Source organism: Arcobacter arenosus, assembly GCF_005771535.1.
Classification (GTDB): Bacteria; Campylobacterota; Campylobacteria; order Campylobacterales; family Arcobacteraceae; genus Halarcobacter; species Halarcobacter arenosus.
Genome location: NZ_VANU01000001.1, coordinates 519,044 through 576,714, shown reverse-complemented (window position 1 = coordinate 576,714; position 57,671 = coordinate 519,044). Strand labels below are relative to the sequence as shown.

Annotated in this window: 59 protein-coding genes and 8 tRNA genes (2 of these 67 running past the window's edge); 18 read left to right on the top strand and 49 right to left on the bottom strand. The window is 29.1% G+C overall.

Annotated features, from left to right (window positions below; genetic code table 11):
- The 4 genes in view from FDK22_RS02915 to FDK22_RS02900 are tightly spaced (at most 4 nt apart) and all read left to right on the top strand, a layout consistent with a single transcriptional unit that may run on beyond the window.
- Positions 1–862, top strand: the final stretch of a protein-coding gene (locus FDK22_RS02915) for a DUF1538 family protein (RefSeq protein WP_138151386.1). It extends 1,166 nt beyond the left edge of the window; the window shows 862 of its 2,028 coding nt (coding positions 1,167–2,028); its start codon lies beyond the left edge, outside the window; it ends in the stop codon at positions 860–862.
- Positions 843–1,172, top strand: a complete 330-nt coding sequence (locus FDK22_RS02910) for a thioredoxin family protein (RefSeq protein ID WP_138151385.1) — start codon at positions 843–845, stop codon at positions 1,170–1,172. The genes FDK22_RS02915 and FDK22_RS02910 overlap by 20 nt, the downstream gene beginning before the upstream one ends.
- A 4-nt stretch (positions 1,173–1,176) precedes the next feature.
- A complete protein-coding gene (locus tag FDK22_RS02905) occupies positions 1,177–1,596 on the top strand; it encodes a heme-binding domain-containing protein (protein ID WP_138151384.1) in 420 nt (139 codons plus the stop codon).
- Position 1,597: 1 nt separating this feature from the next.
- The gene (locus FDK22_RS02900) at positions 1,598–4,558 is read left to right on the top strand and encodes a MutS-related protein (RefSeq protein WP_138151383.1); all 2,961 of its coding nucleotides are present in this window, start codon (positions 1,598–1,600) and stop codon (positions 4,556–4,558) included.
- A 52-nt stretch (positions 4,559–4,610) separates the two neighbouring features.
- On the opposite strand, the gene FDK22_RS02895 is transcribed toward FDK22_RS02900, so the two are convergent.
- From FDK22_RS02895 to hisH, 4 genes are all read right to left on the bottom strand, one after another.
- Positions 4,611–5,933, bottom strand: coding sequence for an MFS transporter (locus FDK22_RS02895; RefSeq protein WP_138151382.1), 1,323 nt, complete (start codon positions 5,931–5,933; stop codon positions 4,611–4,613).
- Positions 5,917–6,102, bottom strand: a complete 186-nt coding sequence (gene ypmT, locus FDK22_RS02890) for a protein YpmT (protein WP_138151381.1) — start codon at positions 6,100–6,102, stop codon at positions 5,917–5,919. Before ypmT ends, FDK22_RS02895 begins: the two co-directional genes overlap by 17 nt.
- A 15-nt stretch (positions 6,103–6,117) precedes the next feature.
- Complete coding sequence (hisA, locus tag FDK22_RS02885; RefSeq protein ID WP_138151380.1) at positions 6,118–6,831, bottom strand: 1-(5-phosphoribosyl)-5-[(5-phosphoribosylamino)methylideneamino]imidazole-4-carboxamide isomerase; 714 nt, start codon at positions 6,829–6,831, stop codon at positions 6,118–6,120.
- Between the two features lie 128 nt (positions 6,832–6,959).
- Entirely contained in the window at positions 6,960–7,574 is a 615-nt protein-coding gene (gene hisH / locus FDK22_RS02880; protein ID WP_138151379.1) for an imidazole glycerol phosphate synthase subunit HisH, read from the bottom strand.
- Positions 7,575–7,704: 130 nt separating this feature from the next.
- Here hisH and FDK22_RS02875 point away from each other — a divergent pair, with 130 nt between their 5' ends.
- From FDK22_RS02875 to FDK22_RS02860, 4 genes are read left to right on the top strand one after another with little or no spacing between them, the layout of a single operon-like run.
- Complete coding sequence (locus FDK22_RS02875; protein WP_138151378.1) at positions 7,705–8,133, top strand: hypothetical protein; 429 nt, start codon at positions 7,705–7,707, stop codon at positions 8,131–8,133.
- A complete protein-coding gene (locus FDK22_RS02870; protein ID WP_138151377.1) occupies positions 8,130–8,384 on the top strand; it encodes a hypothetical protein in 255 nt (84 codons plus the stop codon). The genes FDK22_RS02875 and FDK22_RS02870 overlap by 4 nt, the downstream gene beginning before the upstream one ends.
- Before the next feature lie 9 nt (positions 8,385–8,393).
- On the top strand, positions 8,394–9,038 hold the full coding sequence (locus tag FDK22_RS02865; RefSeq protein WP_138151376.1) for a response regulator transcription factor: 645 nt from the start codon (positions 8,394–8,396) through the stop codon (positions 9,036–9,038).
- Positions 9,025–10,056 carry a sensor histidine kinase gene (locus tag FDK22_RS02860; protein WP_138151375.1) on the top strand — a complete coding sequence of 344 codons (1,032 nt, stop codon included), beginning with the start codon at positions 9,025–9,027 and terminating at the stop codon, positions 10,054–10,056. The genes FDK22_RS02865 and FDK22_RS02860 overlap by 14 nt, the downstream gene beginning before the upstream one ends.
- Before the next feature lie 84 nt (positions 10,057–10,140).
- On the opposite strand, the gene FDK22_RS02855 is transcribed toward FDK22_RS02860, so the two are convergent.
- From FDK22_RS02855 to FDK22_RS02815, 9 genes are all read right to left on the bottom strand, one after another.
- A complete protein-coding gene (locus FDK22_RS02855; protein WP_138151374.1) occupies positions 10,141–10,389 on the bottom strand; it encodes a hypothetical protein in 249 nt (82 codons plus the stop codon).
- An 84-nt stretch (positions 10,390–10,473) separates the two neighbouring features.
- Positions 10,474–11,043 (bottom strand): phosphoribosyltransferase, encoded by a 570-nt coding sequence (locus FDK22_RS02850; protein ID WP_138151373.1) that lies wholly within the window; start codon positions 11,041–11,043, stop codon positions 10,474–10,476.
- A gap of 239 nt (positions 11,044–11,282) precedes the next feature.
- Complete coding sequence (lepA, locus tag FDK22_RS02845; protein ID WP_138151372.1) at positions 11,283–13,070, bottom strand: translation elongation factor 4; 1,788 nt, start codon at positions 13,068–13,070, stop codon at positions 11,283–11,285.
- A gap of 125 nt (positions 13,071–13,195) precedes the next feature.
- Entirely contained in the window at positions 13,196–14,275 is a 1,080-nt protein-coding gene (locus FDK22_RS02840) for an OmpA family protein (RefSeq protein WP_138151371.1), read from the bottom strand.
- A gap of 72 nt (positions 14,276–14,347) precedes the next feature.
- The gene (locus FDK22_RS02835) at positions 14,348–15,280 is read right to left on the bottom strand and encodes a ribose-phosphate pyrophosphokinase (RefSeq protein ID WP_138151370.1); all 933 of its coding nucleotides are present in this window, start codon (positions 15,278–15,280) and stop codon (positions 14,348–14,350) included.
- Positions 15,281–15,354: 74 nt separating this feature from the next.
- Positions 15,355–16,392, bottom strand: a complete 1,038-nt coding sequence (mnmA, locus tag FDK22_RS02830) for a tRNA 2-thiouridine(34) synthase MnmA (protein WP_138151369.1) — start codon at positions 16,390–16,392, stop codon at positions 15,355–15,357.
- A gap of 16 nt (positions 16,393–16,408) precedes the next feature.
- On the bottom strand, positions 16,409–17,509 hold the full coding sequence (gene mnmA, locus FDK22_RS02825; protein ID WP_171012899.1) for a tRNA 2-thiouridine(34) synthase MnmA: 1,101 nt from the start codon (positions 17,507–17,509) through the stop codon (positions 16,409–16,411).
- 57 nt (positions 17,510–17,566) lie between these two features.
- A complete protein-coding gene (gene folK, locus FDK22_RS02820) occupies positions 17,567–18,043 on the bottom strand; it encodes a 2-amino-4-hydroxy-6-hydroxymethyldihydropteridine diphosphokinase (protein WP_138151367.1) in 477 nt (158 codons plus the stop codon).
- Between the two features lie 63 nt (positions 18,044–18,106).
- Entirely contained in the window at positions 18,107–19,132 is a 1,026-nt protein-coding gene (locus FDK22_RS02815) for a M24 family metallopeptidase (protein WP_138151366.1), read from the bottom strand.
- A gap of 83 nt (positions 19,133–19,215) precedes the next feature.
- On the opposite strand from FDK22_RS02815, the gene aroQ reads away from it, so the two are divergent.
- The 4 genes from aroQ to FDK22_RS02795 are packed head-to-tail and all read left to right on the top strand — an operon-like array spanning position 19,216 to position 22,340.
- Positions 19,216–19,704, top strand: coding sequence for a type II 3-dehydroquinate dehydratase (aroQ, locus tag FDK22_RS02810; RefSeq protein WP_138151365.1), 489 nt, complete (start codon positions 19,216–19,218; stop codon positions 19,702–19,704).
- Between the two features lie 21 nt (positions 19,705–19,725).
- Entirely contained in the window at positions 19,726–20,955 is a 1,230-nt protein-coding gene (mqnF, locus tag FDK22_RS02805; RefSeq protein WP_138151364.1) for an aminofutalosine deaminase family hydrolase, read from the top strand.
- On the top strand, positions 20,948–21,838 hold the full coding sequence (gene sppA / locus FDK22_RS02800; protein ID WP_138151363.1) for a signal peptide peptidase SppA: 891 nt from the start codon (positions 20,948–20,950) through the stop codon (positions 21,836–21,838). Before mqnF ends, sppA begins: the two co-directional genes overlap by 8 nt.
- Positions 21,839–21,857: 19 nt before the next feature.
- Complete coding sequence (locus FDK22_RS02795) at positions 21,858–22,340, top strand: hypothetical protein (RefSeq protein WP_138151362.1); 483 nt, start codon at positions 21,858–21,860, stop codon at positions 22,338–22,340.
- A gap of 63 nt (positions 22,341–22,403) precedes the next feature.
- Here FDK22_RS02795 and FDK22_RS02790 read toward each other — a convergent pair whose 3' ends face one another.
- From FDK22_RS02790 to FDK22_RS02670, 25 genes are all read right to left on the bottom strand, one after another.
- Positions 22,404–23,603 (bottom strand): acetate/propionate family kinase, encoded by a 1,200-nt coding sequence (locus FDK22_RS02790; protein WP_138151361.1) that lies wholly within the window; start codon positions 23,601–23,603, stop codon positions 22,404–22,406.
- Positions 23,604–23,637: 34 nt separating this feature from the next.
- Positions 23,638–24,630, bottom strand: coding sequence for a phosphate acetyltransferase (gene pta / locus FDK22_RS02785; RefSeq protein WP_138151360.1), 993 nt, complete (start codon positions 24,628–24,630; stop codon positions 23,638–23,640).
- Positions 24,631–24,824: 194 nt separating this feature from the next.
- The gene (locus tag FDK22_RS02780) at positions 24,825–26,012 is read right to left on the bottom strand and encodes an acetate/propionate family kinase (RefSeq protein ID WP_138151359.1); all 1,188 of its coding nucleotides are present in this window, start codon (positions 26,010–26,012) and stop codon (positions 24,825–24,827) included.
- Positions 26,013–26,081: 69 nt separating this feature from the next.
- Positions 26,082–26,702, bottom strand: a complete 621-nt coding sequence (locus tag FDK22_RS02775) for a 3'-5' exonuclease (RefSeq protein WP_138151358.1) — start codon at positions 26,700–26,702, stop codon at positions 26,082–26,084.
- Positions 26,695–28,536, bottom strand: coding sequence for a putative nucleotidyltransferase substrate binding domain-containing protein (locus FDK22_RS02770; RefSeq protein ID WP_138151357.1), 1,842 nt, complete (start codon positions 28,534–28,536; stop codon positions 26,695–26,697). Before FDK22_RS02770 ends, FDK22_RS02775 begins: the two co-directional genes overlap by 8 nt.
- 129 nt (positions 28,537–28,665) lie before the next feature.
- Positions 28,666–30,312 carry a cation acetate symporter gene (locus FDK22_RS02765; protein ID WP_138151356.1) on the bottom strand — a complete coding sequence of 549 codons (1,647 nt, stop codon included), beginning with the start codon at positions 30,310–30,312 and terminating at the stop codon, positions 28,666–28,668.
- Positions 30,312–30,626 (bottom strand): DUF485 domain-containing protein, encoded by a 315-nt coding sequence (locus FDK22_RS02760; protein ID WP_138151355.1) that lies wholly within the window; start codon positions 30,624–30,626, stop codon positions 30,312–30,314. Before FDK22_RS02760 ends, FDK22_RS02765 begins: the two co-directional genes overlap by 1 nt.
- A 309-nt stretch (positions 30,627–30,935) precedes the next feature.
- Positions 30,936–32,585, bottom strand: coding sequence for a cation acetate symporter (locus tag FDK22_RS02755; RefSeq protein ID WP_138151354.1), 1,650 nt, complete (start codon positions 32,583–32,585; stop codon positions 30,936–30,938).
- Positions 32,585–32,899 (bottom strand): DUF485 domain-containing protein, encoded by a 315-nt coding sequence (locus FDK22_RS02750; RefSeq protein WP_138151353.1) that lies wholly within the window; start codon positions 32,897–32,899, stop codon positions 32,585–32,587. The genes FDK22_RS02755 and FDK22_RS02750 overlap by 1 nt, the downstream gene beginning before the upstream one ends.
- Before the next feature lie 202 nt (positions 32,900–33,101).
- A complete protein-coding gene (locus FDK22_RS02745; RefSeq protein ID WP_138151352.1) occupies positions 33,102–33,734 on the bottom strand; it encodes a 3'-5' exonuclease in 633 nt (210 codons plus the stop codon).
- On the bottom strand, positions 33,734–35,554 hold the full coding sequence (locus tag FDK22_RS02740; RefSeq protein ID WP_138151351.1) for a DUF294 nucleotidyltransferase-like domain-containing protein: 1,821 nt from the start codon (positions 35,552–35,554) through the stop codon (positions 33,734–33,736). Before FDK22_RS02740 ends, FDK22_RS02745 begins: the two co-directional genes overlap by 1 nt.
- Positions 35,555–35,723: 169 nt before the next feature.
- Positions 35,724–37,601, bottom strand: a complete 1,878-nt coding sequence (locus FDK22_RS02735; protein WP_138151350.1) for a sodium:solute symporter family protein — start codon at positions 37,599–37,601, stop codon at positions 35,724–35,726.
- A 12-nt stretch (positions 37,602–37,613) separates the two neighbouring features.
- Positions 37,614–37,868 (bottom strand): DUF4212 domain-containing protein, encoded by a 255-nt coding sequence (locus tag FDK22_RS02730; protein WP_138151349.1) that lies wholly within the window; start codon positions 37,866–37,868, stop codon positions 37,614–37,616.
- A 177-nt stretch (positions 37,869–38,045) separates the two neighbouring features.
- Positions 38,046–38,708 carry a response regulator transcription factor gene (locus tag FDK22_RS02725; RefSeq protein ID WP_138151348.1) on the bottom strand — a complete coding sequence of 221 codons (663 nt, stop codon included), beginning with the start codon at positions 38,706–38,708 and terminating at the stop codon, positions 38,046–38,048.
- Positions 38,689–40,272 (bottom strand): sensor histidine kinase, encoded by a 1,584-nt coding sequence (locus tag FDK22_RS02720; protein ID WP_138151347.1) that lies wholly within the window; start codon positions 40,270–40,272, stop codon positions 38,689–38,691. The genes FDK22_RS02725 and FDK22_RS02720 overlap by 20 nt, the downstream gene beginning before the upstream one ends.
- Positions 40,273–40,366: 94 nt before the next feature.
- A tRNA-Asp gene (locus FDK22_RS02715) sits at positions 40,367–40,443 on the bottom strand.
- Positions 40,444–40,455: 12 nt separating this feature from the next.
- Positions 40,456–40,531 (bottom strand) — tRNA-Val (locus tag FDK22_RS02710).
- A 1-nt stretch (position 40,532) separates the two neighbouring features.
- Positions 40,533–40,608, bottom strand: a tRNA-Lys gene (locus FDK22_RS02705).
- Positions 40,609–40,632: 24 nt separating this feature from the next.
- Positions 40,633–40,709 (bottom strand) — tRNA-Asp (locus FDK22_RS02700).
- A 15-nt stretch (positions 40,710–40,724) separates the two neighbouring features.
- Positions 40,725–40,799, bottom strand: a tRNA-Glu gene (locus FDK22_RS02695).
- Between the two features lie 64 nt (positions 40,800–40,863).
- A tRNA-Val gene (locus tag FDK22_RS02690) sits at positions 40,864–40,939 on the bottom strand.
- 10 nt (positions 40,940–40,949) lie between these two features.
- Positions 40,950–41,024: transfer RNA gene (locus tag FDK22_RS02685), tRNA-Glu, on the bottom strand.
- Between the two features lie 17 nt (positions 41,025–41,041).
- Positions 41,042–41,117 (bottom strand) — tRNA-Lys (locus FDK22_RS02680).
- A gap of 56 nt (positions 41,118–41,173) precedes the next feature.
- The gene (locus FDK22_RS02675) at positions 41,174–41,683 is read right to left on the bottom strand and encodes a CinA family protein (protein WP_138151346.1); all 510 of its coding nucleotides are present in this window, start codon (positions 41,681–41,683) and stop codon (positions 41,174–41,176) included.
- Between the two features lie 43 nt (positions 41,684–41,726).
- Positions 41,727–43,085: an FAD-dependent oxidoreductase gene (locus FDK22_RS02670; protein WP_138151345.1), complete on the bottom strand. Its 1,359-nt coding sequence runs from the start codon at positions 43,083–43,085 to the stop codon at positions 41,727–41,729.
- A 338-nt stretch (positions 43,086–43,423) separates the two neighbouring features.
- On the opposite strand from FDK22_RS02670, the gene ileS reads away from it, so the two are divergent.
- Genes ileS through FDK22_RS02650 form a run of 5 tightly spaced genes read left to right on the top strand, consistent with a single transcriptional unit; the run spans position 43,424 to position 48,405 of the window.
- Positions 43,424–46,150 carry an isoleucine--tRNA ligase gene (gene ileS, locus FDK22_RS02665; protein WP_138151344.1) on the top strand — a complete coding sequence of 909 codons (2,727 nt, stop codon included), beginning with the start codon at positions 43,424–43,426 and terminating at the stop codon, positions 46,148–46,150.
- 1 nt (position 46,151) lies between these two features.
- Positions 46,152–46,283, top strand: a complete 132-nt coding sequence (locus FDK22_RS15875) for a hypothetical protein (RefSeq protein WP_276309168.1) — start codon at positions 46,152–46,154, stop codon at positions 46,281–46,283.
- A complete protein-coding gene (locus FDK22_RS02660; RefSeq protein WP_138151343.1) occupies positions 46,270–46,548 on the top strand; it encodes a NifU family protein in 279 nt (92 codons plus the stop codon). The genes FDK22_RS15875 and FDK22_RS02660 overlap by 14 nt, the downstream gene beginning before the upstream one ends.
- Entirely contained in the window at positions 46,548–47,144 is a 597-nt protein-coding gene (locus tag FDK22_RS02655) for a hypothetical protein (RefSeq protein ID WP_138151342.1), read from the top strand. The genes FDK22_RS02660 and FDK22_RS02655 overlap by 1 nt, the downstream gene beginning before the upstream one ends.
- The gene (locus FDK22_RS02650; RefSeq protein ID WP_138151341.1) at positions 47,122–48,405 is read left to right on the top strand and encodes a UDP-N-acetylmuramoyl-L-alanyl-D-glutamate--2,6-diaminopimelate ligase; all 1,284 of its coding nucleotides are present in this window, start codon (positions 47,122–47,124) and stop codon (positions 48,403–48,405) included. The genes FDK22_RS02655 and FDK22_RS02650 overlap by 23 nt, the downstream gene beginning before the upstream one ends.
- Here the strand turns inward: FDK22_RS02650 and FDK22_RS15650 are convergent.
- The 6 genes from FDK22_RS15650 to FDK22_RS02615 are packed head-to-tail and all read right to left on the bottom strand — an operon-like array spanning position 48,402 to position 53,195.
- Positions 48,402–49,364 (bottom strand): hypothetical protein, encoded by a 963-nt coding sequence (locus tag FDK22_RS15650; RefSeq protein WP_171012898.1) that lies wholly within the window; start codon positions 49,362–49,364, stop codon positions 48,402–48,404. The two genes, FDK22_RS02650 and FDK22_RS15650, sit on opposite strands and share 4 nt — an antisense overlap.
- Before the next feature lie 14 nt (positions 49,365–49,378).
- A complete protein-coding gene (locus FDK22_RS02635; RefSeq protein ID WP_138151338.1) occupies positions 49,379–50,107 on the bottom strand; it encodes a hypothetical protein in 729 nt (242 codons plus the stop codon).
- Position 50,108: 1 nt separating this feature from the next.
- Positions 50,109–51,023 (bottom strand): vWA domain-containing protein, encoded by a 915-nt coding sequence (locus FDK22_RS02630; protein WP_138151337.1) that lies wholly within the window; start codon positions 51,021–51,023, stop codon positions 50,109–50,111.
- Positions 51,016–51,402 (bottom strand): hypothetical protein, encoded by a 387-nt coding sequence (locus tag FDK22_RS02625; RefSeq protein WP_138151336.1) that lies wholly within the window; start codon positions 51,400–51,402, stop codon positions 51,016–51,018. Before FDK22_RS02625 ends, FDK22_RS02630 begins: the two co-directional genes overlap by 8 nt.
- On the bottom strand, positions 51,402–52,235 hold the full coding sequence (locus FDK22_RS02620) for a DUF58 domain-containing protein (RefSeq protein WP_138151335.1): 834 nt from the start codon (positions 52,233–52,235) through the stop codon (positions 51,402–51,404). The genes FDK22_RS02625 and FDK22_RS02620 overlap by 1 nt, the downstream gene beginning before the upstream one ends.
- A gap of 9 nt (positions 52,236–52,244) precedes the next feature.
- On the bottom strand, positions 52,245–53,195 hold the full coding sequence (locus FDK22_RS02615; RefSeq protein WP_138151334.1) for an AAA family ATPase: 951 nt from the start codon (positions 53,193–53,195) through the stop codon (positions 52,245–52,247).
- A gap of 238 nt (positions 53,196–53,433) precedes the next feature.
- On the opposite strand from FDK22_RS02615, the gene FDK22_RS02610 reads away from it, so the two are divergent.
- Positions 53,434–54,411 (top strand): NAD(P)-binding domain-containing protein, encoded by a 978-nt coding sequence (locus FDK22_RS02610; protein WP_138151333.1) that lies wholly within the window; start codon positions 53,434–53,436, stop codon positions 54,409–54,411.
- Between the two features lie 89 nt (positions 54,412–54,500).
- On the opposite strand, the gene FDK22_RS02605 is transcribed toward FDK22_RS02610, so the two are convergent.
- From FDK22_RS02605 to FDK22_RS02585, 5 genes are all read right to left on the bottom strand, one after another.
- Positions 54,501–54,923 carry a DUF2267 domain-containing protein gene (locus tag FDK22_RS02605; RefSeq protein ID WP_138151332.1) on the bottom strand — a complete coding sequence of 141 codons (423 nt, stop codon included), beginning with the start codon at positions 54,921–54,923 and terminating at the stop codon, positions 54,501–54,503.
- A gap of 47 nt (positions 54,924–54,970) precedes the next feature.
- Positions 54,971–55,855, bottom strand: coding sequence for an alpha/beta fold hydrolase (locus FDK22_RS02600; RefSeq protein ID WP_138151331.1), 885 nt, complete (start codon positions 55,853–55,855; stop codon positions 54,971–54,973).
- A gap of 71 nt (positions 55,856–55,926) precedes the next feature.
- Complete coding sequence (locus FDK22_RS02595) at positions 55,927–56,580, bottom strand: amino acid ABC transporter permease (protein WP_138151330.1); 654 nt, start codon at positions 56,578–56,580, stop codon at positions 55,927–55,929.
- Positions 56,581–57,306 (bottom strand): transporter substrate-binding domain-containing protein, encoded by a 726-nt coding sequence (locus FDK22_RS02590; protein ID WP_138151329.1) that lies wholly within the window; start codon positions 57,304–57,306, stop codon positions 56,581–56,583.
- Positions 57,303–57,671, bottom strand: partial view of a CD3072 family TudS-related putative desulfidase gene (locus FDK22_RS02585; protein WP_138151328.1) — the 3' portion only. It continues 183 nt past the right edge of the window; 369 of the gene's 552 nt are visible here — the last part of the coding sequence; its start codon lies beyond the right edge, outside the window; it ends in the stop codon at positions 57,303–57,305. The genes FDK22_RS02590 and FDK22_RS02585 overlap by 4 nt, the downstream gene beginning before the upstream one ends.

Here is a 57,671-nt window from a genome sequence, read left to right as displayed (position 1 = left end):
TGCTCTAGGTGCTTTTAGAATTGTTGATGGTGGACATATTCATTACTATATTATTTTTGGGTATATTTTAGTAATCGTTCTTACTTTTATTGCTCCAAAATATATTATCCCTATTGCATATGATAGTGGTGGGGTTACAACTTCAACTGTAACTGTTCCTTTAGTTGCTGCACTTGGTATTGGACTTGCTACAAATATTGAAGGACGAAGTCCCCTTATTGATGGTTTTGGACTTATTGCTTTTGCTTCATTATTTCCAATGATTACGGTTATGCTTTATGGGGTTATAACTGAAAAACTTGGAGTTAAATCTGATACTGAAATTGAAGCTGCAAATATCTTAAGGGATGCCTTAATCGATGCAGAAAATATGGATTTAGCAACTGTAAATATTGATGGTAGTGATAGACGACACTCTTTACCAATGGACTTTTCAGCAGTTGTTATCTTAGTTCCAAAAGAGAAAAAAATTGATGCTATCCAAGCTGCTAGTAAAGCGGGTGCTCCAGGGGTTACTGTATTAAGAGCAGACGGTATTGGTCTTGGAAAAATTGATAACTTTTATAGGTCTGGCTTTGAAGCAAATGATGTAATGTTATTATTCCTTTTACCTCAAAGTATGGTTAATCCTGTTATTAAATCGATTATTCACTCTTTACATATTACAACTACAGGAAAAGGTATTGCCTTTGCCTTCCCATTAACCCATATGAAAGGGATTAGTTTAAGTAGACATGATATCTTTGTAAATAGAAAAGACCATAAGAATCTTGATAGTGAAGAGTTGATTAGACAAGAAGAGGAAAAATTAACAGAAAAGTTTAAAGAGACAGCAGTAGTTCATGAAGAGATTAACAAGTAAGGAAGAACTAGATAAGTATATAAGTGAAGAGGATGCTTTACTTGTATACTTTTCTGGTGTTGATTGTTCCGTTTGTAAAGTTTTAAAACCAAAAATAGAATCTGAAATTTTAGAAAATTTTCCAAAGATTAAAACTTTTGAAGTTGAAGCTTCTAAGTATAAAGAGATAGCAAGCAATTTTTCGGTATTTTCTATTCCAACAATCTTGGTTTTTTTTGATTCAAAGGAGTTTAAAAGGTATGGAAGAAATATCTCTATAACACAATTTAATCAGGAATTAAAAAGACCATATAGCTTATTTATGGAATAGGAAAATGAAAAGAGCACTTTTAATAATTTTTTCAATACTAATAATTATGCAGTTTTTTCAAGTAGATAAAGAAAATAAAGAGATTGATACAACTTTAGAGATAAAAGCTCCTGACAATATCATGACAATGTTAAAAAATGCATGTTATGATTGTCACTCAAATCAAACAAAATGGCCATGGTATTCAAATATCGCACCATTTTCATGGGCAATAAATACCCACGTAAAAGATGGAAGAAAAGCTTTGAATTTTTCAACTTGGGAAGAGTATTCTCTTGAAGAAAAAAATAAAAAGATGAAAGAAGTATTTAGAACTGCTTATGCCTCTATGCCTTTATCTTCATATATTAGATTCCATGAAGAAGCAGATTTAACAAGAGAGCAAAGAACACAAATTAGAGATTGGACTGGAGTAAAAAAATAAATTGAGAGAAGAAGTTCAAGAATTATTAAATGACAAAAAAAACCTACTTACAATCACTTATTTCAAACTTCAAAAACTTTTAGAAAAAAAGTACGGAAATAATGCAGTTGTTCTTATGGAAATAGGGACATTTTTTGAGGTTTATGAAGTAAATAATGATGAGGAACAAATAGGAAAAGCAAAAGAGATTGCTGAACTTTTAAATATTCAATTAACAAGAAAAAATAAATCAATTTTAGAAAACTCACAGGAAAATCCAATTATGGCTGGAGTTCCGGCTATTTCATTTGAGAAACATTTAGCAAGAATAATTGCAGAACAAAAGTATACAGTTGCAATTGTAAGACAAAAAGGGCTTCCACCAAATGTTTCTAGATATTTAGATACAGTCGTAAGTCCAGGTACAAATTTTGATTTTGTTGTTGATCAAGATGAGAACAATATCACTTCTTTGGTGATTGACCAAATAAGAGGTATCTATTTGGTTGGTTATAGTGCTATTGATGTTACAACAGGTAAATGTTATTACAATGAGATTCATGGAACAAGTGAAGATAAATTTTATGCACTTGATGAAGTTTTTAATTATATGAATATGCATAAAACCAATGAAGTAGTAATAAGTTTTGCAGATAAAAATATAAATCAAAAAGAGGTTATTGATTACCTTGAGTTAAAATTAAAAACTTTTCATATAGGAACTTTTAGACCAAAAATAAATTATCAAAATGAACTTTTTAAAAATGTATTTAGAATAGAGTCCCTTTTAACAGCAATTGAACATCTTGATATGGAAAGAGTTCCTTTAAGTACAGAATCATTGGCTATTTTGATTGATTTTGTAATAGGACATGATTCTAATATTATTCAAAAACTTTCATTCCCTCAAAAACTTGATGTAAGTAGATATATCTATTTAGGAAATAATGCCTTAGAGCAATTAAATGTAATAGAAACAACCCATAATCCAAGTTTAATAAAACTAATTAATAATACTTCAACAGCCATGGGGAAAAGGTTATTAAAAGAAAGATTAACCCATCCTGTTAAAGATTCTAAAGAGATACTTAGACGATATGCTCTTTCTAAAGAGCTTTTTGATTTTCATGCTCCAATTGAAAATGAATTAGCAAATATTTATGATATTGAAAGATTAACAAGAAGAATAAAGCTGAATAGATTACACCCTTTTGAGTTAAACTATTTATATGATTCATTAATTAGTATAAAAGAGGTTGTCTCTTTTATGGAAAATTATAAATTTTTAACTCCACCTTGCAGTAGTTCTGAATTACAACTTTTTATTCAATCTATTGACTCAACCTTTGATTTGGCAATTAGTGGAAAATATATGCTAAAAGATGTTGAGGGGAATATGGTTTGTGAAGGGATTAATACCCAAATTGATGAACTAAATAAAGAAAATGAAGAACTTTATACAAAACTTGAACTTCTTCAAAATCATATTTTAGGGTTTTTAAAAACAAAAGATACAAACTATGTAGGAATAAATAGATTAGATAAAGAAGGTTTCTTTTTAACTTTAACAAAAAATAGGTTTAATCTAGTAAAAGAGGAGTTGTTAAACTCACATATTATTATTGATGATGAATTACATTTGTTTAAAGATTTTACAATAAAAGTTCAAACAAATAATGTAAAGATTTTTTCAAAAATTAGTGAAGATGTATCTGATAAATATGTTCATAATTTACGAAAAATTGTTGAACTAAACAAATTAGTATTTAAAGAGAAAATTTCTGAATTTGAAAATAAATTTGCAACATTACTTGAAGAATTAGTTCAATTTATTGCTGAGATAGATTTAACAGTTTCAAATATAAAAACAGCGAAAAAATATAACTATACTTGCCCAAAAATTGTAAAAACAAAAGATGAAGAGAACTTTTTAGAACTAATAGATTTAAGACACCCTATTATTGAAGCAAATGAAGAACAAGGTATTTATGTACCAAATGATATCATTTTAGGTGAACTAAGCCTTGCTTCAAAAGAGTATAAAGATAATGTAATAGTAAAAAACTCAAATCCAATTAATATGTTTAATAATAAGATGCATGGAATTTTACTTTATGGTATTAACTCTTCAGGGAAATCATCTCTTATGAAAGCAATTGGTATCTCTGTAATTCTTGCACAAGCAGGTTTTTATGTACCAGCAAAATCTATGAGATTTTCAATATTTGATGCTGTATATACTAGAATTAGTGGTGCAGATAATATTGCAAAAGGTTTATCTTCTTTTGCAGTTGAAATGTTAGAACTTAAAAATATTTTTAATAGGGCAACAAAGAATTCACTTGTATTAGGTGATGAAATCTCTCATAGTACTGAAACTATGAGTGGTCTTTCTATTGTTGCTAGTGCTATATTAAAATTAGCAAAACTAGAATCTATTTTTGTATTTGCTACTCACTTACATCAACTGCCAGAAATAGAAGAGATTCAAAAGCTTAAAAATATAATTGCCCTTCATCTATCTGTTATGTATAAAGATAAAGAAGATAAACTAATCTTTGATAGAAAGTTATCCTATGGAAGTGGCTCATCTATGTATGGTTTAGAGTATGCAAAATCACTTCATATGGATAGAGAATTTTTATCTGTTGCCAATGATATTAGAAAAAAACTTACTGATGATTATAATCCACTTGAAAGATTATCTCAGAGGAAAACCTCTAAATATAATAAAGATGTATTTGCTGCATCATGTGTAATTTGTGGTAAAGCTTGTGATGATGTTCACCATATTAAAGAGCAAGCAAGGGCAAATAAAGATGGATTTATAGGACATATAAATGCAAACCATAAATACAATCTAATACCACTTTGTAAAAAGCACCATAAAATGGTTCATGAGGGTACAATAAATGTAAATGGTTTTGTTGCAACTTCAAATGGTCTTGAACTTCACTATACAATGGTGGATGAGGATAAATAGAATAATATTTCTACAAAAATTTTAAAAAATTAGTTTTAATCTAATTAACATCCTAATCTGAAGTTACATCAGGTAGTTTAGTTGCCATAAAAACTCCAACTAATCCTACAATTGCTAGTAGTAAAATAATTCCATTTAAGCCAATAATTGAACTTAAAATACCTATAAATCCAGTAAATAATAAAATAAATCCAATTACAGTATTTGAAACAGCTACATAATCTGTTCTTTTATTTCCACCAGCAAGGTCAACTAAATATGTTTTTCTTCCTATTCTAATACCTTGATATCCGACAGTTAAAATAAAATAGATTAATGGCATTAACCAAATAGTAGCGAAGATATTTTCAAAAAATGTATCTAAAAAGAAAACTAAAAATCCTAAACTAGAAGCGATAGTCGCTCCAATAATCATAGAGTTTTTACTTGATTTATCTGATAGTTTTCCCCAAACAATTGAAGATGAAAAATCAGCTAATCCCCCTGAAAGTATAAAAAGACCAAGTAAGTAGTTATTTGAAACACTTTGTTGTTGGGCTAAAATTACAAAGAATGGTGCAGATAAAACTGAACATAAAAAAAGTGCCCTTGATATTACAAAGTTTCTAAAATCTTTGTCTGTTTTAAGTAAGCTTATTTTTTTTAGGGCAACACTAATAGCATTTCCTCCACCATCTGTTTCCCCCTCAAACTCTTTTATTCTTGAATAAACAACTCCTGCTATTATCCAAAATGCACCAGCAGAAAATAAAATTATTCCAAAATTTTGTGGTGAAAAGGGTTTTTCTCCAACCATTAAAAAATAGATTCCAAGACCTATTATTAAAAGTCCAGCTAAACTTCCAGAATAACCATTTAATACTCCTCGTCTAGTTTTAGGAATAGTTTTTCCAAGAACATCTTTAGCTGCAACAGAACTAAGACCCCTTGCAAGTGAAAAAACAATTATTAATGCAATGATTGCAATACCTGCATTAAGTCCTGTCATATTCCAAGCAACTATTCCAATTCCTATCATAGAAAATGCTTGCAAAAAAGCACCACTTACCCAAACATATTTTCTAATAGGCATTTTTCTAACATATGCTGCAATTAAAAGTTGAGGTAGAAGAGAGCCAGATTCTCTAATTGGAACAAGAAAACTTATTAAAAAAAGAGGTACAGAAAGTGATTCCATAATCCAAGGGATAATAACTTTTGTATTGGCAACGGAATCTGCAAGTTTATTAAAAAAGTAGCTAATTATTGTAAGAAAAAAGTTTCCAGGAACTACTTTACAAGCACTTTCATCAATTGCTTTACAAACTCTAGCATCCTCTTCATTCATCAATTTTTCATAAACTGATTCAGTTTTTTTTCTAATTCTTTCTTTCATCTTTTTTACTTTCTTCTATTCTTCGTTTTTTTTCTTTTAAAATATTTCTAGTCATAAGTAGTAAAAAGAGTAGGGCAATTGAGATATTTATATAAAAGCCCAGCATATTGTTTTCAATAAAAAACATATATGCAAGGCTAGAAAATATTAGTGAGATTATTAAGCACATAATTTAAAATGCTTATTAGTTTTCTAAAACTTTAAACCCTTCTTCTAAGTCTAAAGTTCCTTCGTAAAATGCTTTACCAACAATTACACCAGCAATATTTCCATTTGCTTGACAGTTTGTAATGTCATTGATATCTTTTACTCCTCCACTTGCAATTGTATCAACACCACTTGCAAGGGCAATTGATTCAGTAAATTCAACATTTACACCACAAAGCATTCCATCTTTTGAAATATCAGTACAAATAATTGCTTCAACACCTGCATTTGCAAACTCACGTGCAAGATCAGTTGCTTTCATAGTTGAAACTTCTGCCCAACCTTCAACTGCAACCATTCCATTCATTGCATCAATTCCAACAGCAATTGGATATTTTGAAGCCATATCTTTTACAAACTGTGGATCTTTTACTGCAATACTTCCAAGAATTAATCTATCAATACCAAGTTCAAGATACATTTTGATAGTTTCTTCATCTCTAATTCCACCACCAACTTCAATTTTTAGATTACAATTTTCTTTTATCTTTTTGATTTGTTCTAAGTTTGCTGGTTCACCTGCAAATGCTCCATTTAAATCAACCACATGAACCCACTTAGATCCTAACTCTTCAAATCTTTTTGCTACTTGCCATGGCTCATCTGAATAGATTTTTGCACTATCCATAAGTCCTTTACTTAATCTTACAGCTTTTCCATCTTTTAGGTCGATTGCTGGTAAAATATCCATATTTGTTTTCCTTTAAAAATGTCCCATTTTTTAAGGGACCAAATTATTTTATGACTTCTTTTGGTAATAGAAGTAAATTCTATTTAAAGAAGCAAACTCTAAAGAGTCAAACGAGTTTGCCTTATTTTTTAATGTGTTAAATTTATAAAGTTTTTTAATATTTTAAGACCATTATCGTGTGATTTCTCAGGGTGTGGCTGAAAACCATAGATATTTTCTTTATGTACAGCACTTACAAACTCATATCCATATTCAGTTGTCCCTATAACATTTTTTTTATCTGTTACTGCATGGTAAGAGTGTACAAAATAAAGGTAAGGGTCTTTTAACCCTTCAAATAAAGTATGTTCATCTTGTGTTTTTATCACATTCCATCCCATGTGAGGAATTTTTGTATCTTCATGCATTTTTGATTTATCAAATTTTATAATATTTCCATCAATCAGTCCAAGACCTTCATTTTTCCCAAACTCTTCAGAGCTTTCAAAAAGTAATTGCATACCCAAGCAAATACCAATCATTGGTTTACCTGTTTTAGCAAATTCATAAATCGCTTCTTTCATCCCTGTTTCATTTAAGTGTTCCATTGCATCACCAAATGCTCCAACACCAGGTAATATAACCCTATCAAAGTTTTTTAAATCTTCAGGGTTTTTTACAAATGAAGCTTTTGTATCAAGCAAACTACATGCATTGTATACACTTGCTAAATTTCCCATATTATAATCGATAATTCCAATCACATATAATCCTTTATTAAAAAGAAGATATTATACAAAAAAGTTTCATTGCATAGAGTTAAAAAGAAGAATTAAATTTTTTTTGAGCTTTAATATAATTTTTAATATAATTTTATTTGAAAGGAATAAAAATATGGATATATCTTTTAAAAGATATTTTTTAATATGCTTTATTGTTGTATTTACAGGATGTAGCTATCAACAAATTGATAAAAAACCAACAGTTTCCCCAAAAGTAGTAGATAAAAAACCTATATATAAGTTTTGTCATAATCATATAAAAATTATGACACATGCTTCAACATATATTTTTAATGAGTTTGAAAAAGGTTATTTTATTCAAGGGGATGATATAGGTGCAAAGGCGCAAGTTTTTTTGATTGAAAACAGATCACCTACACCATTTTCCAAAAACATTAATGCTGCACTTGATTCTTATAAAAAACAGTACAATTTAGCAAAAAAATATAAATGTGATTTAAATGATTTTGAAATAAATCCACTTGATGAAATAAAAGAAAAAATTAAAACTATTGAAGCAAAAAAAAAGGATAACAAATGAATCTTTTAAAAATTTCTGCTTTTATGTTTTTTTTAGTAACTGTGTTATTTGGAGAAGTTAAAGAGGTGGATAAATTGTTTGAACAAGTTAATCATGCCTCTAATCCAAAAGAGAAAAAAGAATTGATTGAAGAACTTAAAAAAAAGTTAGCTCAAGAAAATATTAAAAAACGTGAAGAAGCTAATGCTATTTTAAAAGCAAAAGAAAAGTTACCTAATAAACCTTATAAAGATATCCCTTTATCTAAATAAAGAAGCCTGATGAATAAAAAAATTAAAATTTTACTTTTAGAAGATGACACTATTTTAGCTCAAACTATGGTACAGATTTTAGAACAAGAAAACTATGATGTAACTCTTGCAATTGATGGTGAAGAAGTTCTTGAGTATACATATGAAAATAGATTCGATTTATATCTATTTGATATAAATGTACCATTATTAAATGGGAAAGATTTATTAAACCTATTAAGAGAAGCTGAGGATAATACACCAACTTTTTTTATCACAGCTTTAATAGATACAAAATCAGTTCTTGATGGTTTTAATTGTGGTTGTGATGATTATATTAAAAAACCATTTGATATAGATGAATTATTAGCAAGAGTTAAAGCAACTTTAAAAAGAAAAAATCCAACGCTTATATATAAAGATATAAGTTTTGATTTACTTGAAAATAGAGTTTTAAAAGGAAATGAAGAGCTTGCTTTGGGAAATGTAGAAAAAGATATTTTCTCATTACTTATAAGAAATATTGGTATGACTGTTAGTAAATCTTCTTTTTTTGATTATATGAATAAACCTAGTGAAGCGGGACTTCGTGTTTTAATAAGTAAATTAAAAAAGGTTTTGGAAATAGATATTATAAATACAAAAGGTATAGGATATAAACTTGAAAAATTATGAAAAGAAATCTTTTTTTACATCTGTTTATCTTTTCTTTATACCTTTGATGGTTTTTTCAAGTATTGTTTTATACATGTATCATCAAGATAAAGTCAAAGATTTAAATCAAACAATTCTTTATCAAATGAAAGACTATACCTTTGATTTTAAAGGGGATACTTTTTCTTTAGATATTGTTGAAGATAAAAAAGAGAAAGAGACTTTCAAAATATATTTTTGTGAGGAGGGGCTTTGTGCATATTTTAAAACTAGCTCTTCAGGTCCATATCTTCTAAAAGTGATTTTTGCTAAAGAAAAATATACTGTACTTTATAATGAGTTATTACTTAGGATATTGAAATTTGCAATTATAGTATTTATTTTGTTGTTTCTTTTATCTATAGGATTTGCTATATACTCATTAAGACCTATGAAAGAAGCTTTAACTTTGTTAGAGACCTTTCTAAAAGATTTAATCCATGATTTAAATACTCCGGCAACTTCAATTTTATTAAATTCAAAACTTTTAAGAAGACGGGGAGATTTTGAAGAGATAGATAGAATTGAACTTAGTGCAAAAAGCATTTCATCTTTATATAAAAACTTAGAATTTATTAATCCTAATAATATAACAAAAGATGAAAAAGTTGATGTTTCTGAGTTAATTAATAATAAAATTGAAATATTAAAAAAGATATATCCTAATATAAAATTTATCAACAATGTAAAAAGTTTTGTTGTAGATAGTAATAAAAATGGACTTGATAGGATTATTGATAACTTATTAACCAATGCCTCTAAATATAACAAAAAGAATGGTGAAATATATATCACAATAAAAGATAAAAAACTTATTATTGAAGATACAGGAATTGGAATTAAAAATACAAAAAAAGTTTTTGAAAGATATTATAAAGAAAATGATCGTGGATTAGGTTTGGGGCTAAGTATTGTAAAACAATTATGCGATATTTTAAATATTAATATATTTATAAAAAGTGAACTTGGAAAAGGTACAATTGTAGAATTATCTTTTTAATTTTTGAGTATACAGATTACCTATATGGTAATCTGTACCTCTTGTATGGACTTAATTTTTTTATGGAAAGAATGGGGAATGAGTTTAGTTGTTTTTTGTTATTTCTGTAGTTTTTAAATTTTTATTAACTAACTCATGTGCTTTTTTAAGATCTTTTTTCTCAACTTGACCAATCTCTTCATCAAGTTTGTCAAGCAACTTTGCTTTTTCCTCTTGATTAGTTGTATTATTGATTTTCTCAACTAACATACTAATACCTTCTAGTCCTGTAGCTGCAAATACTGTAGTCGCAGTTACCATTAGTAGAATTGCTAAATTCTTTTTTAAATTCATCTTTTATCTCCTTTTAGTTTAGATGTATGGAATTATATATTTGTAGTGTTAGTTAAGTGTAAGTTTAAAATAAAAATCGATTTTTTATAGTTTTGCATCGGCTAAAGTAAGGGAAAATAGGACTTTATTGTTTCTTTTTTCCAAAACTTTTTTTGCTTCTAATATTGTAGTTCCTGTTGTAATCATATCATCAACTAGGATAATTTTTTTATTTGTAAGACTTGTTTTAAATTTTCTTTTATTTTTTTTCCTAAATTCTAAATCATGACCTGCATATTTAACTATATTTGTTGCTATTAATTTAGAATATAAAGGTTTGATAAATTCTGATTTTAAATGACGGGAAAGAATAGCTGTTTGAGAAAACTCATGGCGGGTATGTTCATCAATACCTATAGAGTAAACTAACTCATCAAATACAAAGTTTTGTGCAAATTTTTTAAATGAGAGTTTTGCCAAGGTATTAAAAACTCTATCTCCATGGGAATAATATTTTGAGGAAATTAAATCTTCTATTTCACTAAATGAATAAAATGAATAATTGAAAAAATCTTTTTCAAGTTCTCTTTTATGAAAAGAGGGTGTTAGTAGATTTTTTTGACAAGTTTTACAAATGATTTGAAAAGATAAGTTTTCACAGGATAAACATTTCATAATAGAAAATATTATATACTTTTTTTAGAAAAAAGTATACAAAAAAGCGTGAGCAGAGATAAAAAATTACGCTAATAGTTTTTTAATATTCTAAAATTTAAAAACTCGACTTCGTCTCAAACAGTTTAAATTTTTACGAATATCTATAAACTATCTTAACGCTATTTTTTAAATGCTCACATTTGATGAAAGTTGGAATTTTTAGATTTTAATTATGTTTGTTGAAGATTTATAAAAAATTAAATCTTCAACACGGCCATGAAAGCTTCTTGTGGAACGTTTACTTTTCCTATTGCTTTCATTCTTTTCTTACCAGCTTTTTGTTTCTCTAAAAGCTTTCTTTTTCTTGTAATATCACCACCATAACATTTAGCAGTAACATTTTTACCCATTGATTTTACAGTTTCTCTAGCGATAATTGTATTTCCAATAGATGCTTGAATTGCAACTTCAAATAGTTGTCTAGGGATTAACTCTTTTAAGGCTTTGATAAACTCTCTACCCCTTGAAACTGCTTTTTCTTCTGGAACAATAATTGATAAGGCATCAACAACATCCCCTGCAACTCTTACATCAAGTTTTTTAAGGTTTCCAGGTCTGAATTCAATTGGTTCATAATCAAAAGATGCGTAACCTTTAGTAGTTGATTTTAATTTATCATAAAAATCCATAACAATTTCATTCATAGGGATATCATAATCTAAAAGAACTCTTTTCCCTAAGTAATCCATTTTATTTTGTATAGCTCTTTTATCATTTAACAATTTAATTACGTTTCCTAAAAATTCATCAGGAACTAAAATTGTTGCTTTTACATAAGGTTCAAAAATAGTATCAATATAGTTTGGTTCAGGAAGTTCCGATGGATTTTCAATAGTTAACTTTTCTCCATCAGTTTTTAAAACTTCATAAACAACTGTAGGTGCAGTTGCTATTAAGTCAAGATTAAATTCCCTTTCTAATCTTTCTTTGATAACTTCCATATGAAGCATTCCTAAGAAACCTGTTCTAAATCCACTTCCTAGTGCTGCTGAAGATTCAGGTTCAAAAGAGATTGATGAATCGTTTAATTGTAATTTAGTTAATGCTTCCCTTAAATCTTCAAACTTATCTGTTTCAATAGGATAAAGTCCTGCAAATACAAATGGTTTTGCTGGTTCAAATCCATCAATTGGTTCTTGTGTAGGATTTTTTGCATCAGTCATCGTATCACCAACTGCAATTCCATCTAAAGTTTTAAGACCAAGAACAACAATCCCAATTTCACCTGTTTGTATTTCAGTTGTTTTTTCTCTTTTTATTGGGTGAGGGTACATTAAATCTAATACTGGATGTTCAACTTTTGTGTTCATCATTTTAAGCATTTGACCTTTTTTAATACTACCTTCATAAACCCTTACAAGCGCCAAGGCACCAAGATAGTTATCAAACCATGAATCATATATTAAAGCTTTTGTTGGTGCATTTTCATCACCATTTGGAGCAGGAACTCTATCAACAATAGAATCAATTAACTCTTTAACTCCTAGACCTGTTTTTGCTGAGATTAGATTATGTTCAGTACAATCAAGTCCAATTGCTTCTTCTGTTTCTTCAAGTACCCTCATTGGATCGGCACTAGGTAAATCGATTTTATTTACAACAGGCAATAGTTCTAAATCATTGTCAAGTGCAATATAAACATTTGCAATAGTTTGTGCTTCAACACCTTGTGTTGAATCAACAATTAAAAGTGCACCCTCTGATGAAGCTAAAGAACGACTCACTTCATATGAAAAGTCAACGTGACCTGGAGTGTCAATTAGGTTTAAGATGTATGTCTCACCATCTTTTACATATTTTAATCTTACACTTTGAGCTTTAATTGTAATTCCACGCTCTTGTTCAATATCCATTGTATCCATCATCTGTGAAGTAAGTTCTCTATCTGTAACAGCTCCACACTCTTGAATAATTCTATCTGCAAGAGTTGATTTACCATGGTCAATATGAGCAATAATACTAAAGTTTCTAATATTTTTTTGCAAGGTTATTCCTATATGTTTATTAAGTTCGCGATTATATCTAAAAAATTGTTAGTAATGAGTTAAGAAAAAAAAGTAAGTTTTTTTAGACTTTAGGCAAAAGCCTAAAATCTAAAATTTAAAATAAATTATTGTTGAATTGAACCTTCAACTCTTCTATTTTCAGCTCTACCTTCAGCAGTATCATTAGATGCTTTAGGTTTAGTTTCACCATATCCAATTGCATTTAATCTATCAGCTTCAACACCGTAAGCTTCAATAGCTTTAACTGCAGATGCTGCTCTTTTTTCTGATAATTGTTGGTTGTATTTTTCAGAACCAACTGAGTCAGTATGAGCTTCGATTTTTCCTTTTACAGATGGGAAAGCTTTCATAAAGTCAGCAAATTTTTTGATTTTTGAATCATATGAATTGTTAATTACTGCAGAGTCAGTCTCAAAATTAATGTTTAAGTCAACTTTTAAAGAACATCCGTTTTCATCAACAATGTTACCTTTTGGAGTATCTGGACATTTGTCTTTTGAATCAACTACACCATCTCCATCAGTATCAATTTCACAACCTTTTGCATCAACAACTGCACCAGGAGCTGAATTTGGACATTGGTCATTTGCATCAATTACACCATCGTTATCAGAATCCATTGGTTTTGGCTCTGGTTTTGGTTCAGGTGCAGGAGCTGCTTTTTTACCAAATGGAATTGCTAAACCAACTGTATAAAGAAGGTTGTTGTCTCCACCATCAAAAGAAACTAAGTGTCTAATGTCAGCTTTTAAAGCCATTGCTTCAGAAATTTTATATTTGATACCAACACCGTAGTTAGCAAATAATCCATTTTCATTATTAAATTGCTCATCATCAAACCATTCAACACCAGCACCAACTAATGCATATAAAGAAGTTGAATCATTTAATCCATAATCTTTTACTAAGTTTGTAAAAAATCTAGTTACACCTGTATCTGATCCATTGTCATAGTCAACATCTTCAAAAGATCTTAAAAGACCTAATTCAACTTGATCAAACATAGAATCATCTAAATTAAATCCTAATCCTAAACCTGCATTTGCATAGTTTTGATCATCAAAGTTTAAGTTACCCTCTGAATAAGTTCCACCTATCATTGGAGTAATTTCATATTTATAGTCACTGTTTGCTGCGAACATCATAGAAGCACAAAGTGCTGCTGATAAAACAATTTTTTTCATATTCTACCTTTGTTTTTTTGTGTGTTTTTAAATTATAACTAAAATAAATTAATATTAAATTTATTATTAAAATTAATCTATAAAAATAGAATTTACTGATTCATTGTTAGTGATTCTTCTAATAGTTTCACCAATAATTTTTGTTGCACTTAAAACTGTGATTTTATCACATTTACCATGCATTGGTATTGTATCAGTAATTATTAATTCATCTAATGTACCGCTGTTTATTCTTTCAAAAGCTGGTCCACTTAATACACCGTGTGTACAACATGCCATAACAGAAGTTGCACCTTTAGCTTTTAAAACTTCAGCTGCTTTAACTAAAGTTCCTGCAGTATCAACCATATCGTCAACAAGGATAACATCTTTACCTTTTACTTCACCGATGATATTCATAACTTCAGCAACATTAGCTTTTTCTCTTCTTTTATCAACGATAACTAAGTCATATCCTAGTTTTTCCGCATAAGATCTAGCCCTTGCAACACCACCAATATCTGGAGATGCAATGATTGGATTTTTTAAGTTTTTAGCTCTTAAGTAATCAACAAATAATACTGAACCATAAAGATTATCAACTGGAATATCAAAGAAACCTTGAATTTGAGCAGCATGTAAATCGATAGTAATAATTCTATCAATTCCTACAGTCTCAAGCATATCTGCAACTAGTTTTGCCGTAATTGGAACTCTTGGTGCTGCTTTTCTATCTTGTCTTGCATAACCAAAATAAGGCATAACTGCAGAAACAGATTTAGCACTTGATCTTTTTAGTGCATCTACAATAATTAGTAGTTCCATTAAATGATCATTTGTTGGAGCACAAGTCGGTTGTACGATAAATACATCTTGTCCCCTAACACTTTCATGAATTTGAACAGATATTTCACCGTCACTAAACTTATTTATAGATGCCCCACCAACGTTTACATTAAGATACTTTCCTACTTTTTTAGCAAACTCAGGGTTGGCAGTACCACTAAAAAGTTTAAATTTCGCCATTAGATTTTTCCTTGTGTGATTGTGTAAATTGTGCTGATTTTATCTAAATTTATCTTATACAAAATTTAGTTGCTTTATTTTGCACTTTTTATCCAACCACTTCCTATTACTTTTTCACCCACATAAAACACTGCAAGTTGACCAGCCGCTACACCAAAAGCTGGTTCTTCTAGATAAATTGTTCCTGTGTTTTCTTCAAGTTTAACTTTACATGCTGTTGAAACAGCTCTATATCTTAGTTTTACAGTACATTTAAACTCTTTTTCATCAATAAACATATTCAGGTTTTCAATTTTAACTTCATTTATCTCTAAGGCTTGTTTTTTACCTACAACGATAGTATTGTTTTCAGGATTTAGCTTTGTAACAAAATGGGGTTCATGTGCTCCATGAACTGTAAATCCTCTTCTTTTTCCAATTGTATAATGCATATAACCTTTATGTTCACCAATCTCATTTCCACCTTCATCTAAAACTTTTCCTGGAATATCGATATTTGCATGTCTTTTAACAACATCTGTATAAACTGTTTCAACAAAACATATCTCTTGTGATTCATTTTTTTCTGTAATTCTTTTATAAGCTGAATCTAGTTTTGCTGCAAATTCAATAATATCTTCTTTTTTTCTTTTGCTTAATGGAAACATCATATACGGTAATGCTTCTTTATCTACTTGAGATAAAAAATAGCTTTGGTCTTTTGTTTTATCTTCCGCTTCATAGAAAAATTTACCATCAGTTTTTGCATAATGCCCTGTTGCTAAATAGGATGCACCTTGTTCTTTTGCAAAATCTAACATCTTTCCAAATTTGATTTGCCTATTACATTTAACACATGGGTTAGGGGTTGTCCCTTCCAAATATGAATCAACAAAATAATCATAAACCTCTTTTGAAAAAGCATCTGATAAATCTAAAATATGATATTTAATCCCAAGAAATTTTGCTACATCTTCAATATATTGTATATTTTTTTCATGATATCCATCTGTTCTATCATGAAGCTTTAAATAACAACCTTCAACTTCATATCCATCTTTTTGTAACATATAAGCAGTAACAGAAGAATCAATCCCTCCACTCATACCTACCATTACTTTCTTTTTTTCCATATCCATTTAATCCTACTTACTTATAGTCACTTATAAATCCACCACCTAGACAATAGTTTCCATCGTATAAAACTAAACTTTGTCCTAATGTAACAGCTCTTTGTGGAGTATCAAATTTAACTAAAACTCTATTTTCATCTGCTTCAATTACTGTACAAGGTTGTTTGTGTTGTCTATATCTAACTTGTGCCATTAATTTATCACCAACATTAGGTGCCTCTTCTAATACCCAATGCATATGACTAGCTTCTGTATATTCACTCATAAGTAAAGGATGATTTGTATCTTGTACAACTGTTAATGTATTGTTTTCAATATCTTTTTTAGCTGCAAACCATGGTTTATGGGTGTTGTTTTCACCTTCATTATCTTTAATACCACCAAGACCAATACCTTTTCTCTGTCCTAGTGTGTAACAAATAAGACCTTTGTGTTTACCTAAAACTTTTCCATTTTCATCTATCATATCACCAGGGATAGCTTTTAGATGTTGTGTAATAAAATCATCAAATCTTTGATTACCAATAAAACATATACCTGTACTATCTTTTTTGTCACTTACTGGAAGATTATGTTCTCTAGCTATTTCTCTAACTTCTTTTTTTGTTAAATCACCTAGTGGAAACATAGCATGTGATAATTGTTCACTTGATAAGGCATGTAAAAAGTAACTTTGATCTTTTGAACTATCTTTTGGAGTATCAAGAACGTAGTGGTCTTTATAAAAAGCAATTTTTGCATAGTGCCCTGTTGCAATCATATCTGCACCCATTTTTTTTGCTTCATTTAAAAAAACATTAAATTTAATTTCTCGATTACATAAAATATCTGGATTTGGAGTAAGACCTTTTTTTAAACCTTCTAAAAATACATCAAATACTTTGGTTCTATATTCTTCAACAAAATCTTTACCCTTTACCTCAATTCCTATTAAGGCACCAACTTTTTTTGCATCTTCAAATTCAATACGATTAGGGCATTGGCTACCTTTAATTCCATACTCCCAATTTCGCATAAATAGACCAACAACATCGTACCCTTGTTGTTTTAATAATAGTGCTGTAACTGAAGAATCAACACCACCTGACATTCCTACAACTATTTTCTTTTTTTTCATAATTTACCTTTAAAAAAGTTCTATTTTAAGAACTGTATTTACAACAATAAGTTGTTTTTATAAATGTTTTAAAGGAATAAGCACAGACTCTCTATTTGCCCAATCTTTGTGAGGGATAATAAGTTTTTTAGTATTAATTTTTTTATTATCAAAAAAGATTATATCTATATCTAAGGTTCTAGGCGCATCTTGAAAGGACCGCTTTCTTCCAAATCTCTTTTCTAATCTATGCATGTTTTTTAAAAACTCATTTGGTGATAGATTAGTTTTAAGTATTATTATACCATTTAAAAACTCATTTTGTTCTAGGTATCCAAAGGGGGGATTAAGAAGAAGTGGGGAAGTTATAAGTAAATCAAATCGAGAGTCACCTTTTAAAGATAAGATTAACTTATCAAATATTTTTTTTGTGTCCCCAATATTTCCCCCAATTCCAATAGTTACCTGATATTTTTTATTTGATTGTGATTTAAATTTTTTTGGAAAATTAGAGGTTTTAAAAAGAGTTAAATCATCTCGCAATTTTTTTTTCAAATTTCTCCTTAGAAAAGTAAACTTATTAAATAAGTCAAGTATAAATATTGTAAATTTTGAAATTTACAGTATTAATGCTTTACCATTTTTCATAACAACAGTATCTTCTATTCTAACACCAAACTCTTTTGGTAAATAGATTCCTGGTTCAATGGTAAAAACCATATTATCTTCAATAATTACATCACTTCTAGAGTTGATATTTGGAAATTCATGAATATCAAGTCCTACACCATGACCAGTACTATGAACAAAATATTTTCCAAATCCTGCTTTTTCAATAACACTCCTAGTTAGGTTGTCAATTTGGGAAGCTTTCATCCCAACCCTTGCTTTACTAATAGCATTTAATTGGGCTTTATAAACTAAATCATAGATTTTTTGATGTTTTTTATTTTTGAATTTTTGCTCTCTTTTAAAAGAAAATTTCTCAAAATTGGCATTTGAAGTACATGTTCTATCTGAACAATACCTTTTGTATTTTACCCCTGCATCAACAAGTATTAAGTTATTGAGTTTTAATCTTTTTGAAGTTGGTAGGGCATGGGGTTTTGCTGCATTTGCATTTATCGCAACAATTGGGTCAAAGCTTAAATCATATTTTCCAAATGAACTCATTTTCTCAATAGCTTTAAAATGTAAAAAGCTTTCTTCTTCATTAAATCCATTTTTACCAATATATTTTGCAAGTTGTTTAAATCCGTCTCTTCCAATTTGTGCGGCTTTTTTTAAGTATTCTATCTCTTCATCAGTTTTTATAATTCTTTTTAACTTTGAAAAATTCTCTTGGGCTTTAAATTCAGTTTTTAATTCACTTGTCAATTTTTGATAAAATGAAAGTCTAAAATCGTTTGGATCAAAAACAATTTTTTTAATTTTATTTTTCTTCAATAGTAATTTTGTATCTTCAATTAAATTTGAACTCTCAATCACTTCACAGTTTTTAGTAAACTCTTTTGCTTCAACTGTATATCTTGCATCTGTTATAAAATATTTTTCATTATTTAAATTTAAAAATACAACATTGTCACAAGAAAAACCACATTCATAAAAAACAGCATTTTCATTTAGTAATATATAGTTTTTCATATTAATCCTTTTATCGTTCTTTAGTTACTTTAACTAAAATTTCAATATAATCTTACCTAAAATTTATAAAAGGAAAATATAAAATGAAAATTGCAGTTATCCAAGGTCCAAATTTAAATATGTTAGGTGTAAGAGAACAACATATTTATGGTCCAATGACTTTAGAACAAATCCATGAACAAATGAAAGCAAGTGCACAACAAAATGGTGTAGAATTAGAGTTCTTTCAATCTAATTTAGAGGGTGAAATTGTTGATAGAATCCAAGAATCTTTAGGTACAGTTGATGGAATTTTAATTAATCCAGCAGCATTTTCTCACACATCAATTGCTATTAAAGATGCTTTAAGTGCAGTAAACCTTCCAACTGTTGAAGTTCATATTTCAAATATTTACAAAAGAGAAGAGTATAGACAAAAATCAATTACTGCAGGAGCTAGTACTGGTGTAATTACAGGGTTTGGTCCATTTAGTTACCATATGGGTCTTATTGCCTTAACTCAAATTATTTCAGAAGTTAAAGCTGTTGAAGCTCAACAAAAAGCACAAGCTGAAGCACAAGCTCAAGCTTAAATCTTTATTCAACATATAAATATGAAAATATTAAGTGCATCTTGGGTTATTACTTGCGATGCAAATAGCACCATCATCAAAGATGGTGCTATTGTTTATGATAAAACAATTATAGAAATTGCTTCAAAAGAAATTATCCAAGAAAAATATAAAAATATTGAAATTGAAGATTTAGGTGAAAACTCTGTATTAATGCCAGGTCTTATTAACTCACATGTACATTTAGAATTTTCATCTAATAATACAACATTAAAATATGGAAATTTTATGTTGTGGCTAAACTCTGTTATAAAAAATAGAGAAACTTTGATTGAAAAAGCAAATACAAATCTTATTAGTAAAAAATTAGCAAAGATGAAAAAAACAGGTACTACAACTATTGGAGCGATATCTTCATATGGATTAGAGATAGAAGCTTGTCTTAATAGTTCTATAAATACTGTTTTTTTTAATGAAGTTATTGGAAGTAAAGCAGAGATGATAGATAATCTTTTTGCAGATTTTAAAGCAAGATTAAACACTTCTAAAAAAAATAAAAACAAAAATTTTATTCCTGCCATTGCAATACATTCCCCTTATTCAGTTCATCCAATACTAATTAGAGAAACATTGAAAATAGCAAAAGAAGAAAATCTAAGTGTTAGTGCACACTTTTTAGAATCACCTGAAGAGTTTGAATGGTTACATAAAGATGAAGGTGGTTTTTTAGAGTTTTTTAAAAATTTTTTAGGTCAAGAAAAAGCTGTTACTAAACCTATGGAGTTTTTAGAACAATTTAAAAATCTTAATACTCTTTCTTTTACTCACTGTGTAGAAGCAAGTGAAAATGATTTAGAAAAAATTAAAGAGTTAGGGGCAATTATAAATCATTGTCCAACATCAAATAGATTTTTAAATAACAATAAACTTGATTTAAGTAAGTTAATAAATAAAGAGATACCTTTTTCAATTGGTACTGATGGACTTAGTTCAAATAATTCTTTATCTATGTTTGATGAGTTAAGAAACGCTTTAATGGTTCATGAGAATATTAATATAATTGAGTTATCAAAAATATTAATAAAAGCTGCTACTAAAAATGGGAGTGATTCATTGGGTTTAAATAAAGGTGTTTTAGAAAAAGATAAAGATGCAGATATAATATGTATTAAATTACCAGATATGGTTGAGGATGAAGAAGACTTATATATGAGTGTAATTCTTCATACTAAATTTGTGGAAAAAACAATTATTGGGGGTTTAGATGATTGATATAATAAAAAAACTTTTTTATCCGATTATTGCTATATTAGATTTTATTACTAAATATTTTAAAACAGTAGTATTTTTAACTATAGTTTATTTTTTTGTTTCAAGTTCAAATCAGTCAACGATAAATGGCGAAAGTTTTGAAATGGCAAATTTACAAAAAATAGAACTTGTAGGGCCTATTTTAAGCGTTGATAAGGTTTTGCAACAAATAAATGAAGCAAAAAAGAATGATAATATAAAAGGTGTTCTTTTGATTGTAAACTCTCCTGGGGGTGCTGTTGCTCCTTCAGTTGAATTAGCTTATGCTATTAAAGAATTAAGACAATTAAAACCTGTTGTAGCATACGCAAGTGGTGTTATGGCAAGTGGTTCATATTATGCATCAATTTGGGCAAATAAAATTATTGCAAATCCTGGAGCTATGATTGGATCTATTGGAGTGATTTTTCAAGGAACAAATGTAGAAGAGCTTATGGAAACAATTGGTGTTAAAACACAAACTGTTAAAGTTGGAAAATATAAAGAAGTAGGAACTCCAACTAGAGCTTGGGCAGATTTTGAAAGAGAAGAGTTAGAAAAAGTTATTAATGATACATATGATATGTTTATAACTGATGTAGCAAATGCAAGAAAATTGAAAAAAGAGAATCATACTCAATTTGCAGATGCTCATATTTTTACTTCAGGACAAGCAAAAGATTTTGGATTGGTTGATGAGGTATCAACACTTAGTTTTGCACAAGATGAGATAATAAAACTTTCAAAAGTTAAAAATCCAATTTGGAAAAAAGAGGATAAGTTTGACAAATTCCTTGACAAAATAATGCAAGAAGCAGTAACAAACTTCAGTGTTTTATTTACAAGTGGATTAAAAGCTTATTAATAAAAAAGGCTAATTGTATATGAGAAAACAAGACATAATTGCAAATAAGTTTAAACGTGAAAACTTAATTAATATAATGGCCGCATATCAATTGTATTATCAAATTACTCTTGGTGAAATAATAGAAAAAAGTGGTTTTGAAAAAGAAAAAATTGTGGATTTAAATTTAGATATTGATCCAGAAAATGTATTGAATACTATGATTGAAGTTATCAATACATTTAAAAAAGAAGACGATTTTGATTCTATTTTTGAAGATAATATGAAAATAAATGCAATGATTCATGCTTTAAAAGATTTTACATTAAAGTATGATGAGTTAAATAAAAAAGAGAATATTTATGATGTGTTTTATGAAAAAATCATCAATGACCAATTTTTTACTTTAAGTATGCAAGTATTTTTTTCTGAAGAATTAAAAAGTAGAATCGATTATTGGAAAAAATTAATTAGTAATGAAACTGCTAAAGAATTAAAACAATCAGCTTTAAAAATTATATAAAAAAAGGGCAAGGTTTTCTCTCCTTGCCCTTTGTCTTCCCCTAGATTAGATATTGAGTAATTTCTACTCAAGACCCTTAACAATTTTATATGTGTCGTTTGCAATAACATATTCCTCATTTGTAGGAATAACAAAAATTCTACCTCTTGAACCATTTGTTGAGATATCTCTAGGTTCACCAGATCTTTTATTATTTTTAACTGGATCGATATTTAATCCCATATAATCTAAACCAGCACAAACTTTTTCTCTAATTAAGGCAGCATTTTCACCAATTCCACCTGTAAAACATAATGCATCAACACCATCAAGTGCAGCTGCAAAAGAACCAACATATTTTTTGATGATATAAGCAATCATATCAACTGCTAATCTACATCTGTCATCACCAGATTCTGCACCTTCAAGAACTTCTCTTAAGTCTGAAGATTTACCAGAAATACCAACAATACCAGATTTTTTGTTTAATACATCAAGCATCTCTTTGATATTCCAACCTTCTGTTTCCATCATATATTGAATAGCTCCAGCACCAATATCTCCAGATCTTGTTCCCATCATAAGACCTTGAACTGGAGTAAGACCCATAGATGTATCAATACATTTTCCATCAAATACAGCAGAAACAGATGAACCATTTCCTAAGTGACATACGATAATTCTTGTATTGTGTTTTTTATCTAACATTTTTGCTGCTTCGTTTGATACGAAGTAGTGTGATGTACCATGGAAACCATATTTTCTTACACCATTTTTAGTGTATTGTTCATATGGTAGTGGATACATATAAGCATAATCAGGCATAGTTTGGTGAAATGCAGTATCAAATACAGCTACATTTGGTTTACCTGGCATTAAATCTTGACAAATTTCCATTCCCATGATATTTGCTGGGTTATGTAAAGGAGCTAATGGAATTAGTTCTTTCATTTTATTAATTACAGCATCACTAACCATTACAGAACCAGCAAACTCTTCTCCCCCGTGTACTGCTCTATGTCCAATTGCTTCAATATCATCAATTGAGTCAATAACTTTACCTTCACCCTCAGTTAAAGTTTTTAAAACTAATTCAATAGCTTCTTTATGAGTTGGTAAATCAGTTTCAATTTTAATTTTTTGATCATCACCAAACTCATGTTTTAATATACCATCAATACCAATTCTTTCACAAATACCTACTGCTAAAACTTCTTTATTAATTGGATTCATTAATTGATATTTTAATGATGAACTTCCCGCGTTTAAAATAAATACTAACATATGTCTTTTCCCTCTTTTAAATTAGTTTTTTTAATTAACATTGTGTTGCAGTAATAGCAACTAAATTTGAAATATCTTCAACCGAACAACCTCTTGATAGGTCATTTACAGGTTTATTTAATCCTTGTACAATTGGTCCATGAGCAGCAGCTCCAGCAAATCTTTGAACTAATTTATACCCAATATTTCCCGATTGTAAATCAGGGAATACTAGTACATTTGCTTTTCCCGCAACTGAAGAATTTGGTGCTTTTTTAGCTCCAATAGCTTCAACGATAGCAGCATCAGCTTGCATCTCCCCATCATATGCAAAATCAACTTCTCTATCTTCTAAAATTTCACAAGCATATTGTACTTTATCTACTAATGGATGTTTTGCACTTCCCATAGTTGAAAATGATAACATAGCAACTTTAGGCTCTAATCCAACAACAGATTTTGCAGTTGCTGCAGTAGCACTTGCAATATCAGCTAATTGTTCAGCATTTGGCTCAGGATTTACTGCACAGTCAGCAAATAAAATTAAACCATTGTCACCAAATTTCCCATCGGCTGTTTCCATGATAAATGTAGATGACACTGTGTTAATACCAGGTGCTGTTTTAATTACTTGAATTGCAGCTCTTAAAACATCTGCAGTTGGTGAATTTGAACCAGCAACTAAACCATCAGCATCTCCAAGTCTTACCATCATACAACCAAAAAATCTTGGTTCTGTAGTCATGATTTCAGTAGCTTCTTCCCTTGAAAGACCTTTTTTCTTTCTAAGCTCAACTAATTCATCAATATAAGCATCAATTTTATCAAAAGATTTTGGGTCTATAATAGTAGCACCCTCAATGTTTGCACCGCACGAAGCAGCATCACTTTTGATTGTATCTTCATTCCCAATCAAAATAACATTTGCAGTTTTTTCCTCTAGAACAATTTGAGCAGCTTTTAATACTCTTTCATCCTCAGATTCTGGAAGAACTATTGTTTTAAGCTCTTTCCTTGCATTCTCTTTTATACTCTCAATTAAACCCATTCAAGCTTCCTTTTTTGTAAAAATCATAAAATTATATTATTCAAACATAGCAAAAACATAGCATTAGTGTAGCATTTTGTAAAAAAAATTGTTCAAAAAAGCCTAGTGTGTATCAATATTGTACATATTTGTGTGACTGGTATAAGTTTTGGATAGTTTTGTTAGTTAGATTAGAATTGAGTTTAGTAAAAGGCTTAACCTTTTACTAACTCATAAGTATCATGTGCAATTACATATTCTTCATTAGTTGGGATTACATAAATTTTAACTTTTGAGTCATCACTGTTTATCTCTCTAGCTTCCCCTGATCTAATTGCATTTTTTTCATCATCAAGTTTTATTCCCATAAATTCAAGATTTTCGCAAACTTTTTCTCTAACTAAGTTTGCATTTTCTCCAATACCTGCTGTAAAACAAATTGCATCAACACCACCTAGAATTGCTGAATATGATGCAATATATTTTTTAATTCTATTTGTCATCATTTCAATTGTAATAATAGCTCTTTCATTACCTTCTTCAGCTTCTTCAATAACTTCTCTTAAATCTGAACTAATTCCAGATACTCCAAGAAGTCCTGATTTTTTATTTAGATAGTTATTAACTTCATCTCCAGTCATCCCTTTCTTTTCCATTAAGAAAGTTACAACGGTAGGGTCTAAATCACCTGATCTTGTACCCATTATTAAACCTTCAAGGGGAGTAAGTCCCATAGATGTTTCAACTGATTTACCATCTTTAAGGGCACAAACAGATGAACCGTTTCCTAAATGACAAACTATGATTTTAGATTCTTCTTTATTTAATAGTTTTTGTGCTTCATTTGAAACATAATAATGTGATGTACCATGAAAACCATATTTTCTTATTCCAAAATCTTTATAATCTTCATATGGTATTGCATACATAAAAGAAGATGCTGGCATTGTTTGGTGAAATGCAGTATCAAAAACAGCAACATTAGGTTTTGTTGGCATTAATTCTCTTGTTATTTTCATACCCATAATATTTGCAGGATTATGTAATGGTGCTAATGGAATAATTGATTCAAGTTTTGCAATAACATCTTCATCTACAATTACAGATTTGTCAAAAAACTCTCCACCATGAACAACTCTATGTCCAATTGCCTGAATATCATCTATTGAGTTTATTACTTTATCATCACCATGAGTTAAAATATTTATTACATTTAAAATTGCTTCTTTATGTGATGGCATATTATGATCGGTTTTTGTTTTATGACCATTTGCTATATGAACTATTTTTCCATCTATACCAATTCTTTCACAAAGTCCAGTTGCCTTTACTTCAGCTGTTTGTGGATTCATTAGTTGATATTTTAGGGAAGAACTACCCGAGTTAAGTACTAAAACTAACATTTTCTACCTTTTAAAAAATTTGGAATCATTATATCACAGGAATGCTAAATGAGTATTAGTTTGAATTTTTTATTTAATTTTAACTTTTGGTTGATTTTTTAGTTTAAGGAACATAAGTGCAGTCATAGTCGCATCATTGTACGCATCATGTTTACCCATAATTGGAATTTTTAAGTCATTTATTATCGTATCAAATCTCAGGTCAATATTACTTTGAGGAATCATCTCCATTTTATAGTCATGATATATAGCTGAAACTTCATATGCTTTATTTGGTAATGTGATACCTAATTTTGGTTTAATATATTTATTAATCATTGCAATGTCAAATTCTAAATAGTAACCAACTAGTTTTCTATTTCCTATAAATTCTAAGAAATCTTCTATTACTTTGTCTATATCTTCTGCATTTTCCAAGTCTATTTCTCTAATGTGATGAACTTTAATAGCTTCACTTTGAAGTTTTGTTTTTGGTTTAATAAATCTAACAAATTTTTTACTAGCAACTATAGTATTGTCTTTGATTAAAACTGCACCAATAGATACAATATCATCCTCTTTAGGATTTAATCCTGTTGTTTCACAATCAAAACATACATATTCATTTTCAATTGGCTTATCAAATAAACATTGGTATTTTAGGTCTTTTAAATTTTTTTTATTAAAATGATTTCTGATTTTATTAAACATAATTCAACTTATAATGCATTTCTAGTTTTTTCTTTAATTTATTTACGATTTTAAAACTGTCTTTTAATAAATCTTTCTCCATTGTTGTTAAATTGTCAGGATTTATAAAATTATCTATTTTTTCTCCACTATCAAGTTTTTGCAAATTTGATTTTAATTTAATTGTTAGAAGAAAGTTAAATGCTTGACTAAGCTCTGATGCAAATTCGTCATCTAAAACATTTAGTTTATTTAATTCTTTTATTCTTTTTTGTGTACTTGACCTTAAAATTTTATTCTCTAAAGATAAACTTCTAATACTTTGAACAATTATAAAGATTCCGCCTTTTTTTATATCAATCTCATTTTTATGCTCTTTATCATCTGAGTTAAAAACAAAACCATCAAAAAAGCCTAATGGCACATCAAAATCCATAATAATTTTTGCAAAATGCATATAAAATGTTTTTGATGTAGAGCCTATTTTAAATAGGTATTCTTTTAGATTATCCAATAATGTTCTGTCATCTGTTACAGCTAATGCATCATAAAAAATTGCAAGATTCATAAAGTTATCACCACTTGGTTTCATAATCCATTCATATATTAAGTCTTTAAAATCTTTCTCTCTTCTACACCAATATGGATTTGAAACCATAATATTCCCCTCACATCTAGGAAAACCAAAATCAACTAGATATTCAGTATATTCATGGGTGTATTTTAAAATATCTTCATCACTTAAAGTACAATCATCTGAAATAATAAGTGCATTGTCTTGGTCAGTTTTTAAAATCTGTTCCCCTCTACCTTCACTTCCCATTACTACTAAACAAGCTTTATTTTTTAGTTCATCGGGAGCAGTGATTTTAAAAAGTTTATTCATCATTTTTCTATTTAATTGATTAATTAATTTAGAGATGAATTCTACTTTTACACCTTTTGCATTTAAAGATTTAATAATCTTAATAAATGATTTGGAAGCATTTTTTAACTCTTCAATAGTTTCAGCTTTGTCAATTTCATTTGAAACAGAAAATGTATGTGTAGCAAAAAACGATGATAAAGAGATTTGGTCTATAATTCCAACAATTTCATCTTTATTATTTACTACAACTAATCTTTTTAATCCATGTTGAGTCATTATAAGTTGGGCATTAAATAAAAAATCATTTTCATTTACATATTTAATTCCTGAATTTGAAATTTTGCCAACTATTTCATCAAAGTCCATTCTATTTAATATTACTTTTTCTCTAAAGTCTGAATCTGTAACTATATGAATTTGTCCACCACTATCCCTTAAAAGTAGGGTTGGAACCTTTTCTTTTTTTATTGTTTTAACAGCTTCATAAATTGAAGTTTCATAGGGAACAATTACTGCTCTGTGAACATTTGCATCTTTAACCTTTGCAACCATAATATTTGCAAGCTCTTTATTCTTTTCATAATTTATATTTGCATTTAATTTTTGTGAAATAGATTGGAAGAAAAAACTCTCTAAAGCTCTATTTTTTCTAAGGGTTTTAATAAAAATATCTCTTGGTAAAGAGTAACAAATTGTTTCTTGTGCAGTAACAAAACTATTTTTTGAGAAATTTTCAATTAATGAAATGGGATCAAAAAACTCTTTATTTGAGTATATAGAAATAACTTCATCTTCATAAAGCTCTTGAACTAAACCTTTTATAATGAAGTATAAATTTTTAGGTTCCTCTTTTTCTTTTTGTAAAAGTTCACCTTTTTTTAAATATATAATATCTATATTATTAGAAAACTCTTCAAGTTCAGTTTTTGTTAGATTTTCGAAAGGGTGTATCCCTTTTATAAAATTACTTTGTTCATGTATACTCATAATAACTCTTTATATATAGATGATAAATTTTAACAGATTAATTATAAAAATTTATTATTTTTTAGCTTCACTAAAGGGTTAAAAACCCTTTAGTGTTTGAAGTTTTTAGTAAAAGTACTAAATTTAAGTTTAGTGTTCAACTGCTCCTGCTGAACCAATACCTGTATTTGCTCTAACATTTTGAGCTCTAAATAATTCTTTTTCTGCTTTTCCTCTTTCACTTGCATCAATTTTAGAGAAGAACCAAATTGCAACAAATGCAACTGTTACAGAGAAAAGTGCAGGGTGTTTATAAGGGAATAATGCTTCTGCATTTCCTAAAATTTGTACCCAAACAATTGGCCCAATAACAACAAGTGTAACTGCAGTTAATAATCCAGATAATCCACCTAAGAATGCACCTCTTGTTGTTAATCCTCTCCAGTAAATTGATAAGAAAAGAATTGGGAAGTTTGCAGATGCTGCAATACCAAAAGCAAGACCAACCATATATGCAATATTTTGTTGTTCAAATGCAATTCCTAGTGTAACTCCAACAATTCCAACAACAACAACTGTATATCTAGAAATTTTTACAACTTGTTCATCTGTAGCATTTGGATTAATTACATTTGAGTAAAGGTCATGTGAAATAGCTGATGCACCAGCTAGTGTAAGACCTGAAACAACTGCTAAAATTGTAGCAAATGCAACTGCAGAAATAAATCCTAAAAATGCATTTCCACCTAACATATGTGATAAGTGAATTGAAGCCATGTTATTTCCACCAAATAATTTACCATCAGTAAAATATTGAGCACCCTCTGCACTATTTAAAAATGCAATTGCACCAAATCCAACGATTGTAATAATAACCCAAAAGTAACCAACAAAACCAGTTGCATAAACAACAGATTTTCTAGCTTCTTTTGCATTTCCAACTGTAAAAAATCTCATAAGAACGTGAGGTAAACCCGCTGTTCCTAACATTAATGCCATACCAAGTGAGATAGCTGAAATAGGGTCAGATATAAATCCACCAGGTGCTAAAATAGATTCACCAGCTTTGTGGTTTTCTGTAGCTTTAACAGCTAATGATTCAAAAGAGAATCCAAAGTGGTATAAAACCATAATCGCCATAAAAGATACACCAGTTAATAGTAAACATGCTTTGATAATTTGAACCCAAGTAGTTGCTAACATCCCACCAAAAGTTACATAAATAATCATCATTACACCAACTAAGATAACTGCATATTCATATTCAAGTCCAAATAAAACTTGGATCAGTTTACCTGCTCCTACCATTTGTGCAATAAGATATAAAACTACAACAGAAAGTGTACCAAATGCAGCTAATGTTCTAATCTCTTTTTGACCAAGTCTATAAGCTGCAATATCAGCAAAAGTAAATTTACCTAAGTTTCTTAATTTTTCAGCCATAAAGAAAAGAATAATTGGCCATCCAACTAAGAAAGAAACAGCATAGATTACTCCATCATAACCTTTTAAATAAATTAAACCTGAAACACCAAGGAATGCAGCAGCTGACATATAATCTCCTGCAATTGCTAAACCATTTTGGAATCCAGTAATTCCTCCACCTGCAGTATAGAAATCAGATGCAGATTTTGTTTTTCTTGCTGCCCAAACAGTTAACCCTAAAGTAAACACGATAAATGCAAAGAACATTACAATAGCAGGAATGTTAAGTTCTCTTTTTGTTGCCTCAAATGTAGCATCTCCCGCTGCAAATGCACTTAGTGCAACAATAAAAATTAGTGCTAATATTCTCATTACATTAGATCCTTTACATCTTCTTTAATCTCATTATTTAAGTCTTCAAACTCACCATTTGCTCTTTTAACATAAATCACTGTTGTTAAAAAGCTAATAATTAAGATTGCAAGTGCAATAGGAAATGCTATTGTTGTAACACCTTCACCAATTTTTGTAGCTAATATTTCTTTGTTAAATGCAATTGTTAAAATATATGCATAAAACATAACAAGTACAAAAACACCTAACTTAATTCCAAAGCTATTTTTCTTTGAAACAAGCTCTTGATACTTAGGATTGTTTTCAATCCTTTCAACTAGTTCATCCTTCATCTTTTCCCCTTCTTTCTCTTATCTTTTCACGCCATAAGAGAGCTCTTTGATGATATAAGTCAAAATACAAGCTATTTTTCTGCGACTATATAGCACAGAAATAGCAAATTAGACAAAGTATTATTGCATAAAAAAAAGGGTAATGAACAAAAATTATACTAAATATGTAAAAAATATGTAAAATATGTAGAAAAGTAACAAGTAATAATAGTTATAAGTAGCCCTAATAATGGGGGTTTGTGAGCATTTTTTGTTCAAAGAGGGTAGCTTTACCCTCTTTGTTGTACAATAATTGTACAAAATGTATTTTTAATGGTCAACTGCTCCAGCTGCACCAAATCCAGTTTCAGCTCTAATATTTTGAGCTTCAAAAGCTTTCTTTTCATCTTTTGCTCTTTGTGAACTATCAGTTTTAGAAAATAACCAAATACCAATAAACGCAACAGTTACAGAGAAAAGTGCAGGGTGTTTGTAAGGGAATAAAGCTTCTTCATTTCCTAAGATTTGAACCCATACAATTGGTCCTACTATTACAAGAACAACAGCTGTAATAAGACCTAATAAACCACCGATGAAAGCACCTCTTGTTGTTAATCCTCTCCAATAAATTGATAAGAAAAGAATTGGGAAGTTAGCAGATGCTGCAATAGCAAAAGCTAGACCAACCATAAATGCAATATTTTGTTGTTCAAAGGCAATACCTAAAATAACTCCAATAATACCAATAACAATTACGGCATATTTAGAAATCTTAATCTCTTGTTCTTCTGTACAATTTGGATTAATAACTGATGCATATAGGTCATGTGAAATTGCTGATGCTCCAGCAAGAGTAAGACCAGATACAACTGCTAAGATAGTAGCAAAGGCAACTGCTGAAATAAATCCTAAGAAAACATTCCCACCAACAACATGTGATAAGTGAATTGCCGCCATATTATTTCCACCAAATAATTTACCATCAACAAAATATTGAGCTCCCGCATCTGAGTTTAAGAATACGATTGCACCTAAACCAATGATAGCAATTACTAAATAGAAGTATCCAATAAATCCTGTAGCATAAACAACTGATTTTCTTGCTTCTTTCGCATTTCCAACAGTAAAGAATCTCATAAGAACATGTGGTAAACCAGCAGTACCAAGCATAAGTGCAAGACCTAAAGAGATTGCAGAAATAGGGTCAGAAATAAACCCACCAGGTGCCATAATATCTTGTCCTAATTCATGTGTTTCAACAGCTTTTGTTGCAAGTGCTTCAAAGCTAAATCCAAAATGACTTAGCACCATGAATCCCATAAAAGTTACCCCTGAAAGAAGTAATACAGCTTTAATAATTTGAACCCATGTAGTTGCAAGCATCCCACCAAAAGTTACATAAACAATCATCATAATACCAACTAGGATTACAGCATATTCATATTCTAAACCAAATAATACTTGAATAAGTTTTCCAGATCCAACCATTTGTGCAATTAGGTATAAAGTTACAACAGCTAAAGAACCAAGTGCCGCTAATGTTCTAATCTCTTTTTGAGCAAGTCTATAAGCTGCAATGTCAGCAAAAGTAAATTTACCTAAGTTTCTTAGTTTTTCTGCCATTAAGAATAAAATTACTGGCCATCCAACTAAAAATCCAACTGCATAAACTAAACCATCATAACCTTTTAAATATACAAGTCCTGAAAGTCCTAAAAATGATGCTGCAGACATATAATCCCCAGCAATAGCCATACCATTTTGGAATCCAGAAATTCCTCCACCTGCAGTATAGAAGTCACTAGCAGATTTAGTTCTTTTTGCGGCCCAATAAGTAATACCTAATGTACCACCAACAAAAATAAAGAACATAATAATTGCAGGAATATTTAGTTCTCTTTTAGTTGCTTCAAATGAAGCATCACCAGCTGCAAATAAAGCAACTGCAAAAATTGAGATTAGTGCTAAAATTCTAAACATTATAATTCATCCTTTACATCATTTCTTACTTTTTCTGTTAATTGTTCAAACTCACCATTTGCTCTTTTAACATAAATAAGTGTTGTAAGGAAACTAATTACAATAATAGCTGCTGCTATTGGAAAAGCAATTGTCATAACACCATCACCTGTTTTAGTACCTAAAAGACTAGGTTCAAATGCGATAGTTAAAATAAATGCATAAAACATAACAAGTACAAAAATACCAAGTTTTACTGCAAAGCCAGTTCTTTTTTTTACTAATTCCTGATAATTAGGATTAGCTTTGATTTTTTCAACCAATTGGTCATTCATATACGCCCCTCTTTTAATAAATTTTCACCTACTTTAATACAAAATAGCATTAAAGTAGCACCTAGAAAACATTTGTGATTATAACAGCAATTAGTTTTGTTTATAGTGAAAGTGAATAATTATTCATTAAATAATGTAATAGATTTTTTCGTAAAGTAACAGTTAGGGGCAAAATGCTACGTTAATGCTATTTTTCCCATGTTTAGCCTGTATAGAAGGTAGAATTTGCTGGAGACATATCCCTAAGTTTTAGAAAAATCATTGAGGTCATAAGTGCATCATTTAAGGCATCATGTTTTCCTAATTCCGGAATATCAAGTTCTTTCATAATCGTATCAAATTTCAAATCAACAAATTCATAGTCAGAACTTCTTTTTCTTGTTTTAAAATACATTGAACTTACTTCAACTTGATGATTTGGTAATGATATACCAATATATTTTTTTGTATATTTTGAAATCATTGCTATATCAAATTTTATGTAGTAACCAACTATTGGTCTGTTTCCAATAAATTCTAAAAGTTGTCTAATGGCAACTTCTGGGTCAACTGCATTTTCTAAATCTATTGGTCTTATTTGATGGATTTTAATTGATTCTTCTGTTACCTCTTGTGATGGTTTTACAAAAATATTAAGTGTTTGTCTCATCAATATTTTGTTTTGTTTTATTATTACAGCTCCAATTGATAAAATCTCATCTTTTTTTGGATTTAATCCTGTTGTTTCACAATCTAAACATACATATTCATCAGTAGGGGGCTCATTAAAAAGATAAAGATATCTCTCATCTTTTAGGTTTCTAAGACGCCATTTATTCATTAATTTTTTTAACATTATGAAATCTTATCTATTTTAAATGTATACGTAATAAATTTTTTAAAATCATTAACAATTTTAAAACTATCTTTCAATAAATCCCTTTCAATTTTACCAAGCTTATGGGTATCTACTTCGTTATTGATTTTTACATTATCTTGAGCTTTTTGTAAATGAGCTTTTAGTCTTAGAGTGTTTAATACATCAAAAGCTTCAAGTAATTCATTAGCCATTTGGGATTCTAAAATCTTTTTTTGTTCTAATATTCTTATTCTATTTGTAGTTCTTGTTTCTCTAATTCTTTCCCTTAAAGCTAAACTTCTAATACCTTGTACAACAGGGAAAACACCAGTTTTTTTGATATCAATATTATGTGATTTTGTCATAAAGTTAGCAACTGTACTTGGTGTGTCAAAGGTTAACGTTGCCTTTGCAAAATATGCCATAAAAACATCTTTATCATGAAGTTTATTAAACAAATCATCTTTTAGATTAATTAAAAGTTCTTTATCCCCTGCAACAGCAAAGGCATCAAAAAAGATTGCTAAATCCATATAGTTTTGCATATCTGGGTTTTCAATCCATTTTTTAGTTTCTGATTTATATTCACTAACAGTTTTACACCAAAAAGGGTTTGAAACCATAATATTGCCCGGACATGGTGGATATCCAAAGTCAATTAAAGATTCAGTCATCTGTTGCATATAGGGTCTATATTGTTCAACATCAACGCCATCTTTTACAACTAAGGCATTATCTTGGTCCGTTTTCATAATCTGTTCATTTCTTCCTTCACTTCCCATTACAATAAAACATGCATCTTTTTGAAGCTCTTTTGGAACAATAAATTTATATAATTTTTTATAAACTTTTGTATTTAATTGACCAATTAAATTTGAGATATGATTTACTTTTACACCTTTTGCATTTAATGTTTTAATTGTATTTATAAATTCACTACTTGCTTCTTTTAACTCTTCAATTGTTTTTGCATTTTTTATTTTAGAATCAACTACATAAGTATGATTTGCAAAATGAGATAAAACATCAATTTGTTCTAAAATACCTACCATTTGACAATCATTGTCAACTACACCAACTCTTTTAATATTCTTTTTTATTAAAAGAGAAAAGGCATCAAATAAGTAGTCATCTTGATTTACTGCAAGTAAAGGGAAAATTGCAATATCTTCAACATGAATATTTAAATCTCTACCTTGAAGTAAAACTTTAACCTTTAAAAGTGAATCTGTAATAATCCCAAATTCTCCATTTTGTTTTTTTACAATAATTGTAGATGTATGGAATTCCATTGATTTTTCAATTGCATCAATTAGTTTTGTACCTTCTTCAACAATACATGGTGGATGTAATACTGTATCAGCAACCCTTGCAATCATAAACGAGGATAATTCAGAAGTATATTTCTTCTCTTTTAATGTTTGTAGTTTATTTACAAGGTTATTTAAAAAGAAGTTTTTAAAACCTTCATTTTCTTCTATTAGTTCTAAAAAGGCTATTTTTTCAATTTCATAACAAATTAAATCTTCATATACTTTAAAATTATTTTTTGTTTTCCCATAAATTAATGAGTTTGCATCAAAGGAGTCTTGTTGATGAAAGTCAACTAAAATCTCTTCATTTTCATTATATTCATGAACTATCCCTTTAATAATAATAAAAAAATGTTCAGGGATTCTTTCTGGGGTAATTAAAATTTCATCTTTCGGATAATATGCAATATCCATATGTTTTATACATTTGTCCATTTGCCTTTCATCTAATAATTCAAATGGATGAATTTGAGATAAAAACTCTTTTTGGTCTCTAAGACTCATTGATAATCCTTGGTATTTATTAAATTAATTATAGTGAAAATATATATTAAAAAAGTATTAATTGAGAGTAAAGCTTTAAATAAATTCATATATAAACCTTTTTTAAACAAAATATTTATATAAAAATTTAGATAAAAAAAAAGCCAACCCGAAGGTTGACTTTTAGTTTCTAGTGATCGTGTGCCTCACCAGCATTGTTAGGTAATCTAATAGATTCTACTAGATCTTGAATCTCTTGTGGAGGTTCAGGAGTCATTCTAGATACTATTAGCGCAACCACTAAGTGTAAGATTGTACCAACTGTACCGAATGATGCAGGAGCAATTCCTAGGAAGTAACCATCAGGTGTTCCTCCTCCCCAGATAAAGTACCAAGCATATCCAACAGTTGATAAAAGACCAACAAGAATACCTGCAATCGCACCTTCTTTGTTCATTCTCTTGTCAAATACCCCAAGGATAATTGTTGGGAAGAATGCCGCCGCAGCAATACCGAATGCTAATGCAACAACTTGTGCAACGAAACCTGGAGGGTTGATACCTAAGTAACCAGCTACACAAATTGCAGCGATTGCTGAGATTCTTGCCCACATTAACTCTGTTTTCTCATTTAAAGTAGACTTACCAGTAGTCTTATCTTTAAAGATTACTTGACCCATTAAGTCGTGTGAAATTGCTGAAGCAATTACAAGTAATAGACCTGCTGCTGTTGATAATGCTGCTGCAAGACCTCCAGCTGCGATGAATGCAATTACCCAGTTAGGTAAGTTTGCAATCTCTGGGTTTGCAAGTACCATAATATCTCTATCAACATAAAGCTCATTTTCAATTTTTCCAGAATTTTCAGCTGGTTTACCATTCGTAGTCGCTCTCTCTCCGTTTGGTCCAACATTAGTTCCATCAAATTGTGGTTTACCTTTAGCTCCATCAAATGCTGCACCTGGAGCATATTGAATTTTGCCATCACCATTTCTATCTGTCCAAGCTAATAGTCCACCTTGTTCCCAAGTTTTGAACCAGTTACCATTATTTGGAGTTCCATCTGCATGTTTAACTTCACCAGCAACAAACGCTTTATATTCTACGTTTTGTACATTCTTGATTAAGTTTAATCTTGAGAATGCAGCAACTGAAGAAATAGTTGTATACATGATTGCAATAAATACTAATGCCCAACCAGCAGAACTTCTTGCATCTTGTACAGTTGGAACTGTAAAGAATCTAACGATAACGTGTGGAAGACCAGCAGTACCAAGCATTAATGCAACTGTTAATAAGAACATATTTGTTAAGTTACCTGGATTAGTATATGCACTAAACCCTAAGTCAGTAACTGCGGTATCCAATGCATGCAACAGATAAGTTCCTTCAGGAATAACTTTAACTCCATCATGGAATGCAAATGTAGTTGATCCGAATAATCCTAATTGTGGTAAGAATGTATCAGTAACTTGTAATGAAATGAAGATTGCTGGAATCATATAAGCAAAAATCATAACAACATATTGTGCAACCTGAGTATAAGTAATACCTTTCATACCACCAAGAACTGAGTAGAAGAATACAACACCCATACCAATAAGTACACCAGTGTTTACATCAACTTGTAAGAATCTTGAGAATACGATACCAACACCTCTCATTTGTCCAGCAACATATGTGAACGAAACAAAGATAACCGAAATAACCGCAACAAGTCTTGCAGTATCTGAATAATATCTATCACCAACGAAATCAGGTACTGTAAATTTACCAAATTTTCTTAAGTATGGAGCTAGTAACATAGCAAGTAGAACGTATCCACCAGTCCAACCCATTAAGTAAGCACCACCAAAAGAACCACTAAATGAGATAATACCAGCAAGTGAAATAAATGATGCAGCTGACATCCAGTCTGCAGCAGTCGCCATACCATTAGCTACTGGGTGAACCCCACCACCAGCAACATAGAAATCTTTAGTAGATCCAGCTTTTGCCCAAAGTGCAATACCAATGTAGATTGCAAAAGAAATACCTACGAATAAATAAATTAATGATTGTAATTCCATTCCCACTCCCTTTTACTCGTGAACGCCGTATTTCTCATCAATACCGTTCATTAATTTCACATAAACGAAAATTAATGCAACGAATACATAGATAGAACCTTGTTGTGCAAACCAGAATCCTAATTTAACACCACTAATTTCGATAGTATTTAATTCATTAATGAATATAATACCGCACCCATACGAAACAACAAACCAAACTACTAATAGTTTAAGAATTGTTGAAATATTTTCTTTCCAATAAGCCTGAGCTTTTTCTGGACTCATATAGTACTCCTTTTTTAAGTTCACTAAAAAGATTAATCTCTTTAGTCATTCAACATTGAAAGTTTAATAGCTTAAGGTTGCAAAAGCGTAGCAATAAATATATTTTTTAGAAATTTTTTTTTAAACGTAGGAATAGAGTAGCAAATAGGCTTTAAAATAGCCTATTTGTGGGATTTGTTATGCTGAATAAAATCTGTCAATTTTATAGCCAAGACCTCTAATATTTTTGATAAAGTCTTCTTTTAATGCTTTTTTTAACCTAGAAATCTCTGCTCTTATTGTTGGATTGTCAATATTTTCACCTCTCCAGATGTCAATTCTAAATCTTTCAAAGTCAACAATCATATTAATATTAAGTGCTAAGATATGAATAATTTCTAGTTGTTTTTTTGTTAATGTTTGTGGTTCACCATTAAAATATAGTGTTTGCTTATCTTTTGAATAAGAATAGTTTTCAGAAAATCTAATATGAGAAGTGTTACTTTGATCTTTTTTAAGTATTTGATTGATTTTAATACCAAGCTCTTCTAAATGGAAAGGTTTTTTTATATATTCTCTACAACCTAAGTCATAAGCTCTTGTAATATCTTCTATATCATTTAAAGCTGTAATATAAATAGTTGGAATATAAATTTTCTTTTCATTTAATTCCTGAAGTATCTCAAAGCCATCTTTTTTTGGAACGTTAATATCAAGAATAAGTAAGTCGAAACTCATGTCAACTGTATTAACAACATCTTCACCATCTGTGAAACTTTCTACCATATGCCCAATATTTTTCAGATACTCTGAAATTGCATTATTAAGCATTAATTCATCTTCAAGAAGTAATATCTTCATTTATTTTAAACCTATAAGTGAATTTTGTATATTTATCGTTAGAATCCAGATTAATTATAACTAAATTCTTATCACATATCTCTTTTACAATTCTCAATCCTAATCCAAAGCCACCTCTAGAATTGTTTTCCCTATAAAAATCATCAAAAATCATATCAGTTGATTCAATTTTGTCAGAATTTGTTTTTACACTAAACTCTACATACTCATCATTAAAATAAGTCAGTCTTATATAAATTCCCGATTTTGCATATGAATATTTTATTGAATTTGAAATATTATTATCAACTATTCTTTGTAGTTCTGTTTTATTAAATTTAATATAAATATCTTCATCAATATTATTAATAAACTCTAAATCATTTGCAATGGCAATTCCATCAAAAAAGTTTAATCTTTCTTTTAAGTATTCAGAGAAGTTAATATACTCCTTTGGGTACTCAACTCTATCTTTTTTAATTAAATATGATAGGTCATCATAAATATACTGAATTATTTTTGCACCACTTTCAATATTCGAGATATATTTATTATCTGGAGTATGCATTTTAAGAAGGTCAATATTTGTTCTTATAATTGCTAGTGGAGTGTTTACCTCATGAACTGAGTTTTTTAAAAACTTTTTTTGAGATTCAATTAGATAAGTTAATTCTTTTGTTTGGTGTTCAACTGTTTCTTGAAGATTTTTATTTAAATCTTCTAACATATGTGTTTTATCTTTTATATTATGCATTGCATCATAGGCATAGTTAGCAATTACTTTAAATTCACCAAATATAAGCCTATCTTGATTAATTCTAGTATCATTTGTTTGGGTTTCTTTAAAATACTTACCTATCTCTTTTACATCGTTTACAATTAATAGTGTTGCATTTTTATAAATAAATATAGAATATAAAACTAACATTATTGTTAAAGATAAGATTTGTAAAATATAGTTTGATATTTTTTCATCGTATTCAATTTTCTTTTGTTTTACAATCTCTTCAATCTCATCAAGATAAATTCCTGTACCTATTGTCCAATTCCAAGGTTTATATGAAAGGGCATATGATATTTTTAAGGCATCATCTTTTATTACTGGTTTATACCATATATATTGTACAAATCCACCCTCTTTTTTTTGTGAAACTTCAATTATTTCTTTGATAACTTTTTTACCTGAGGGATCTGTAAATTCATATAGGTTTTGACCAATCTTTACATTTGATATTGGATAGTATAGTAGGGTACCATCAAAGTCATATACAAAAATATAATCATTTACATCTTTAGTATCTCTCATTAGCTCTATGGCATTTAATAAATCACTTTTAATCTCTTCTTCTGGTTTTATACCTTTAAATTTCTTATGGTAATATTCTATAAATTTTAGTGTTTTTTTTATATCTTCTTTAATAAGTTCTTTTTTCTTACTAGCATGATCATTTTTTATAATTTCAATTTTTTCTTGGAACTCATCAAAGGCATTTTCAATAATAATAAAAGTAAATGAAGAGGTTAGTATTACAATAAAAATAATACTATATAAAATCAAGTGATATAACGATTTTGCCTTAATCATAATTGCAACGCCCTAATTAATAATTAAATTAGAATAACAAAATATAAATAAAAAACATATAAACTGCAAGGGGGGGGAAATAAATAAAAGTAAATGGCGCGGTTGACGAGACTCGAACTCGCGACCTCCTGCGTGACAGGCAGGCATTCTAACCAACTAAACTACAACCGCAACATTTTTGAATGGTGGTCGATATAAGACTCGAACTTATGACATCTACCTTGTAAGGGTAGCGCTCTACCAACTGAGCTAATCGACCATGGTGACCCGTGAAGGATTCGAACCTTCGGCCACCTCCTTAAAAGGGAGATGCTCTACCAGCTGAGCTAACGGGTCGCTCATGAAATAAATATATAAAAGTGGCGCGGTTGACGAGACTCGAACTCGCGACCTCCTGCGTGACAGGCAGGCATTCTAACCAACTAAACTACAACCGCACACTTATACATAAATGGTGACCCCTAGGAGACTCGAACTCCTGTGGCATGGATGAAAACCATGAATCCTAACCGCTAGATGAAGGGGCCATTTAATAGACAATAAATTTTTAGTTCTTTAAAAACTGTACATCTAGTACACTTTTTAAATTCATGGTGGTCGATACAAGACTCGAACTTGTGACATCTACCTTGTAAGGGTAGCGCTCTACCAACTGAGCTAATCGACCTTTTATATGATGGTGACCCCTAGGAGACTCGAACTCCTGTGGCATGGATGAAAACCATGAATCCTAACCGCTAGATGAAGGGGCCAATATCAATATAAAAAATGGTGACCCGTGAAGGATTCGAACCTTCGGCCACCTCCTTAAAAGGGAGATGCTCTACCAGCTGAGCTAACGGGTCGCTCTTTAATTTAACCGCTTTAGTTAAATTGGAGTGGAAGTATACTGATTTATTTTTTATTTGTCAAGGGTTTTTTGAAAAAATTTTAAAATTTTTTTCAAAGAGTATTTTGCGCTTTGAATTTGCACCTCTTTTCTACTTCCTTCAAAGTGGCAAATCTCAATATTTTTCTCTAAATTTTCATCACATACCCCAATTACAACAGTACCAACTGGCTTATTTTTTGTTCCTCCATTTGGACCTGCAATTCCACTTATTGCTATAGCATAATTTGCATCAAATTTTTTTATTACACCCTCTAACATCTCATCTACAACTTCAATACTAACTGCTCCATGTTCATCTAAGGTTGATTCTTTAACATTTAGCTCTTGTGATTTTATTTTATTTGAATAACTAACTATTGCTCCATTAAAAATATCAGAAGAACCAGAGATCTCTGTAATCATTGAAGCAACTAATCCACCTGTACAGCTTTCAGCAGTTGTTATAGTCTTTTTATTCTCTCTTAGAAGGTTTTGTAGTAATAGAAGTTCTTTTTGTGTCATAAATTGAGATTCTTGCATTTATACTCTTTATATAATGTATAAGGAAGATTCCTTATACATATTATTCTTGATCGTCTGTTAATTCTTCTTTAAATTTCTTTTCATCAAATGTTAAATTTAAATGTTCGCAAACGTGTTTAATATCTCTTTCTGCATTTCCTAAACATGATGTTGCTCCTGGAGATGGTGTCATATTAAATAAAATTCCATCACCTGGGTTAATTGATGCTTCACCAAGCATTAGTTTTTGTTCATCTTTATTAAGAACTTGTGGTCTAACTCCTCCAAATCCTTTTGCATATTCAATATCATCTACACTTAGAGATGGAACAATTTTTCTAGCATCTTTTACAAATAGTTTTTTGTTTATTCCAGGAACTTCAAATAAGAAGTTTCTAAATACATAATTTCTAATATCTGAATCTTTTAATAAATCCCAGAAAATTTTAATTGTATTTCCATCGATATTCATTGTTTTTAAACATTGACCAAAAGATTTAAAAATACCTTTATATCTTTCAAGAACTAATAAAGCTAAAGCTGTAGGTCCAAATCTAGTTTTACCATCACAAAGAATATCAGGGTCACCGTGTAATGCAGCAAATGGTAATTTTGGATTTTGTACCATATATACTTTACCATTTAAAAATTCACCACTTGTAATATAAAATGATCCTGCCATTGATAAAGAACCCATATGTTTACCATAACCCATTTTATGAGCTAAGTATAATGAATGTGCTCCAGCATTTACAACAACAAAATCAGCAGTGAATACTGAACCACTAGTAGTAGTTAATTTAAATTTACCATTAACTCTTTCTATCTCTTCAACTTCTGCATTATAAAAAATATCAGTTTTTGCTTCTTCTTCTTGTGCAGCTTTTGCTAACTCTTTTGTCATTGCACCAAAGTCAACAGTAGTATATTCACTTTGTGTTCCCATTGCAATGATTGGTTCAGGTCTATCTTTTGTTTGCTCTTTATCTGCATAAACAAGTTTTGGCTCAAGTTCTCTTAATTTCTCTTTATCCCATAATTCTAAATAAGGGAAAAGTTCTTTAAATTCTTCATATCTATTTTTAATAAATTCAACTTCTTTATCCCCAACACCTAATGCCATTTTTTGATGAGCAAACATAATTTTATCTTGTAACCCTCTCATTAAGTTAAACTTAACAATCATATTTGCTGTTCTTTTTGTAATTTTTGCTTTGTCAAGTGTATAGTTAGTCTCAATATCACCAACGTGAATTGTTTGAGAATTACTAGTCCCTTTTGAATTCAAAGTTGCTAAATCTTCATATTTTTCTAACATACAAATACTTTTTGCATCTGTATATCTTGCTAGTTCATAGAATAAAGCAGCACCTGAAATACCACCACCTACAATAACTACTTCATAATGTTTAGTATCCATCTATACCGTCCCTGTTGTACATATTTTTGATTTCAAAGATGATTTTAGCAGAATATCGAGTAATTTTACTAAGAAGGTTAATTCAATTTTCTTTTAATGCTAAAATTATGCGTTATAGTAACATTTTGTTCATTTTTCCTCAATTAAACTTATACACAATATGTGTACAAATGAAACAATTTTATGTATATTTTAACATTAATTTTTATTTTGTACAATTTTTGTACATGGCTATAAAGTTTTGAGTATAAAACTTTATAAACTTAACTTAACTAACTATTAGATATAATCTGCGATTTATAGAATTAAGAACAAAATACAATTTAAGGTATTAAATAATGGATTACAAAGATAGTTTACTATTACCAAATACAAAATTCCCAATGAGAGGGAATTTACCTCAGAATGAGCCAAAGAGATACGAGCTTTGGGATGAAAATAAAGTTTACGACAGAATGAAAGATAATAGAAAAGGGAAAGACTCTTTTACACTTCATGATGGTCCTCCATATGCAAATGGTCATATTCATATTGGACATGCATTAAATAAAATCTTAAAAGATATAATTGTTAAATACCACTATTTTAATGGTAAATCAGTTAGATATGTTCCAGGTTGGGATTGTCATGGTCTTCCAATTGAACAAAAAGTTGAAGAGAAAATTGGGTCGACAAAGAAAAAAGAACTTCCTAAATCAAAAATTAGAGAGTTATGTAGAGCTCATGCTTCTAGATTTATTGATATTCAAAGAGATGAGTTTAAAAAACTTGGTGTAACAGGTGACTGGGATAATCCATACCTTACAATGGATTTTAAATTTGAAGCAAATATTTATAGAGAACTTTGTGCAATTGCAAAACAAGGTTTATTAGTTCAAAGAAGTAAACCTGTTTATTGGTCATGGGCAGCTCAAACTGCACTAGCTGAAGCTGAAGTTGAATATGAAGATAAAACTTCTCCATCTATTTTTGTTGCATTTAAACATGAAAAGTTAGATGCAAGCGTAATTATTTGGACAACAACTCCTTGGACACTACCTGCAAATACAGGTATTGCTTTAAATGGTGAAGAGGAATATGTATTAACTTCAGATAAATTTATCGTTGCACGTAAACTTTATAACTCTTTAGTTGAGCAAGAAGTAATTTCTGGTGAAATAGTAGAATCAGTTAATCCAAAAGAATTAGAAGGCACTCATGCAATTAATCCTTTAAATGGAAGAGAATCAAAAATCATTTTAGGTGAACATGTTGAAATGGATGCTGGTACAGGTGCCGTTCATACAGCTCCTGGTCATGGTGAGGATGACTATAAAGTAGGTTTAAGATATGGACTTGATGTATTAATGCCTGTTGATGCTGAAGGTAAATATGATGAAACTATTGTTAGAGAAAAACTATTTAATGATACTGATAAATATTTAGGTGTTCATGTATTTAAAGCAAATACAATGATTTTAGAAGAGTTAGGTGAAGCTTTATTAAAACATGTTGATATTAGACACTCATATCCACATTGTTGGAGAACTCATAAACCAATTATTTTTAGAGCAACTAAACAATGGTTTATCTCTATTGATGATGAGTATGGTGAGCAAAACAAAACATTAAGACAAAATGCCTTAGATGTAGTAAATAATTTAACTTTCTACCCAGAGTGGGGAAGAAATAGATTAAAATCTATGTTAGAAGGACGTCCTGATTGGTGTATCTCAAGACAAAGAGACTGGGGTGTGCCTATTGCATTTTTTAGAAATAAAAAGACTGATGAAATCATTTTTGATGAAAAAGTATTAAACTATACTGCAATGATTTTTGAACAAAAAGGTTGTGATGCTTGGTATGATTTAGAGATTTCTGAATTATTATATCCAGGAAGTGGATTAAACCCTGATGATCTAGAAAAAACAATGGATATCTTAGATGTATGGTTTGATTCTGGTTCAACTCAAAATGCTGTTTTAAGAAGTAGAAATTATGATGCAGGTACATTCCCAGCTGATATGTATTTAGAAGGAAGTGACCAACACAGAGGTTGGTTCCAATCTTCACTTTTAACAACTCTAGCTTCTTCTGAAATAGCACCTTATAAATCGATTTTAACACATGGATTCACTGTTGATGAAAAGGGTGAAAAAATGTCTAAATCTAAAGGTAATGTTGTTGCACCTGAAAAAGTTATGAAGCAGTATGGAAGTGAAATTTTAAGATTATGGGTTGCAATGAGTGATTATCAATCAGATTTAAAAATTTCTGATAATATCTTAAAACAAAATGCTGAGCTTTATAGAAAGATTAGAAATACAGCAAGATTTTTACTTGCAAATGTTAGTGACCTTGAAGAGATTGTAGCAATTGATAAAATGGGACCACTAGATAAGTGGGTTTTAAATAAAGCTAAAAAAACATTTGATGAGATTGAAGCAGCATTTTCTATTTATGAATATTCTAAAGGTTTAAATAAATTAAATAACTTCTTAGTTGTTGATTTATCAGGTATCTATTTAGATGTATGTAAAGATAGATTATATTGTGATGATAAAAATGATATTCATAGAATTGCATCTCAAAGTGCAATGGCAATTATCCTTAAAAAATTAATCTCAACTATTGCATGTATATTAACTTATACAATGGATGAATTGATTGAATATGCTCCATCATTTATAAAAGGTGAGGCAAAAGATATCTTTGATTTTGATAGGGTTGAACTTCCTGAAGTTGAAAGCAATCTTAATGAAGAGATTTTATTATTAGCTAAAGAAAAGTTTAGTGAAGCTATTGATACACTTAAAAAAGAAAAAGTTATTAAATCAACTTTAGAGTTAGAAATTTATACTACTTCAAAAGATATCTTAGATTTAGAAAGAGTTGAAGCTGAAGATTGGTTCTTGGTTAGTTCTATTACAAGTGAAGCGCAAGAAGATGTTTTAGCAAGTTTTGAAATTGAAGATGTTAAATTCACTGTTGCACGTGCAAAAGATGCTAAGTGCCCTAGATGTTGGAAGTTTACTTCAAAAAGTGAAGAAGAACTTTGTTCAAGATGTGAAGAAGTATTAAATTAATATGTTTGAACAAGAAGTTACATTAACATTTATTTTTTCTACAATAGCAGTGATATTACTTTTCACTGCTATTGGAATAGTTTATGTAAATAAAAAAGCAAAAGAGGTAAAAGAAAAAGATGATGCCATTTAGCGATGAAGATCTAAGACCACCAGTTAGTTCAATTGTTGAAAAAAAAATAGCACCTATGCTAGCACGTGATGGTGGAGCTATTCAACTTTTAGATATAATTAATGGAAGAGTATTTATACAATTACAAGGTGCTTGCGTTGGTTGTAGTGCTAGTTCAAGTACTTTAAAATTTATAGTTGAGAAAGAATTAAAATCAGCAATCCATCCTGAATTGGAAATAGTAAATGTTCCTCAAGGAATGGAAAAAAATTTACAGGAGCTTTAATGATAAATGAGAGTAGATTATTGAATGAAGCAAATTCATTTTTTCTTGAAAGGAAATTTGATAAGGCTTTATTTCTATATTCACAACTATCATCAAACTTTCCAAGCAATAGAGAATATCCAGTTTATGCCTTATTCTGTGATATTGCAAGTGAAGATGAAGAAAAAGCTTTGTCTTTATTTGATTATTTTAGTGTTGCTAAGAATGAAAATATTGAAGAAGCACTTTCTTATGTAGAAGATACAATAAATGCATATGATGGTGATGTCGATAAGATGATGGAAATTCTCTCAGATTTAACAAGTTCGACAATTGATAATCTAGATGCGATTAGATATGAAGATTTTAAAAAATTGATTGAATCTCGTGGTTCTTTTAAAATAGCTTTTGAAGATATAATGTTTTCTACAAAAGTTGCAATTGAATCAAAAGAGGATTTTTTTGATTTTGTTAATAGATTAATTGATAATGATTTTAATAGTACAGCATATTCATATTTAGATGGTTTCAATGAGTATTTTGCCTATGATACTAAAATAGAAGAGTTATATAAAAAATTAGAAGAGAAAAAATTTGCAACTAACCATAAACAATAAGATTTATACTGATAATTCACAAGAGGTTGATGAATCAAAAATATTTGTTATTTCAAAACAAAATGAGAAGTTTGTTGAATCTGCAAAACAAAATGGATGTAAAGAGTTTGTTGAAGCTAAAGATTTAAAAAATCATCTTGACATGAGTAGTATCAAGGTTATTGGTATAACTGGAACTAATGGAAAAACTACAACAGCAGCAGCTATATATTCAATACTTCTTGACCTTGGCTATAAAGTTGCTTTACAAGGAACTAGAGGGTTTTTCATAAATGATGAAAAAATGGAAGATTATACCCTTACTACTCCGGTTCAACTTGGAAATTTTGCACATATAAAAAAAGCTATGGATAAGGCTTGCGAATATTTTGTTATGGAAGTAAGTTCCCATGCAATTGAGCAAAAAAGAATTGAAGGTTTAGAGTTTGAACTAAAAATTCATACAAACATCACTAGAGATCATTTAGATTATCATAAAAGTATTGAAGAATATATCAATGTAAAGAACTCTTTTTTAAGTGATGAAACAAAAAAACTTATTAATAAAGATGACCCCGTGGTTAAGTTTAATCCTAAAAATGGATACTCTTATGGTATGGAAAATCCATCAACATATAATGTATCGGCTTACTCATTTAAAAATGGTATGAACGTTATGTTTTCAAAAATTGAGGATATGTACTCATTTTCATCTCCTATGATGGGTATTTTCAATATTTATAATCTTTTAGCTGCAGTTGCTGCAGTTGATATTGTAAGTGAAAAAAATCTTGAAGAGATTTGTGAAGTAGTTGATAATTTTGCAGGGGTTAGTGGAAGAATGGAAACTATAAGTGAAGAGCCTTTTGTTATTGTTGATTTTGCACACACTCCTGATGGTATGAAAGAAGTTTTACAAAGCTTTAATCACAAAGATATCATTGTAGTTTTTGGAGCAGGTGGAGATAGGGATCAAGAAAAAAGACCTCTTATGGGACAAGTAGCTTCTAATTTTGCAAAAACTATTATTGTAACAAGTGATAATCCTAGATTTGAAGACCCTGATTTAATTATTGAAGATATTTGTAAGGGGATTAAAAATAAAGATAACCTAATAATTGAAATAAACAGAAAAGAAGCTATTAGAAAAGCTATAGATTTAGGGAAAGAAAACCCTAATAGTGTGGTTTTAATTTTAGGAAAAGGTGATGAGCCATATCAAATAATTTATGATAAGAAATTTCCTCTTGTTGATAAAGAAGAGGTTTTAAAGCATATTTAATGATATGCTCTTATTAAAACCCCTTTATTATTCTCTTTTGATTTTACATAATAGTTTGTAGGTGTTAAAACTATATCTTCACCTAAAATCTCTTTTATCTTCCAAGATACTTCAAGAACTCTTTCCCTAGAAAGTCCCCTTAACATGTACTCTTTTACTTTTTCAACATAGTTTTTGTTATCATTACTTAAAACTTTTTTCATCCCTTCAAATAATTGATTATCTTCTTTTGACATTACAGGTATTACTTCAAACCTAATTGCATCTTTATTTTTATCTAAAAAAGCTTTAAGTTGTTTTATACATGTTTCATCAGGTTTAGAGTTAGCTTTCTTAAAATCGTAGCATTTTAAAGTATTAAATTTTAAAGAGTTATAGAACTTTTTGAAATTACCTTTTTCTAATATAACCTCTTTTTCGACAATTTGTTTTTGAACTACTGTTTTTATAATCTCTTTTGGCTCATTTTGCTTATTATCAATTGTTTTAAAGTGTTCTTCTTTTTCACTCTTTTTTTCAATTTCATTTTCAACTTCTTTTACAACTTTATTAAGTTCCTCTTTAACAACTTGCTTAATCTCATTTGTTTTTGGCTCTTGTGTATCTGCAGTTTGAATTTGTACTGTTTTTGTATTGAAGTTGTCACTTGTAAATAGATATATTGTTAATATTAAAAGTAAAGCAGCAACTGTAGAAACTAGATAAAGTAAAAGATTTGATTCTTTTTCTTCGTTATGTTCTTTGTCTTTTATAAAAGGGATTTTAACTTCTTCTGTTGTTTTATTTTCCTTTGGTTCTTCTTTTTTTTCTTTTTTCTCAACTTCTTTTGTTTCTTGTTCCTCTTTTTCTCTTGTTTCTTTTATATTTTTTGTTTCTTCTTTTAATTTTTTTTGAATATCTTCTGTACTTAAAGTATTTGTCAAAGCCTCTTTTAACTGTTCTTCTTTATTTTTTTGCATCAATTGTCCTGTTATTAATAATAAGCCTTTAATATAAATCCACTATTATCTTGCTTCGATTTTACATAATAGCTATTTGAAGTTAATATTATATCATTTCCTAGAATTTTTTTCATTTCCCATAAAAGTTCAGAAATTCTTTTAGTAGATACGCCATTTAGTAGTAGGTCTTGAGTGTTTTCGTCAAATTTTTCAAAGGCTTTTATATCCTTTGAACTTAAAACAGGAATAACTTGAAATCTTAAAGCTTTTTGGTTTTCATTTAAAAAACTTTCAAATTTATTAGAACAAACACTTGGAATAGTTGTTGATGCACTTTCATATTCATAACACTTTAAGACTTTCGAGTTTTCACTAAAGTAAAGTTGCTTAAAATTCTTATTTTGTTGATTATTGTTAAGTTTTTCAATTTTAATTTTTAATTGTTTATTTTCTTTTTTTAGTTTTTCTAACTCTTGAGTATCTTTTATTGCAATTTTCTTTATTTTTAGCTCATCAAGCTCTTTTTTGATTCTTTTATTATCTTCATTTAATACAACATTTTCTTTTATAATTTTTTTGTATTTTTGTGTATCATTTGAATTTGTTTTTTCATTTTTTATATCAAAATACATCACTGCAAAATAGATTGCAATAACAGCAAGAATTAATAATAAAATAAAATTTAAAGGTGAATGATTTTCCTCAACTGGGTCTTTATTTTCATTTAAAATTGAATTTAATTCTTTACTAATTTTTGCCATTTTATTGCCTATTTTTTAAATATATATAAAGTATCAGTGAAATAATAGCAAAAAATAATGGAAAAAAGAATAAATAATTTTTTAATGTGACTTTATTGTTTTCTATCTTACTTTTTTCCAAATTATCAATCTCTTGATATATTAAACTTAAGTCCTCTTTGGTGTAGGCAATATATGATTTACCACTTGTTTGTTTTGCAATAGCATTTAGCATAATCCTATTAGATTTTCCAATTCCTACTGTATAAACTTTTATTGAGTATTTTTTCAATAGTTTTATAATCACTTCTAAAGGGATAGTACTTGAATTATCTTCACCATCACTAAGTAATATTATGATTTTAGATTTTGCCTTTGAAGATTTTAGAACCTTAACTGATGTTGCAAGGGAATCAATCATAGCTGTTTTGTCCCCTACAATACCAACTTCTAAGTAATCAATTATTGATTTCTGAGCTTCTTTGTCAAAACTAAGGGGAGTTGCCATCATAACTGAAGTTCCAAAAACTACAATTGCAACATTATCATTGACTCTTTTAGGTAGAAAATCTTTCACAATATCTTTTACAACTGTAAATCTATCTTCATTATGATTTTCTTTGTTTAATCCTAACTCTTTCATAGAGCCACTTGTATCTAAACTTAAAACTATATCTATACCATCATTTTTTATAATTTGGGTGTTTAATTGTTTATAGGGTGAACTAAGAGCTATAACAGAGCCAATAACAACAAAATATTTTAATAGATTAATTAATAAAGTACTTTTGTGTTTACTATTTTCAAATATTTCTAAATGGGGAATTATATATGTTGGGATTTTTGCTTTACAATATATTGAACAAATTATAAATATAGGTATTAAAACTAAAAAGAAAGGAAATTCAAAACGTAAATCAGTAAAAAAATCAAACATCTACATTATCCATAAATCTACCAAATAAAATCTTTACTTCATCACTTAAAGGTGCAACTTCTTTTTTGTATTTAAAAGATTCTAACTCTTCAATAAGTTCATCTGATAGTTTTTTATCCCTTGGGCTAATTGCTAATAGTCTTGCATATTTTGTAATAACATAGGCACTATTTTTAGAATCATTTAAATCTAATTCTTTTAATGTTTTATAATAGTGTTTTCTTTTATCTTTTTTTCTATATTTGAAATATTTATAAAGTAAAAAAATAAATATAAAAAACAAGATTACACCTAAAATCCACAGGGTAAAATAGATATATAATGAAAAATCGGGAATCTCAACGAGTTTTTTTATATCATGTATTTCAATTTCATTCATTATTTCATTAACCTTAATAGTTTAGGTAAAGGGTCTTCATTTGTGTATATTTTTATAAATTTTATTCCACACTTTTGAAAATGTTCATATAGAAGATGGTCATTATTTTTTATCTCTTTTTTATATTTTAAAATTGTAGATTTATCCAATATCCCTTCGAATGTTTTATTTGTACTTGGGTCTACAAGATTTACATTTCCTAATTCAAAAGGATTTTCTTCAAAGGGATCCCTTAATATTATTGATATAATTTCATGCTTTCTACTTAAAACTCTTAAATCTAAGTCTTTTATATTTAAAAAATCACCTATTAAAAAGATGATAGATTTTTTTCTGATTTTTCTAAGAAGTTCATTACAAATATTTTTATAACTTAGATTTTGTCCTAAACTTGGATAGTTGAATATCTTATCACACATTAAATCAACTGAAAAATTTCTTTTTGATTTTTTTGTACAAAGTTGTAATTCTTCATTTGCTATAAAAGAGCTAAATGGGTCACTTTGTTTTACACAGGAATATCCTAAAATAGCACAAATTTCAGTTAATAAATCTTGTTTAAATCTTTTTGAACCAAAATACATAGAACCATTTAAAATTGGAATTATATTTATATTTAGTTCTTTTTGGGCATGGAAAACTTTTACATAGGGTTTTCTAAATTTAGCACTTATAACCCAATCAATTTTTTTTACATCTTCACCATATTCATACTCTTTTAATTCCATAAAATCATAACCTTCACCTTTTAATAAAGATGAGTTATTTCCAATAATTTCTGAAAAGATATTTCTTCTTGTTTTAATAAGTATTTTTTTTAGGTGATAATTCATATCTAACTATTATGGGATATCAATTTTTTCTAAAATTTTTTGAATTAAATCATCAACTTTTATATCCATAGCTTCAGCTTCATAACTTAAGATTATTCTATGTCTTAAAACATTTTTAGCAACTAAAGCAATATCAATTGGACTTACATAATCATTTCCTCTTATAAAGGCCATAGCTTTTACTGCTTTAAACATATCAATAGTTGCCCTTGGACTTGCCCCAAATTGAATATAATCTTTTATCTCTTCTAAATTATAGTTTTCAGGTTCTCTTGTTGCACAAATAATATCAACAATATACTCTTCAAGCTCTTTATCTATATGAACTTTTAAAACCTCTTTTTTTAAATCCCTTAAAGTGTTTTTATCAATAACCTTATTCATTTCAAGAATCTCATTTGCTGAAACTCTTTTTGCTATTTCATACTCTTCCTCTTTTGAATTGTATCCTACCACTATTTTAAACATAAATCTATCAAGTTGCGCTTCAGGTAAAGAATAAGCTCCTTCTTGTTCTATAGGATTTTGTGTTGCTAGTACTAAAAATGGTGCTTCTACTAAAAAAGTATCATCTGCAATAGTAACTTGCCTTTCTTGCATAACTTCTAATAGGGCTGATTGAACTTTTGCAGGGGCTCTATTTATCTCATCTGCTAATAAAAGGTTTGTAAAAATTGGACCTCTTTTTATTTTAAATTCACCCGTTTTCATATCATAAATTTGAGCACCAATAATATCACTTGGCAATAAATCAGGTGTAAACTGGACTCTTTTAAAGTTTAAATCAATTACATTTGCTACAGTTTTAACTGTTGTTGTTTTAGCAAGGCCTGGAACTCCCTCTAATAAAATATGACCATTTGTTAAAAGTCCAATTAATATGGCATCAACCATATCACCTTGACCAATTATTACTTTTGAAATCTCATTTTTTATATTTGAAATTATGTTGTTATCCATTAGTTCTCTTTTTTATTAATTGAGCGTATTTTATCAAAAGGAAAATTTAAAAGCAAAAAGATAAATAGTTTATAAAAAGTAATTTTAAAAGATATGATTAAAAAGTAGACAAAAATTATCCTATTTAATTTTTTATAGGGTGTATAATCAAAAAAATGATTAATAGGTTTTACTACTTTTTAATAATTGTAGTATTGGTAACTGTTCTTAAAAAAGAACCACCCTTTAGGAGGATGACATGAATAGAATTTATGACATAGCCGTTATTGGTGCCGGACCTGCAGGAATCGCAACTTCATGTGAAGCTGTGATTTTTGGTTTAAAAAATATTTTGGTTTTAGAAAAGAGTGATAATCACTCAGATACTATCAGAAAATATTTTAATGACAATAAGCCAGTTGATAAAGACTGGAAAGGGATAGAAGTAGACCTTAAAGGACATATAGATTTTGAAGATGGAACTAAAGAGAGTACTTTAGACCTTTTTGATGATGCCTTAGAAAAAAACCTTATAAATGCAAAATTTAATACGGAAGTTTCTAGGGTTAAAAAATATGGTAATTTATATAAAATCATTACTACAAATAAAGAGATGTATTTAGCAAAAAATATTGTTGTTGCAATTGGTAAAATGGCAAAACCTAATAAACCAAGTTATAAAATACCATCAACTCTTAGAAAAAAAGCAAATCATACAATAGCAGACTGTAAAGGAAATGAAGAAGTTTTAGTTGTTGGTGGTGGAGATAGTGCATGTGAATATGCATATTTTATCCATCAAGATAATATAGTTACTTTTAATTACAGACGTGAGGAGATAACAAAAGCAAATCCAAAAAATGTGAAAAATCTAATGGATTGTGCCCAAGATGGTGAGATTAAACTTATGCTTGGAGTTGATATTGAAAAACTTGAAGATGAAGATGGACAGTTTAAAGTGTTTTATACAAATGGAGAAATTAAAAAATATGATAGGATAATTTATGCTTTAGGTGGAATGACACCAAAAGAGTTCTTAAAAAATTGTAGTGTTCTTTTAGATGAACAGGATAAACCAGTTGTTGATGAACATAATTTAAATTCAGAAGGTATCTATTTAGCAGGTGATATTGCAGGTGATATTGGTGGTTCAATTGCTTTAGCATTAAATCATGGATACAATATTATTAAAGATTGTGCTTATGAAAATGAAATACACCATGCAATAAGTGCATAAATAAAATATACTTTAATTTTCTTCCCTATTTTCAAGCTTTGGTATTAGGGAAGAAAAATATTCTAATAAATAAGTAGATTTCATAATATTTATTTCGTATTCCAATAATCTTGTGCTTCCTTTGAAAGTTTTGATAAATAGTTATCGAAGTCTCTTATATTAACATGTTTTCTCAATGCAGTAGCAACATTAATAATTGCTGTATCTGGTGAAAAATTGTGTTCATGTCTTACAGATTTTACCTCTTTAGTCATCTCTTCTCTATCTTTAAATGGCACTTGTTTCTCTTCCACATCCCATTCAGCAATAAATAAAGCTAGTATTAAGGGAGGAAGTACATATGCAAATTCTATGGCTTCTTTAAATGCAAGTCTTCTTCTAAATGTATGAAATACACCTACAACAATATTATATACCATATGGGTAGTTTGAACATTGCATTCAATAGCAGCATCTTTCATAAATGACTCAAAAACTTGTTGGGCTACTCTATATTCAGGTGGTACTGGCAAATTGGCTCCTAATAATTTATTTGTATATTGTCATTATATTATCAAAATTAATTAAAAAAAATTTTTAATTCATCAATTACTTCATTGGGTTTTTCTTCAGGTAAAAAATGTCCACAAGGCAGTGTCTTTCCTTGTACATTATTTGCATAATCTTGCCAAATTTTAATTACATCATAGGTTTTATTTACAAAACCTTTCTCTCCCCACAAAACCAATAATGGGGTATTTAATTTCCTATTTCTTGTCTTTTCATCATCTATCATATCGATTGATGCTGCCGCTCTATAATCTTCACAGCTTCCATGGATTGAAGCTTCATCATAACATCTTATATACTCATTTATTGCCTTATCATCAAACTTTTCTTCAAAGGCTATATCTTTGTCACTCCATCTTTTAAGTTTTTCTTTTAAATAATATGCTGGGTCATCACCTATCATTTTTTCAGGTAGATAATCTGGCTGAATAAGAAAAAACCAATGATAATATCCCGTAGCAAAAGCTTGATTTGTATTTTCAAACATATGGTATGTGGGGGCTATATCCATAAAACATGCTTTTAAAATTTTTTCTTCATAATCTAAGCAAATCCTGTGGGCAACTCTAGCACCTCTATCATGACCTGCTACATAAAATTTTTTTAATCCTAAATAATCCATTACATTAATCATATCTTTTGCCATAACTTTTTTTGAATAATTTGAGTGGTCTTTTAAGCCTATAGGTTTGAAACTATCACCATAACCTCTTAAATCAGGACAAACAATATAATATTTTTTAGCAAGTTCTTTGGCAACTTTGTGCCACATTGTATGGGTTTGAGGAAAGCCATGTATTAATAAAAGAGCTTCACCTTTTCCTCCATGTAAGAAATTGATTTCACTATTATCAAATTTGATTTTTTCTTCTTTAAAAGTTTGATTAAAAAGCATAAAAATCCTTTTTGGAAAATTTTACTTAAAAATCATAAAAAGTACAAAACTATGGATTGAATTCTGTGGTTTTATTTAGTTCTATTAACTTTTCGTTCTAAATGTTTAGAGAAAATTGCTATTGTGTATGTCATTATAAAATAAAAAACTCCAAGTGTTAAATATATTTCAAAAGGTTCATAAGTTCGTACATATATAAGTTGACCTGCTCTTGTTAATTCAGTTATTGAAAGAACTGAAACTAGTGAACTATCTTTTAAAATAGATGCATAGGTATTTGTAAGTGGAGGTAAGACTATTTTAAATGCTTGCGGATAGATTATATGTATAAACATCTGAATTTTGCTAAGTCCTAAGGAATTTGAAGCCTCATATTGTCCTTTTGGTATTGCTTGAATTCCAGCTCTAACAATTTCAGCCATATATGCACCAAAATTTAAAGACAAACCTATAATAGCAGCTTGATGACTTGACATTGTAATACCAATTTGTGGTAGGCCATAATATATAAAAAATAGTTGAATAAGTAAAGGTGTTCCCCTAAAAATTTCAATATATGAGCTGATTAAAAATTTAATAAAGTAGTTTGTCTTTAAGCTTCTTAGTGTACCCACAATTACACCAATAAATAGTGCAATTACAAAAGATACAAAAGAGAGATAAATTGTAAGCCATGAGGCTTCTAAAAGAAACCCCAAGTTATCAAAGACAGCGCTAAAATTCACTTATTTTACTGCCAGCCATTTGTTAATTAATTTATCGTATGTACCGTTATCTTTTAAAGTTTTTAAAGCCTCATTAACTTGTTTTGTTAAATCATCTTTCCCTTTTTTCATAACAACAACTAATTCTGCCGGTGCTAGTTTATCAACAATTTTATATTCATTATTAAAATCTTTTTGATTTAATGCATAAGCATACCCAACAACAACAGCATCAATACGATTGTGTTTCAAATCTAAAAATGCTTCTGGATTATAGTTATATCTAGCTACTTTCCCAAGTCCATTTAATTTATCAACAACTTGTTCACTTCCACTTCCAAGTTGAACACCAACAGTTTTACCAGCTAAATCTTTTTGTGAATTGATTTTATTATTATCTTTTTTTACTATTAATACATCATTTAGTAAGTAATAAGTATCTGATAAATTTACATTGTTTTCACCAGCTTCTTGTCTACTCATAGCACTTAATATAATGTCATAGTTGTCATTTTTAAGTCCACCAAGTAGAGCTTGCCACTCTGCATCTTTAATTTCAACTTTTTTACCAATGATTTTACCAATTTCATTTGCTAAATCGATATCAAAACCAACAATATTTCCACTTTTTTCATCTCTTGATTCAAATGGTGGATACGCTGCACATAAACCAACTGTAATAACATCTTGTTGAGCATTTGCAAATATACCAAATGTTAACAATAAGCCTGTAAAAAATTTTTTCATAAAAGTTCCTTTTGTATAGCCTTAACTAAGGCTGTTGGATTTTCTTCATCTAAAGCAAAAAAAGATAACTCTAAATTGTTCTTTTTAAGTAATTTAAAAAACACTTCCATAAAAATGCCTGCTTCATTCACTGTTTGTAAAGAGTTTAACTTTTTTTCTAAATCAAAAAATTTATCTATCTCCCCTTTCCAATCAGCTCTGCAGGTTTTATTTATGCCACAATTTGGACTTCCATCTATACCAATGCAGCCTTTTATTTCATATCCATTATTTTTATAATCAATTAATTGATTTATAATAGGAAGTAGCATTTTTTTGTATTGTTTTTTATATATTGCTGTATCGCATTGTTCTTTTACCATTCC

Coding starts and splice junctions, on each gene's coding strand:
- FDK22_RS02910 (WP_138151385.1), top strand. CDS start 843: ATGAAGAGATTAACAAGTAAGGAAGAACTAGATAAGTATATAAGTGAA.
- FDK22_RS02905 (WP_138151384.1), top strand. CDS start 1,177: ATGAAAAGAGCACTTTTAATAATTTTTTCAATACTAATAATTATGCAG.
- FDK22_RS02895 (WP_138151382.1), bottom strand. CDS start 5,933: ATGAAAGAAAGAATTAGAAAAAAAACTGAATCAGTTTATGAAAAATTG.
- ypmT (WP_138151381.1), bottom strand. CDS start 6,102: ATGTGCTTAATAATCTCACTAATATTTTCTAGCCTTGCATATATGTTT.
- hisA (WP_138151380.1), bottom strand. CDS start 6,831: ATGGATATTTTACCAGCAATCGACCTAAAAGATGGAAAAGCTGTAAGA.
- FDK22_RS02875 (WP_138151378.1), top strand. CDS start 7,705: ATGGATATATCTTTTAAAAGATATTTTTTAATATGCTTTATTGTTGTA.
- FDK22_RS02870 (WP_138151377.1), top strand. CDS start 8,130: ATGAATCTTTTAAAAATTTCTGCTTTTATGTTTTTTTTAGTAACTGTG.
- FDK22_RS02865 (WP_138151376.1), top strand. CDS start 8,394: ATGAATAAAAAAATTAAAATTTTACTTTTAGAAGATGACACTATTTTA.
- FDK22_RS02855 (WP_138151374.1), bottom strand. CDS start 10,389: ATGAATTTAAAAAAGAATTTAGCAATTCTACTAATGGTAACTGCGACT.
- FDK22_RS02850 (WP_138151373.1), bottom strand. CDS start 11,043: ATGAAATGTTTATCCTGTGAAAACTTATCTTTTCAAATCATTTGTAAA.
- FDK22_RS02840 (WP_138151371.1), bottom strand. CDS start 14,275: ATGAAAAAAATTGTTTTATCAGCAGCACTTTGTGCTTCTATGATGTTC.
- FDK22_RS02835 (WP_138151370.1), bottom strand. CDS start 15,280: ATGGCGAAATTTAAACTTTTTAGTGGTACTGCCAACCCTGAGTTTGCT.
- mnmA (WP_138151369.1), bottom strand. CDS start 16,392: ATGGAAAAAAAGAAAGTAATGGTAGGTATGAGTGGAGGGATTGATTCT.
- mnmA (WP_171012899.1), bottom strand. CDS start 17,509: ATGAAAAAAAAGAAAATAGTTGTAGGAATGTCAGGTGGTGTTGATTCT.
- FDK22_RS02815 (WP_138151366.1), bottom strand. CDS start 19,132: ATGAAAAACTATATATTACTAAATGAAAATGCTGTTTTTTATGAATGT.
- aroQ (WP_138151365.1), top strand. CDS start 19,216: ATGAAAATTGCAGTTATCCAAGGTCCAAATTTAAATATGTTAGGTGTA.
- mqnF (WP_138151364.1), top strand. CDS start 19,726: ATGAAAATATTAAGTGCATCTTGGGTTATTACTTGCGATGCAAATAGC.
- sppA (WP_138151363.1), top strand. CDS start 20,948: ATGATTGATATAATAAAAAAACTTTTTTATCCGATTATTGCTATATTA.
- FDK22_RS02795 (WP_138151362.1), top strand. CDS start 21,858: ATGAGAAAACAAGACATAATTGCAAATAAGTTTAAACGTGAAAACTTA.
- FDK22_RS02790 (WP_138151361.1), bottom strand. CDS start 23,603: ATGTTAGTATTTATTTTAAACGCGGGAAGTTCATCATTAAAATATCAA.
- pta (WP_138151360.1), bottom strand. CDS start 24,630: ATGGGTTTAATTGAGAGTATAAAAGAGAATGCAAGGAAAGAGCTTAAA.
- FDK22_RS02780 (WP_138151359.1), bottom strand. CDS start 26,012: ATGTTAGTTTTAGTACTTAACTCGGGTAGTTCTTCCCTAAAATATCAA.
- FDK22_RS02775 (WP_138151358.1), bottom strand. CDS start 26,702: ATGTTTAATAAAATCAGAAATCATTTTAATAAAAAAAATTTAAAAGAC.
- FDK22_RS02770 (WP_138151357.1), bottom strand. CDS start 28,536: ATGAGTATACATGAACAAAGTAATTTTATAAAAGGGATACACCCTTTC.
- FDK22_RS02765 (WP_138151356.1), bottom strand. CDS start 30,312: ATGAGAATATTAGCACTAATTTTTATTGTTGCACTAAGTGCATTTGCA.
- FDK22_RS02760 (WP_138151355.1), bottom strand. CDS start 30,626: ATGAAGGATGAACTAGTTGAAAGGATTGAAAACAATCCTAAGTATCAA.
- FDK22_RS02755 (WP_138151354.1), bottom strand. CDS start 32,585: ATGTTTAGAATTTTAGCACTAATCTCAATTTTTGCAGTTGCTTTATTT.
- FDK22_RS02750 (WP_138151353.1), bottom strand. CDS start 32,899: ATGAATGACCAATTGGTTGAAAAAATCAAAGCTAATCCTAATTATCAG.
- FDK22_RS02745 (WP_138151352.1), bottom strand. CDS start 33,734: ATGTTAAAAAAATTAATGAATAAATGGCGTCTTAGAAACCTAAAAGAT.
- FDK22_RS02740 (WP_138151351.1), bottom strand. CDS start 35,554: ATGAGTCTTAGAGACCAAAAAGAGTTTTTATCTCAAATTCATCCATTT.
- FDK22_RS02735 (WP_138151350.1), bottom strand. CDS start 37,601: ATGGAATTACAATCATTAATTTATTTATTCGTAGGTATTTCTTTTGCA.
- FDK22_RS02730 (WP_138151349.1), bottom strand. CDS start 37,868: ATGAGTCCAGAAAAAGCTCAGGCTTATTGGAAAGAAAATATTTCAACA.
- FDK22_RS02725 (WP_138151348.1), bottom strand. CDS start 38,708: ATGAAGATATTACTTCTTGAAGATGAATTAATGCTTAATAATGCAATT.
- FDK22_RS02720 (WP_138151347.1), bottom strand. CDS start 40,272: ATGATTAAGGCAAAATCGTTATATCACTTGATTTTATATAGTATTATT.
- FDK22_RS02675 (WP_138151346.1), bottom strand. CDS start 41,683: ATGCAAGAATCTCAATTTATGACACAAAAAGAACTTCTATTACTACAA.
- FDK22_RS02670 (WP_138151345.1), bottom strand. CDS start 43,085: ATGGATACTAAACATTATGAAGTAGTTATTGTAGGTGGTGGTATTTCA.
- ileS (WP_138151344.1), top strand. CDS start 43,424: ATGGATTACAAAGATAGTTTACTATTACCAAATACAAAATTCCCAATG.
- FDK22_RS15875 (WP_276309168.1), top strand. CDS start 46,152: ATGTTTGAACAAGAAGTTACATTAACATTTATTTTTTCTACAATAGCA.
- FDK22_RS02660 (WP_138151343.1), top strand. CDS start 46,270: ATGATGCCATTTAGCGATGAAGATCTAAGACCACCAGTTAGTTCAATT.
- FDK22_RS02655 (WP_138151342.1), top strand. CDS start 46,548: ATGATAAATGAGAGTAGATTATTGAATGAAGCAAATTCATTTTTTCTT.
- FDK22_RS15650 (WP_171012898.1), bottom strand. CDS start 49,364: ATGCAAAAAAATAAAGAAGAACAGTTAAAAGAGGCTTTGACAAATACT.
- FDK22_RS02635 (WP_138151338.1), bottom strand. CDS start 50,107: ATGGCAAAAATTAGTAAAGAATTAAATTCAATTTTAAATGAAAATAAA.
- FDK22_RS02630 (WP_138151337.1), bottom strand. CDS start 51,023: ATGTTTGATTTTTTTACTGATTTACGTTTTGAATTTCCTTTCTTTTTA.
- FDK22_RS02625 (WP_138151336.1), bottom strand. CDS start 51,402: ATGAATGAAATTGAAATACATGATATAAAAAAACTCGTTGAGATTCCC.
- FDK22_RS02620 (WP_138151335.1), bottom strand. CDS start 52,235: ATGAATTATCACCTAAAAAAAATACTTATTAAAACAAGAAGAAATATC.
- FDK22_RS02615 (WP_138151334.1), bottom strand. CDS start 53,195: ATGGATAACAACATAATTTCAAATATAAAAAATGAGATTTCAAAAGTA.
- FDK22_RS02610 (WP_138151333.1), top strand. CDS start 53,434: ATGAATAGAATTTATGACATAGCCGTTATTGGTGCCGGACCTGCAGGA.
- FDK22_RS02600 (WP_138151331.1), bottom strand. CDS start 55,855: ATGCTTTTTAATCAAACTTTTAAAGAAGAAAAAATCAAATTTGATAAT.
- FDK22_RS02590 (WP_138151329.1), bottom strand. CDS start 57,306: ATGAAAAAATTTTTTACAGGCTTATTGTTAACATTTGGTATATTTGCA.